The following is a 56,072-nucleotide window of genomic DNA, read 5'->3' as shown; positions in this document are numbered from 1 at the left end:
AGCGACCAATACCTGCTTGGTCCCAACTTGCTCGTGGCCCCCGTGCTCAACCCCAGCCAGCGGCGGCGCAACGTGGTGCTGCCCGGCGGCAATTGGATTGACTTCCACACCAACCAGACCTATGCGGGCAACTGCACGGCAAGCGTGCCCGCGCCGCTGGCCCACACGCCATTGCTGGTACGAGCCGGGGCTTTCCTGCCGATGACGGCCTACCGCCCCAGCACAGCCCTGTACCGCCCCGATACACTGCTGCTGCGCTACTACCCCGACCCTAGCGCCCCGGAATCGGAATTCAGGATGTATGACGACGACGGGCATTCGGCCCAGGCGCTGGCCCGGCATCAGTACGAAACACTGGTGGCGCACGGATTCTGCACGCCCGCGCAAACGGATGTGATTCTGAGCAGCAACGGTGAGTATCCGGGGCAGCCGGTGTTTCGGTTTCTGCGGCTGCTGGTGCAGCGGGTGGCAGCCCCGCCCACGACCATCTTCTTCGATGAAAAGCCAGTGCCGGCCGAAGGCTACTCCTATGACCCCGTGAAGCATGAGCTGGAAGTCCATTTTCTGATGAATGCCGGCGTGGCCGTGCGGATGAGCGGGCTGAAGCTTCTGACGGCTTCCGTGGCCGATGCCGCGCCCGAAATCCTCACGCTGGAAGGCCCCGACAGCCGCAGCTTCGGGCCGGATGGCACCACGCTGCGCTACACCCGGCTCTCGACGGGCCCAGCCGCTGCATCCTTCCTGCGCATCCGCAACGCGCAGGGCGAAGTGGTCCGGACGCTGCCACTGGACGGCGCGGCCGGCCCCCACGCCCTGCCCTGGAACGGCCGCAACGAGGCCCGCCAGCCCCTGCCGCCCGGTGTGTACACGGCCGAGGTGGCCGGGCAGCACCAGCGCCTGATTATAACGCGGTAAATTTGTGGCAACAGCCTTGGTGCGGCATACCCTGTGCCAGACATAAGCCAAGGCTTGTTGCTACACCATGCAGCCTTTCGATACCCCGCGCCTACACTTCCGCCCTTTTTTGGCAACTGATGCAGCCGGCATGTTTGCCCTCGATTCGGACCCCGCTGTGCACCGCTACCTGGGCGGCATTGGCGGGCATATGGCGACCAGCCTGGAGCAAAGCGCGGCTACTATCGCCTTCATTCAGGCCCAATACGCGGCCAATGGCATTGGGCGTTGGGCAGTTTTGCTACGCGAAACCGGCGAGTTTATGGGTTGGGCCGGGCTGAAGCTGGTGGCTGGGCCGCTGAATGACCATTGCAATTTCTACGACCTTGGGTACCGTTTACGGTCGCAGTTCTGGCGACAGGGCTATGGCTACGAAGCTGCTCAGGCCTGGCTTGATTACGGATTTGAGACGCTGAAGCTGCCGCGTATCTGCGCTTATGCCGATGCAGAAAACCTGGGGTCGCGCCGCATTCTCGAGAAAGTGGGCTTGCAGTTGGGCAATGAGTTTGAGGAAGACGGCACGCGTTGCGTGTGGTATGAGGCTCGGAACCCGAAGTGGTAACCGAGCTGTCGTATGGCCTGAGTACCCCGAATTTCCAATTCGACTCGCGTTAAAATCAGTTGTGCAACACCAGCCGAATTGGAAATTTGGGGTACTCGGTCATTGGGATGCCGTTCAACGCGGGTCTAAGCGCAGCTTCGGGGTGATTGAGCTAATAAGCCAAACGGTCCCATAATGGCCGGTTAGCCATGCCCTGCACCAGCAGCACCCAGCCCACGGCGGCGGTCCAGCCGGCCAGCACGTCGGAAGGGTTATGCACGCCCAAGTACATCCGCGCCCAGCCCACGCCCAGTGCAAACAGCGGAGCCAGTAACCAGGTGAGGCGGTGGGCACGGTAACGCCATGCCAAGAATCCCAAAGCAGTAGCAATTGCCGCCGTATCCATGGCGTGCCCACTGGGGAAGCTAAACGTGTGTTCGGGCCGGATACTGGTCCACAGAACGGGTCGGGGCCGCGCTACCAGCGCCTTTATCACCTGGGTAAGCAGCATTGAGCCCCCCACCGACAGCGCAAAAACCCACGCCTCCTGCCGCTGCCGCCGCGCCAGCAACCACCCGGCAACCAATAGCCCAGTACCCACCATCGGCCAGGTATTGCCAGTGATGGTGAGAAAAATAGCCAGCTTATCGAGCGCGGGCGTGGCGTGACGGTGCCAGTAATTGAGCAGCGGCACGTCCCAGGGCAGGCCCCCGCGCTGCACCACGGCCGTCGCCAGCCAGCTGGTGGTGGCCCAGGCCACGCCCACAGCCAACGGCTGCACCCAAGGCAAAGCAAGGCGCAGACGTTGACGAAGAACAGACATAAGGCAGAGTGTGCAGTAGGCCAATAGGCCAGAAATTAGTTTGGCAAGCTAGCTCCCATAACAGCCGTGACGCAGCGCGTAACGAGGCATCTTCGCTACAATACTAACCCAATTGCGGCACTGAAGAAGTAAAAGATGCTTCGTTACGCGCTGCGTCACGGCCTTTTTGCTAGGCAGCGGGTATCGGTTTGGACTGTTCCAGCGTCGCTAAATCTTCGGTGGTGAGCAGCAGTTCGGTGGCTTCGAGCAACTCGGTGACCTGGCCGACGCTGGTGGCGCTGGCAATAGGAGCCGTAACGGCCGGTGCCTGCATCAGCCAGGCCAGTGCTACCTGGGCGGGCGTGGCCTGCTGGCGGTCGGCCACAGCGTCGAGAGCGGTGAGCAGGGCAAGGCCTTTCTCATTCAGGTATTTCTGACCGACGCCGGCCCCACGAGGGCTTTTCTGGAGGTCATTTTGGTCGCGGTACTTGCCGGTGAGGAAACCGGCGGCGAGGCCGTAGTACGGAATGGCGCTGATGTTTTCCGCAAGCAGCAGCGGCGCGAGGTTTTGCTCAAAATCCTCGCGGTCGTACAGATTGTAGAGGTTTTGCAGTGTTTCGTAGCGCGGGAACCCGTGCTTCTTGCTGGCTGCCAGCGACTCCTGCAGGCGCGCTGCCGTGAAGTTGGATGCGCCAATGGCCCGCACTTTGCCCTCTTTTAACAGTTGGGCGTAAGCTTCTAGGGTTTCCTCTACGGGTGTGGTGGGGTCGTCCTTGTGCGACTGATAGAGGTCGATGTAATCGGTTTGCAGGCGCTTGAGCGAGCCTTCCACGGCCCGCAGGATGTAGTCCTTTTTCAGGCCTTTGTTTTCGGCATTCACTTCCCAGCCCACTTTAGTGGCAATAACGACGTCATCGCGCCGGCCGCGCCGTTGCAGCCACTTGCCAATGATGGTTTCGGATTCGCCCCCGACGTGGCCAGGCACCCATACTGAGTAACCGTCGGCGGTATCGATGGCATTGCCGCCGTTGGCCACGAAAGCATCGAGCACAGCGAAGGAAGTGGCTTCGTCGATGGTCCAGCCGAAGACGTTGCCGCCCAGCATGAGGGGCGAAATATGTAGGCCGGAGCGGCCCAGTTCACGGGTTTGCATAACAAGTAAAAATATTCAAGGAATGAGTTTCCCTAACCGAAGAACGAGCCAGAAGGTTGGGAAGCGTGGTACCGGCTTAAAACCGAATTACATCCGTATCGACTGGCATATAGCCCAGTTGCCGGCTCATGCTTAGCACCTGACCCTTATGGTGAAACTCATGCGTGACAACGTGTGTGAACAGTTGCAGCGGCATGAGAGTAAGTGTCTTTGCCTGACGCGAGAAATCAAATAGCATAGGCTCCTGCCAACGGCTGGCGTAGTGCCGCATGAAGTCCGTTAGCAGCGCATCAACTTCGGTAAAAAGGGCCCGCACAGCCGCCACATCCGGGACCCTGGACGCGGCTGGCCGCTGAACCTCCCGCCGCAGGCCAACCTCGCCCAGCCAAACCGTGTAAGCCCCGGCCACATGCACCAGCAGGTCGCGCATCGAGCTGTTGTTGAACACCGGGACCGGGGCAGTAAAATCGGCGGGTCTGAGGGTGGCGCAGTAATCGAGCAGGGCTGCGCGGGCTTCAAGAATCAATTCATATTGGCCCTGAAAAGCGGTATTCATACCGGTCGGAAAAATTGGAATGGCCCCGAAAGCTAGCTCACTAGTACGCGCCAGCCGTGGGCAGGCACCAGCAATTCCTCGCCGGCCCAGAGCGTCAGGGTTTCGTCGCTGAACAGGTCGCGCCAATTGCCCGGCATGGCCGGAATTACCTGCGCTTCGGCTGCAACATTCACCGCACATAGCACGGCAGCCGTGTCTTTGGTGCGGCAAAATGCGTACACTTCGGGCGGACCGGGCAGGCGCAGCAAGTGGCTGGTGTGGTCGCCGTTACGCAAAGCGGGGTGGCGTTGCTTGAGTTGCAACAGGCGCGTGTAGAAATCCTGCAGTGGATAATTACCCCATGCTATGGTATCGCGCTCGAAGAATTCCAACCGGCGGTTCAGGGCTGCTTCCTGGCCCGAGTACACCAACGGCATGCCCGGCAGCAGCGCCGTGAGCACGGCGAAGGGCCGTGCCAGCGGGCCCAGGCGCTCGTATTCGGTGCCGTCCCAGCTGTTCACGTCGTGGTTGCTGGTGAAGTGCATCAGGTACACGCTGGACGGGTATTTTTCGCGCTCAGCGGCCAGGTAGGTGTCGATTTCGGCCAGGGCAGCGTGGCCCTCGGCAATGCGGTCGAGCAGGTAGTGCAGACGCAGACCGAAAGCCATGTTGAACGCCTTTTCGAGCAGCCGGGTGTCGGAGTCGAACTCCTCCCAGCTCAGGCCGCCCGAAGGGTACAGCTCGTCCCATTCGGCCAGCATAAATACTGGCTTGATGAGGTCCAGTGCGGGCCGGGCTTCGTTCCAGAAATCGGTGGGTACCAGGCCGGCCACGTCGCAACGGTAACCATCTATGTCAGCCTCCCAAATCCAGTAGGCCAGCGCCTCGGTCATGTAGTGGCGCAGGGCGCGGTTCGTGTAATCCAGCGCTACTACGTCGGTCCAGTCGGCCACGGGGGGTACCAGCTGGCCCTGCGCATCGTGCTGGTACCAGTCGGGGTGTTCGGCAATCAGGGCGTTGTCGCGGCTGGTGTGGTTGGCGACCCAGTCCAGTATCACCTTCATTTCCAACGCGTGGGCGGCCTGCACGAGGTGCCGCAAATCATCAAGCGTACCAAATTCCGGATTCACGGCAAAGTAGTCGCGCACGGCGTAGGGCGAGCCCAACGAGCCTTTGCGCCCGACTTCTCCAATGTGATGCACCGGCATCAGCCACACAATGCTGATACCCATTTTTTGCAAGCGGGGCAAATGGGCTTCAAAAGCCCGAAAAGTGCCTTCCGGGGTATAATTGCGGACGTTTACTTCGTAAATGGTGGCGTGGGCCGCCCATTCAGGATGGGGCACGGTGAAGCGAGCGGCAAGCGGATGGTCGAGCATAGTGGCGTGGCAAGGAGGAAATCTCGCTACGGGGCCTGAGCTGCTGCGGTTACCTGAGCCGTTGCGTCGTGCGGAGGCGCAGCCCTGTGGCTCCGCGTTTATGCCGATTTGCTATTGTTCGGACGCAAGTCATTCAATGGGACGCCGCTGAAGAGCGTGTCTACACCTCATAGAATTCCAACGGCAGGCCGTCGGGGTCGGCGAAGAAGGTGAAGCGGCGGCCGGTCAGCTCATCAATGCGAATGGGCTCGCAGGCCACACCATGCTGTTCCAGGTGCCGGATGGCGGCAGCCACATCGGGCACGGCGAAGGCGAGGTGGCGCAGGCCGGCCGCCTCGGGGTAGCTGGGGCGCGGCGGCGGACTAGGAAAGGAGAACAGTTCGATGACGTACTGCCCGTTGATGCCCAGGTCCAGCTTGTAAGAGTCGCGGGCGGCGCGGTAGGTTTCGGCCAGGATTTCCAGTCCGATTACCTCGGTGTAGAAGCGTTTCGAAACTTCATAGTCGGAAACGATAAGGGCAACGTGGTGCAGGCCAAGGAGGGGCGGCATGGGCGGGTCGTTTGGTGAATTGGCAAGTTCTGGCGTAAGGACTACTCGTTTACCCAGCGGGTCTTGTCATGTATCGACCCGCGCTGGCCTGGTGCCGAAGGAACCTCGATGTAGCCTAACTGAAAGAATCCGAGCAACCTATCCTCTGGTCCGAGACCGAAAAATGCCTTGGCTTCCTCGGTGTAAGTGATGCCGCCGCTGCTCCAGTAGCCGCCCAGGCCGTAGGCGTGGGCCGAGAGGTGCAGGTTTTGCACGGCGCAGGCCACGGCTTCGATTTCCTCGATTTCGGGTAGGCGCGGCTCGGTGCGCTTCATGGCAATGGCGATGACGTGCGAACACTGCGGCGGGTTGTTGCGCAGGTTGGCGTGCTTGGCAGCTTTGTAGGCCGGACCAGCCGTTTTCTCATACAAATCAGCCTGGAACTCGGCCAGCCGGTGCAGGCCCGCGCCCGTGAACACGACGAAGCGCCAGGGCTCGGTTTGCTTGTGGCTGGGGGCCCAGTTGGCGTTTTCGAGCAGCTGCCACACGGTGGAATCGGGGATGACCCGGCCAGGCACGAACTGTGGAATGAACGTGCTGCGCCGCGTGCGGATAAGGTTGTTGATTTGTTCGGTGTCGAAGAGGGAAGAGGTCATTGAAGAGCAAATAGAAGGTTGTGCTGCTAACTCCCGGACAGCCCAGAAAGTTGATTCACGCCACCCACCGTACCTGCTCGCTGTCGCGCCACGCCGAGCAGGTATAGCGAATAACGGCGACTTACTTATTCAGGAGGGTTAAGCTCCCAAACCTGATAGCCGTGGGGCGGTACGGTCACAACGTCATTATCCTCAAGAGCTGAATATTCGGGCGTAGCAAATAGGGAGACGTAGTACCACACATGCAAATTAGACGTTTTCGGTAAAGCCACTTGTTGAAATTTGTCACTCAAATTCACGGCTACAACAATTCCTTCCTCGTCTTTGCGGCGTTCAAACAGAACGGTTTGCGGTGGGCTGTTTAATAGCCTGAATTTAGATTTAGCATCAAAATTTTGCAAAGCGTAGTTGTGACTCTTTAGATGCAATAGCTTCGAATAAAATCCTTGCAGCGAGTAATTTCCCCACGGAATTGTGTCCTTGTCAAAAAAGCGCAGCCGCTTTTTCATCGCTGCTTCCTGGCCATTATACAGCATCGGGATACCGGGCCAGAGCATGGCGAGCACGCCTTCTGCTTCAGCATTGGCTCCGAGGCGCTCGTACTCGCTGCCGTCCCAGGCGTTGATGTCGTGGGTGCTGGTGAAAGTCATCAGGTTCACGCTCGGCGGGTATAGCTTCCGCTCGGCGGCCCAGTAATGAGCCAGGTCGGCAGTAGGTTTCTGGCCCCGGCCCAAGCTGTCGAGCAGGCCGTGCAGGCGTAACGCATAGGTGGCATCGAAAGCCTTTTCGAGCAGGCGGGTGTTGGGGTCGAACTCCTTACGGGAAATGAAGGTGGGCGGAAATAATTCATCCCACTCGGCCAGCATAAATACCGGCTTTATCTTCTCCAATTCCTGCCGGGTGTGGTTCCAGAAATCCGTCGGCACCAGCCCCGCCACGTCACAACGGAAGCCGTCGAGGTCGGCGGTTTTCACCCAGTAGGCCATGGTCTCGGTCATGTACCGGCGCAGGGCGGGCTTCGAGTAATCGAGGTCGATGACGTCCTGCCAGTCGGCCACGGGCGGGCGGAAATGACCGAGGCTGTCGCGGGTGTACCAGTCGGGGTGCGCGGTGGTCAGGTTGCTGTCCCAGGCCGTGTGGTTGGCCACCCAATCCAGGATAACGTGCATGCCCAGCTTATGCGCGGTGGCTACGTAGTGCTGCAAATCGGCCAGCGTGCCCAGTTCCAGGTTCACGGCGCGGTAGTCGCGCACGGAGTAGGCGCTGCCCAACGTGCCCTTGCGGTGGCTGCGGCCAATGGGGTTAATGGGCATCAGCCAGAGAATGCCCACGCCCATCCGTTGCAGGCGCGGCAGGTCGGCCTCCGCTGCCCGAAACGTGCCTTGCGGCGTGTATTGGCGCACATTTACCTGGTAAATAGTCGCAGTTCGAGCCCAGCCCGGATGCCGGACGGTGAAGGCGGCCGAATCGGTTGCGGCAGTAGGCGCTTCGGTTTCTGCCGCAGTTTGGGTGCCCGACGACTGGCAGGCGCCCAGCCACAGCAGCGGGGCCAGCAGCGCAGCCCACGGGCGGAAACGGGTGGGAAGAATCATGCCTACTGCGCCGTGATATCCGAAAACTCGTACACCCGGCCTACCTCCAGCGGCTTGCCATCGGCCTCGGCGTAGGGATATACGAAGTAGTTGAGCGGTGGGCCAGCTTGCTTGGGCGTCAGTTCCAGGTCGCGCCCCCGGGTGAATTCGACGCGGTTTTCGTCGTGCGCGCCGAAGAAGTAGTTGCGCTTATCGGGGTTCTTGGCGGCTTCGGAGGCATCGACGGGCACCCAGCCTGTTTCCGGGGTGAAGAACTCGGCCCAGCAATGGTAGCCCTTTACTTCGCCGCGCCCGCGCTCCACTGGCAGCGGCAGGCCGATGCTGAACCGCGCCGGAATGCCCAGGCTGCGGCAGTAGCCAATGACGATGGCGTGGAAATCGGTGCAATTGCCGCGCCGGGCGTCGCAGGCGTAATAAATATCACCGCGGCCCCAGCCCTGGCCGGTTTTGTCGTAGGTCACGGTGCTCACTACGTGCTCGTAAATGGCGCGGGCTTTTTCGAGCGGGGTTTTGGCATTTGCCTTCGCCACTACTTCTTCGGCCTGCTGCTTGATTTTGGCATCGAGCGGCACGAGGCGGTCGGGGGCCAGCCAGCGGGCCATATTGGGGTCAGCTTTCTCCTTTTTCGCCTTAGCGGCAGTGGTACCCGTGGGGCCGTTGGCGCGCAGGTTCAGGTGCTCGCGGCGCGTGATTTGGGCCGTAAGCTTCACCACCAGCGGTGCAGTGGGCATGGCGCTGGGCCGCAAATGCAGCATCTCATTGCCGTAGGCGCCTTTCTCGATTTTGTACGGTACCGGCGCCTCAATTTTCAGGTCGCGCACATCCTGCGAGGCGTCGGCGTGGGGCACGGGCAGCCAGAGGTCCAGGGTTTTGGTGCCGGCGGGCGGCACGGGCACGGTAGCCGTGCTGGTAAGCTGAAAGGTGCGGCTGCGCAGCACAGGCGCCGTTTGGGCGGTGGCCGGCTGGGCGACAAGCGCAGCCAGCAATAGCATTCCCGCCCGAGCGGTGGGAAAAATCAGGGAATAAACGTTCACGGCAACAGGGCAACTAGTCGCTGCTGGCGGGCGTCGGCCGAGCTGGTTCAAAGGCATTTGCACGCCCCTGCTTCACCGGCCAAAGCGTAGTGCTATGCCCGGTAACGCGACGCCACCAGGGCATCCGCCAGTCAGAGCCAACCAGACCCCAGCAGTACCCTAAGGTACGGCGCAGCCAAGCAGACGGCTGGAAAGCGAGCTAAGGAATTCGCCCGCAATTGTCCATTAACACTCAACTGTTCAGACTAGGGCGCGTACCTGCATAGCCGATACTGTTTTGCTTTATGAGCACCCGGCCATCCCTCCTACCTTCACTTTGTGCTATGCTGCTACTCGCCGAACCCATCACGCCCTTCGATTGGGAACGCCTGCTCTGGACGGCCGACGCGCCGGGCACGTTCCTACTCGAAGTCGTTTTCCGTTGCGTCGTGACCTACCTCATGCTGCTGGCCACGCTTCGCGTGACGGGCCGACGGGGGGTGCGCCAGCTGTCGATTTTTGAGCTCAGCATCATCCTGGCCCTGGGTTCGGCGGCCGGCGACACCATGTTTTACCACGATACGCCGCTACTGCCCGTGGCCATTGTGTTTGTGGTCGTGAGTGCCATGTACTGGCTGTTCAACCGCCTTACCGAGTGGTATCCTCCCTTCAGCGACTGGCTGGAAGGCACGCCCGTACTGCTCATCGAAGAGGGCCGCGTGAACATCAAAAACCTCAACAACATCAATCTGACACAGAAAGAGCTGTTTGGCGAGCTGCGCCTGCAGCAAATTGAGCACCTGGGCCAGGTACGCCGCGCCTACATGGAGGCCACCGGCAACCTCAGCGCGTACTTCTACGCTCCTGAGAAGGCGCTGCCCGGCCTGCCCATCTGGCCCGAGCGGCTGGCCGCCTCGCAGCGCCGCATGGAAGCCGCTGGCTCCCACGCCTGCTGCAAATGCGGCCATGTGGAAGAGTTAGCCCGAGGTGCAACGGCCGTTTGCCCCGTGTGCAAGGCCGATGAATGGGTGCCCGTGTGTGATGCCAAGCGCGAGGCCTAAGCAACGCGCCTACAACTTAATTTAACTCGCCTTTCACCGGATTAGCCCACTACTTGGGCATAAATTGGCGCTACTGGCCCCGTATGGTGCCCTCATTGAAGCGGACGAGATACCACCGGGCAGGCTATCGATTTTATTCCACCACCAGCGTGGTTTTGCCCAAGGCCCGGCCATCGGAGCCCGTAGCCAGTACGTGGTATACCCCAGCAGACAACTGTGGCAGGTCAACTTCTGCAAAGCCGGCTGCGGCCACTGGCACGCACATAGCCACCTGCTGACCCAATAAATTCACCACCTGTACTTTGGACGAAGCCGGAGCCGACAGCTTCAGGTGCACGCGGCATTTGGTCTGGTTAGTGTTTATTGGATTGGGATAAACAGTGAGCCCGGATTCGGCCAGTCCGGTAGTGGCAGTGGACAATGCGGCACCCATAATCCTGGCCACAAAACCGCCGTAACCATAGAGCGTTTGGTTGGTGAATGAATTACCGGCCAGGGTCATGGCCCGCTGAAAGGTACCCGTGACGGCCACATTACCCAAACGGTCGGCCGACAAGGTGGCACAATAGTCGGCACCCGCCCCGCCTACTCCAAGTGCCCAGCCCCACTGTCCGTTGTTGGGCAGCTGCGCCACAAACCCGTCGCTGGCGCCGGCACAAGCCAGGGTAGTATTGCCGAAGGTAGCGCCCCCTTCTATTTGCCCGGCTACCAGCACGTTGCCATTGGCGTCGAGCCCAAGGGCGTTGCCGCTCGCATTAGTTACGCTGGCAGTGCCCTGCCACTGGCCCATGGCACTGAGGCGGGCCACATACAGCGTGGAACTGCCGGAGGGCAGGCCATTGAGAAGGGTGCTGCCGAAGGTGGCGTTGCCCCGGAAAAAACCAGTCACCACGGTTTCGCCCTGTCCAGTTGCCAGCGCTGCCCCACAGCCGATGGGACTGGGGCCGCCGGCCCGGTTGGCCCACAGCCACTGCCCGGTATCCGATATTTTAGCGACGAACACGTCCCCGCCAACCATGCCTTGGTTGGTAAGCAGCGTGGTCCCAAAGCTGGCCTGGCTCCGAAAGTTTCCAGCTACCACCGCGTTGCCGGAACCGTCGAGCGCAAATGCACTGGCGCCGTCAAAATCGGGTCCGCCGGCGCTCACGGCCCACAGCCACTGCCCCACCGCGCTGAGTTTGCCCACCAGCACATCGGTGGCCCCGGCACTGCTGAGCTGCTGCGCCCCCACACTCACCTGCCCGGAAAATGACGCGCTGAGCCAGACATTGCCGGCCGCGTCGGATTGTACCCTGGTGTTACCATCGTAGCCCGGGCCTCCGAAGCTGGTGGCCCACAGCCACTGGCCGCTGGCCGATACGCGGGCCACAAACACATCGGCTTGGCCAACGGAAGTGAGCTGGGTGGCCCCAAATGTGGCTGTTCCGACAAAGGTGCCATTTACAAATGCGCCCCCGGCGCCGTCGGCTACTACCGACGTAATAAAGCCCAGCGGTGCCTGGGCAACCCACAGCCATTGCCCCGTGGGGCTGAGCTTGCCAATAAAGCCATCCTGCCCCTGGGCCGAGCTACCAGTAAGCGTGAAGCTCCCAAACGTGGCCCGGCCAACCAGATAGCCGGTCACTAAAACATTGCCAGCGTGGTCAAGGGCCGCACAATTTGGACGAGCTTCGTCGGCGGCAGCAAAGGGAATGGGCGTGGTGGCCCAGGCCCAAACCGGCGCTTGCGCCCGCCCAGAAGACAGTGCCCCAACGGTAAGGAGCCAAAAACAAAGTATGGTTTTTATCATCTGGAGGGGGTAGAGCCGCGGGCATAATATTGCGGGCAAGTTAACAGCGGCCAAAGATGACACGAATTGTCCTTACTTTCCGACCTGCTTGCGCTCAGAAAGTTGGTTTATCATTCTCAGGTGTAGAGACGCGTGCCCTGGTCATTCCCTACGGATCAGGTGGCCCCGGGAACAGGAGCGCGGGGCACCCGCTATTTTCGCCGTTTCGCTACTCCTGACTATGAAACCCTCTGCGCCGCCGGTTCTGGCTCTGGCCTCGTTTCCGCAGCCGCCGGCTCGCACTCCTTATTACTGCGAGCGGCTGGAAACGCACGTGGTTCGGTTTCCGCACGTCAATGCGCCGCACGCCCACGACTTCTACCTGCTGCTCTACATTACCGAGGGAGGTGGCACGCATACCATTGATTTGGTAACGTATGAGCTGCGGCCGGGCAGCGTATTTTTCCTCACACCCGGGCAGGTGCACCACTGGCAACTGAGCGCCGCCACGCGCGGCTTCCTGGTGTTTTTCGACACGGATTTCTACCTGTTCCGCTACCCCGGGAGCCGGCTCTACGAGTACCCGTTTTTCGAGCATAAGCACCCACCGGTGCTCTACCTGCCCGCCGACGAGCCGGAAATCCAACCGCTTTTTGCGCGGCTTTATGCCGAATACCTGGCGCCGCAAGCCAATCAGGCAGAGGTTTTCCGCTCCTACCTGTACCTGTGCCTGGAGCTAGCCGCCCGCCATTATCCCGCCCTACCCGCCGCCGAAACTAACCTGGCCCAGCAGCAAATCCGGCAGTTTGGCGCGCTGCTCAATGAGCATTATCGCACCCGGCGCAGCGTGAGCGACTACGCCGAACTGCTGCACCTCAGTGCCAACCACCTCAACGCCCTGTGCCGCCGGGTGCTCAACAAAACGGCCAGCGCCCTCATCCACGAGCGGGTCATCACGGAGGCGCGGCGCTTGCTCAGCTACTCGGCGTTGGGGGTGGCCCAGGTGGCCTATGAGCTGGGGTTTGAAGATGCGTCGTACTTCGTGCGCTACTTTCGCAAGTATGCGGGCACCACGCCCGAGGCGTTTCGGCAACAGCGTTGATTTGTCCTGTAAAGGCCTGAAATAGGGCTGCGCCAGCGGATAGTAGGGCTGGTAATTTTGTGTCAGCACAATGATTTAGCGGCGATTGTGCTTCCCGTACGAGCGTCAGCCGCCCTTCTCCGTATAGCCTTTGTCACGTATGCTCATTTCCCCCACGCCGGTCATGGCCGAACCCACTGCCCCTTCCGAATTCGTCGATTCCACCGCGCTGGCGTTGCTCCAGCTGCGCTGCCCACGCTGCCACACTGGCAAGCTCTTCAGCACCTCGGCGCTGAACGTGACCAAATTTGCCCAGATGCCGGCCCAGTGTCCCGCCTGCGGGCAGTCGTTTGAGCCGGAGCCAGGCTTCTACTTCGGCTCCATGTACATCACCTTCGCTTTCAACGTGGCCACCTTCCTCGTGCTCGGCGTGCTGATTTACTACCTGCTCGGCAACCCCGATACGTGGGTGTACGTGGCCATTATCACCGGGGCTACGGTGCTGCTCACGCCGGTTATCCTACGTTACTCGCGGGCAATGATGCTGTATTTATTCGGTGGCGTGCAGTACAACCGCGACTGGCAGCGGCATCGCCACATGGGCGTTTCAGGCCAGGAGTAACCGAGAACCTGTGCCCCGAATTTCCAATTCGGCTGGTGTTGAACGATGGACGTTCGCGCCGGCCGAATTGGAAATTCGGGGCACAGGTTTTAGCGTAGTACTTGGGCCTGCCACACGTTGTTGCTGGGGTTCGCGTCGGGCAACAGTTTGGTGGCATTTAGGCGGACCTGGGTGAGCGGGGTGGTGGAATTGTAGCGAAAGGTCCAGGTTCCACCGCGCTGCCAGATTTCCACCGGGAGCTTCACGCGGGTGGTTTTGCCGCTGGTTTCGGTCACATCGGCCGTCACGGGCATGGCGGCCTGCCCCCGGTTTTCGATGGTGATGAGGGCGCCCTTGGCCGGGTCCTGGTTGACGTAGGTGACGGTGGTCACGGCCTGGTCCAGAATCCAGTTGTTGTACACCCATTCGCGCCAAAACCAGGTCAGGTCCTCGCCGCTGGCCTCGTTCATGGTGCGGAAAAAGTCCTTGGGCTGCGGGTGCTTAAAGGCCCAGCGCCGGATGTAGGTGCGGAACGCGTAGTCAAACCGCTCCGGCCCCAGAATCTCCGAGCGCAACAAGAATAGACCATAGCCCATCTTGCTATACGCCGCGAAACCCAGGTTGCGGGGCTGGGTCACGTCGGGCACGGTGTAGGGCGGGTCGGTGGCGGGGTCGAGGATGCTGCGCACCGTGCCGGCCACCAGCCGGGTGGTATCGTTCAGCTGCTTGGCGTATTCGCCGTTGTTGAAGGCGTTGCTCGACAGGATGTTAATGAAGGTGTTGAAGCCTTCGTCCATCCACGGGTACTTGCGCTCATTGGAGCCCACAATCATCGGAAACCAGTTGTGGCCGAACTCGTGGTCCGTCACACTCCACAGGCTCGCCTTGCGTGACTTCGCCCCGCAAAACACGATGCCCGGATACTCCATGCCGCCCACGATGCCGGCCACGTTCGTCGCCACCGGGTAGGTGAATTCGTACCACTGCTTCGAGTTGTATTCGATGCTTTTCTTCACGTACTCCGTGCTGCGGTTCCAAGCCGTGTCCTGGGCCGCCTCCACGGGGTAGAGCGACATGGCCAAGGACTTGCGCCCGCTGGGCAGGTTCATTTTGGCCGCATCCCACACAAAAGCTGCCGAGGCAGCCCAGGCCACATCCCGCGCCCGCTGGCAGCGGAAATGCCAGGTCAGGCGGCCGTTTTTGCCGCCAGGCCGCGAGCCCGCCTGTGTCACCTCATCGGCCGAGCGCACCATTACCGTTTGGTCGGAGCCGGCGGCTTTGGCCAGGCGGGTTTGCTGGGCGCTGGTGAGCACTTCGGTGGGGTTCAGCAGCTCGCCCGAGCCGCCCACGAGGTAGTTGGCCGGCACGTTCACGGTGTAGTCGAAGTTGCCATATTCGAGGTAGAACTCAGCCACCATGTAGGGCAGCGTGTTCCAGCCCTCCACGTCATCGTACACGGCCATGCGGGGATACCACTGCGCGATTTCGAAGATTTCGCCATTCTTGGTCTGCATACGGCCAAGGCGGTCGGAGCCGTATTCGGGCACATTGAAGCCGTAGCTGATATTGATTTTCAGCTTATCGCCCTTGGCCTTCAGCTCTTCGGGCAGCATGATTTGCATGCGCGTGTCCTGCACGCGGTAGTTGGCTTTCAGCTTTTTGCCGTGCAACTCGATGTTCACGGTTTGCAGGCTGTCGCCACCCTGGAAGCCGCGGGCCGAGTTGCCAAAGCGCCCGCCCGCTACCGCTGTCGCGGCGGCCCCGCGCGAGTCGGCGCGGTACAGGTTCTGGTCGAGCTGCAGCCAGATGAAGGCCAGATTATCGGGGCTGTTGTTGGTGTAGGTGATGTCGGCGGTTGCCGTCACACGGGCCGCTTTCTCATCAAGCCGGGCAGCAATTTTATAGTCGGCCGCATTTTGCCAGTACTGGGCGCCGGGCTGGCCGCCGGCGGTGCGCGTAGGCGTCGAGAGCTGTTCAATAAACGAGGGGTTGAACAGCGTGTGGGCATCGAAAGCCGGGCCGGTATTCACAGCCTGGGCTGCCGCAGCCCCAGCCACGAGCAAGGACGCACCCAGCAGCACGCCGGGCAGGAAATTAATTTTCATGTAAACAGTCGTTTGAACGAAGATTTAACAGACCGTCGTGGTGAGCGCAGTTGAGATGCTTTTCGGTCCCCCTACGCGTGACGTTCCGGTTTCAAAGGTAGCCGCTTGCCTTCTACAGCTGTTTCCGCACCAGCTCCATCAGGCCATTCAGGTCGGCCGCATTCATCATCGGGGCCTCAATAAAGGGCGTCAGCTCCCCGTTTTTCTCCAATGCGAAAGCGGCCGGCAGCGCGTGCTGCGCCCATTGTGGGTAGTCGCGCACGAACTCATCGCGGTGCAGGAAATCAACCGGAACCGGCAGGTGCTGAACAAACTCCCGCCACTCCGGCCGCATGCTGGTGGCGCCGTAGGTGATGGCGCACAGCGAACACGGATAAGTGGCCGGGGATAGGATTTTGTGGAACATGTCCTTGAGCCCGGCCAGACGGCCACCATCGGCATTGTACACGAAAACGAGACGTTGAGGCATGGCTGGGAGCTTGGGAGCCGCAAGATAAAGCCCGACCCAATGGGGCACCGTTTGGAGCCAGGCGTTAGTACGTCATCTGTCATGATGAGCAGCGAAGGGTGACAGAGATGGCGCTCCAATCCTCATTTTTCCGCGTACTGATAGGGCACATAATTCTCCCACTGCCAGGGCGTGGCCTTGTCGCCGAGCAGCTTCTCCAGCAGCGCTTTGAAGATTTTGTCGGCGTTCGAACTGTTGCCCATCAGCAGCAGGCCCACTTTGCGTCCGTCGAAGACGACGCTGTGGTTTTCCCAGCCATCGTCGTGTCCTTCCTTGAAATAGGCGTGGCCGTAGGGCGACTCAAACGTGCCCCAGCCTAGCCCATAGCCCAGCCGGATGGCGCGGTTGCTATCCGGTGCGGCCACGGCGGCTAGCGGCCCAAACTGCGCTTTGAAGGGAATGCGCACCTGCAGGCGCGTCATCTCCCGCTTGGCGGCGGGCGTCAGGCCTTTGCCCTGCATCACGGCGGCCAGAAACGTGGCGTAATCGGCCGGCGTGGTTTCCATCGACCCGGCGGCTCCGGCTTTGGTGCGCCGGCGCTTTTCCTGGGCTTTGCCCTGCTCATCGTAGCCCAGGGCGTAGTTCTGCTCGAAGGCCGGTTGCCACACGTAGCTGGTGTGGCGCATGCCCAAAGGCCGAAAAACCCGTTCCTCGCTCAGCTGCACCAAGCCTTGTTTCGTGATGGTTTCGACAACCAGCTGGAGTAGCTGCAGGCCCTCGCCGGAGTAGCCGTAACGGGCACCGGGCTCAAACTTGAAGCGCAGCTTTTTGTCCGGCTCAATCCAGCGCAGGTTGGGCAGGCCAGTGGTGTGCGTCAGGGCCATGCGGGCGGTGAGGCGCCGCCACCGCGCATCGCCGGCCAGGTCCTGGTAGGCTTCGTATTCGGGCAGCGGCTTGGGCAAGTATTGGGCTATTGGCTTATCCAGGTCGAGGCGCTTTTCCTGCACCAGCTGCATTACCAGGTAGGCAAACACGGCCTTGCTGAACGAGGCCGCGTACATGGCCGTTTGCGGCTCCAGTGGCGCGTGGGTATCCAGGTTTCGGTAGCCATAAGTGTGCAGGTAGCGCACCTTGTTGTCTTCCAGCAGCGCCACCGCCAGGCCCGGCACCCTGGCCGAATCCATAAGCTGCTGCACGGTGCGGTCGATGTCGGCCGGGCGCAGCGTGCGGCCATCAAGAGTGTGGAAGGCAGGCGCTTTTTGGGCCGAAGCCGGTACAGTGGGCAGTGCTAGGCCCAGCCCAATAATGAATAATATCCCTTTCATAAGCAAGCTGCTGGATGGGGCCAAAATAAATAGTTCGCTCCGCACCATGCCGCCCCAGTCTAGCCGCGCCAGCGCCTTAAGCCACGGCCTCGAAGTCAAGGAAACCGAGCCGTGAGGGCGATATCCAGCAGCGGCGCGCATTATTCAGTTTCGGCTTGCATAACGGAGCTTACGGGCAGTTGAAGGCTAGAATGCTGCCTTTGCTCATGGGTGGTGGGCAGTACTAGCTGAAGACCTTATCGTCAGCTTGGCATAGGTGTAAGTACCACCGGGATTTTTTCCGGTCCACATTCGCTTTTTTAAAATCAAGCTATTGGCAGAAAGCCAGTAGATTTCATTTGGCTCCCAAGTGGCAGGCTCCACGGCGGGCTCTACTTTCCAAATCTGGCGCCAAGTGCCATTTTGAAAACGGAATAGCTGAATACTATTTGAATTTGCCCAGTATTCTATGCCACTTGAAATCGCGACGAAGCTTTTTAGGTCGGGCGAATAAATAGGTGGCTCACATAATTCTACCTCCTGACCATTTCTATTGAGCAAAATATAGTTCGACCACTCGTAGTGGTTGTGCAATATCAAGTGGCACCCAAACTGTGGCCAGTAACCCAGGTAGGTATATTTTTCCCAATCCGGATTTTCTTCATCTACTGCATTATCTTGAAAAGCTTTGCTGCCTTTCGCGGTGGGGATTACAACTCGTCCTTGTGCTTTTTTCAGCGGAAAAGTCATTGCCGGCTTGGTCAAAACTGCCACCTTTTTTGCTTCCAAATACGCCGCCTTCGTCAGCGCACTAAACGTGACACGCACCGCGCCCGGAGTAGCCGCCGGAGGCATTTTGAGAAGCAGTAGCAGTAATAGCAGCGTGCCTTTCATGAAATGCGTGGGTTGAATTAGTTTTCCGTTTGCGCTATTGAATCGTCAGCCGCGAATAAGTATAGGTGTTCCCTGGCTTTTCCCAGTCCACATCATTCGGCTCAATAGTAAGGTATTGGCCGATGTCCAACCTACTCGGTACGGCTCCCAGTGTTTGGGCTCCTGCTTCCAGACCTGTTTCCACACACCGTTTCGTAGCGCCAGCAGTTGTAGAATATTGGGTTGCCCGCCGCCGTATTCAATGCCCATGCAGGTAGCAATGATGTGCTGCATGTCGGGCGCGAAAATGGGTTCGCCCCACAATTCCAGTTGCTGCCCCGAGTCACTAATCAGCAAGTATTGAGACGTCTCGTAATAGTTGACTCGCAGCAAATGGCATTTGAATGCCGGTAGGTAGCCCAGATAGTCGTGAATAAGCGTCTCGGCTTCTCCAATTCCACTTTTATTCGCTGCTTCGTCAACGACAATGTCTTTAAAAATCTTCGGCCCTTTGGTTGTAAGAATCGTGAGCTGGCCGTTCTGCTTTTTAAGCGGAAATGTCATCTTTGGCTTGGTTACAACCACCGATTTCTTCGCTTCCAAATACGCTGGTTTTGTCAGCGGGCTGAACGTGATGCGCACCGGGCCCGGGCCGGCTGTGGGCATTTCAGGCGGTAAGGCCAACAGTAACAGTAGAGCAGGTTTCATATGCACAGAAAGTAAGTGCCCCCAAGGTAGCGCCGGCGCATCTTTGCGCTCAGCCCAGCGGGCCTCATCCTATTGCAGAGGATTTCTTATCGCATTCAGGAAAAATATAGCTTTCAAGCCGATTGCAGGAGAAATAGTTGGGTTGAGGCCGGCGCTATTTATTTATCCATCATGGGCTTGGGTTGCCGTAGCGGCGGCCCTACCCGCTTGAAGCCGTGCGCTTCCCGAAAGGCATCCTGCTCGGCCTCCGACATATTGCGCGTCGCGCCCTGGCTGATTTTGCGGAAGCACTCCTCCATTTTGCCGGCCGGCTGGAAAATCATTAGCAGCCGGCCTGGCCCCGGCCCCACCTTGGCAAAACTGTGCGGCACCCGGCGGGGTCCAAACACGCTGTCGCCTACTTTGGCCTGAAACACCTCTTCGCCAACTTTAACCAGGAATTCGCCTTCCAGCACATACCACCACTCGTCCTGCTCGAAGTGGTAGTGGTGTGAGGGGCCACCCTCCTTCTCGCGGCGCGACTCAAACACGTACAAGTCCCCCTCCGTATCGGCTGCCGCTATTTTCGTCCAGAACGTGTCGCCATCAAACAGCGCCATTGGTTGGCTGGTCCGGTCTTGGGCGGCCTTCACCATAAACCCTATGCCCACCCGCCAGCGGGCCAACGCCCTGGCTGCCGCCCCAAATGGATAAGCCAGGAATGCGCTGGCGGCCAAACCGGCTTTCAAGAAATGGTTTCGATTCATTTTCATAGCAATGTGTGAAGTTGAGTGAACTACCAACCTGCCATTCCTCAATGGCGCTGACGCTTTCAGCCGAGAAACAGAGAAGCGCTGGCAGACTTCAAAGCGTAGTTACTGTCCGGTTTTTCCTATAGAAATACGTGCAGTTTCCGGCACTTCAAAAAGCTCCGATAGAATTGACTAAAGTAAAAAATATATTATAATATTTTATATCAATAACAATTGATTGATTACTAGCCAACAGCAAGCATTCTACTATTTTATTCCCAACCCGCAATCCTCCCTGTGCAGACAGCGCACCGAACGGACCCAGCTAGCACTTCGCCTTTCTGTTACGCCGGGTGAAAAGGGCAAGCGGCCATAAACCGCTAGAGAACCTGAAAATACTTGGGCCCTAAACAACCCGACAAAGTGGCCCCGCGCCCATCTTTGTGCATATGCCCAACGCCACCGCCCCCCTGCCCTACCTCGTTTTCGATTTCGACAGCACGTTCACGCAGGTCGAAGGCCTCGATGAACTAGCTGATATCGCTCTGCAAGGCCGCCCCGATGCTGCCGAGCGGGTAGCCAAAATTCGCGCCCTTACCGACCAGGGCATGGCCGGCGAAATTGGCTTTCAGGAGTCGCTGAGCCGGCGGTTGGAACTGCTCGGGGCCAACGAGGAGCACCTAGCACCGCTCATTGCCCGGCTCAAAACCAAGGTGAGCGAGAGCATCCGGCGCAACGGCGATTTCTTCCGGCAGTTTGCGGACAGAATTTACGTGGTGAGCAGCGGCTTCCGCGAGTTCATTGAGCCGGTGGTGGCCGAGTTCGGCATTCCCGCTGGTCATGTGCTGGCCAACACCTTTACCTTCGACGCTGATGGCAACATCACTGGCTGCGACCCAGCCAACGTGTTGAGCCGCGACGGCGGTAAAATTCGCCAACTGGTGTTGCTCGATTTGGACGGACCGGTCTATGTGCTCGGCGACGGTTATACCGACTACCAGATACGCGAGGCTGGCCTAGCCCACCGATTTTATGCTTACACCGAGAATGTTAGTCGGCCCAGCGTCGTGGCTCATGCCGACGAGGTGCTCCCGACATTCGATGAATTTTTGTACCAACTACGACTCCCTATGACTTTATCATACCCCAAAAACCGCATTAAGGTGCTCCTGCTGGAGAATCCGGATGCCCGCGCTGCCGAGCTTTTCCGCCAGGAAGGCTACCAGGTGGAGGAAGTGAAAGGCGGCCTCGACGAAGAGGAATTGATTGCCCGCATTGAAGGGGTGAGCCTGCTCGGCATCCGCTCGAAAACACAGGTGACGCAGCGCGTGCTCGACGCCGCTAATCGGCTGATTGGCATCGGCGCTTTCTGCATCGGCACCAATCAGATTGACCTGGTGGGAGCCATGAAAAAGGGCGTGGCGGTGTTCAATGCGCCGTTTTCGAACACCCGCTCGGTGGTAGAGCTCACCTTGGCCGAGCTGATTGTGCTGGCCCGCCGCATCCCCGAAAAGAACCCCAAGATGCACGCCGGCGAGTGGGATAAGTCGGCCAGCGGCTCGTTCGAGATTCGTGGCAAAACCCTTGGCATCGTGGGCTACGGCAACATCGGCTCGCAGCTCTCCGTGGTGGCCGAGGCCGTGGGCATGAAGGTGATGTACTACGACATGGCCGAAAAGCTACAGCTCGGCAACGCGGTGAAGGCCCGCACGCTGGAAGAGCTGCTCGCGCAGTCCGACGTGGTGACGCTGCACATCGACGGCCGGCCCGAAAACGAGAACTACATCGGCGCCAAAGAATTTGCCCTGATGAAGCCCGGCGCTTTGTTCATTAATAACGCCCGCGGCCACGTCGTGGACGTGCCGGCCCTGGCCGAGGCCCTGCGCAGCGGCCACCTCGGCGGTGCGGCCGTCGACGTGTTTCCCTACGAGCCCAAAACCAATAACGAGAGCTTCGAAAACGAGCTGCGCGGCCTGAAAAACGTGCTGCTCACGCCCCACATCGGCGGCAGCACGGCTGAGGCCCAGCGCAACATCGCCGAGTTTGTGCCGGAGCGCATCATGCAGTACATCAACACCGGCAACACCCAGCAGTCGGTCAATTTCCCCAATATTCAGCTGCCAGCACAGCAGGCCCACCGCCTCATCCACATCCACGCCAACGTGCCGGGTGTGCTGGCCAAAATCAACAACGTACTGGCCCAGCACCACGTCAACATCCTGGGCCAGTACCTGAAAACCAACGAGCACATCGGCTACGTGATTACGGACATCGACCGGCAGTACGACCAAGAAGTAATTCAGGCCCTGCGCGCCGTGGAGCACACCATCAAGTTCCGGGTGCTGTACTAGGGCCGGATGAAAGCGCTGCTCATTCTGGGCCTGGCGGTGCTGCTGGCGGTGGTGGTCCGGCTTGTGGGCCAGCGCACCGCCGCGCCGGGAGCAGCTTTCGCCGAACGGCTTTATCGGGCCCGCCTGCTCACGGCGGCGGGCCGCGATGAGCTGCTGCGCCAAATGCGGCAGAACGAGTTGAAGTTTGAGCAGACAGACCCGCTCACGCACCGCTCACAAGAGCATTACGGCACCAACCGCGCCTCTATTCTGAATTTTTGCGCCGAGGCATTTCAGACAGAATTCAACTACCGGCAGTTGGGCATTGCCGATGATTTGCTGCTTGCCGAAGACGACCAATTCATCGCGGGAAGCTCCGGACAGCCGACGGAGCAAGGCCGAGCACCGCGGGTGCGCTACCAAGAAGCCTTGAAACGCTTTGGTGGCGACACATCGGCGCTGCTGCGCTGGTACTACGACCAGCAGCCGGCCCGCCTGAAAATCGAATACGCCATTCCGGCCGAAGACTCCATGCCGCAGGGATGGACCATTTACCCACCGCTGGCTGGGCCATCCGGCGCAAAGGGCCTGCACCACTGGATTGATGAGCGGCGCAGCATCCTGGGCAAAACGCGTTCCCGTACGGCCCGCGACCTCCTGGCTGTGGGCCTGCTGGACCAAGCAGCCTACCAACAGCTGCAGCAGGCGATGGACCAGGGTGGCTTCATGAGCGAAATGCAGGTTTGCCAAGCTGCCGCGAGCATTATGCAGCGCCGCGAAACCCACACGCAGGACCAGGCCCGGCAACAGCAGTGGCTACGGCAACTGGAGCAGGCCGGCCAGCTTAGCCCCGCCCAATGCCAGCGCCTCACGCAGGAAAGTCGCCCATATGAGGTCAGGGACTTATTTAACGTGGTGGGCTACTGCGAGCACGCCCGCATTGTGGACCTGCGCCCCTTGCCGCACGCCCCGCAACAGCTCTACCCTTTGCTATTTAAGGAAATACAGGCCGTGTTACCTGATTTTCACTATACGTATTTATCCCTGAGGCTGAGTGTCGAAGACGAAGGTTCCGACCTGCTAGACCAGAATATCACGCTCAGCTTCCGCGCCAATGGCCGGCGCTATGAAACCACTTTTCTGCACGACTACCTGCGCCGCGACGGCTCCGACCCGAACCCCGACGCGTGGCCGGGTGTGAGCGAGAACTTTCATAAAAGCATCAACCAATGGCTCACCGACCGCCACTCCCCCCTGCGCCTCTACCAGGCCTGGACACCCGACGCCAGTTCGCCGCATGGCAACGAAAAACTGGGCCTGCTGGCTATGACCCAAACCCAGCGCAAGCTGTGGGGCAATGAGCACTCGTTTTCTCTCTTCTCGACGGAATCCTACGACACGCGGTTTAGCTCCGCCGCTATTGAGCGGCTGGTGGCCGATTATCAGAAACTCGGCCTGTTCGCTCACCTCTCCACCGCCGACATCGCGCGGGGCCAAGCCGCCGCCCTCAGCGGCGCCAAAACCAGCTATGCAGAGGTGCTGCTGAGCTTCCCGCATGTCATTTACGCCTTCGACTGGGAATCGGCTAACCCGCCGTATCCCTATGCGGCCCTCACCCGCGAGCTGGTGGCAATTTCGCGCGGCGGCTTTGCCCCCACCCTGGTACAGGACGGTTTCGGCGCCGACTACCCCACCACGCCAACCGTGCCGTTCAGCTTCCAGCTCAACCAGCGACGCTACCACACCCCACTGCCCGTGCGGTCCGACTGGCTGGCGGCCGAAAGCGTGGAGCTGATGCAGCAGGCCCTGCGGGAACAGCACGCCCCCGGCCAGTTCTACTCCTGCCTGGACGGCGAAGGCTACATCTACCTGACGCCTGCGCAATACCAAGCCCTGAATAAGGCACAGCCTGAACTCTTCAAAACCCCGATTGAGGAAGCAGAAGGCGAGCCCGCGTTTTAGAACCTGTTTGCGTTAGCAGAACGAATACCCCGAAGCCATGCTTCGGCCTCACCAGCACTTGCCTGCAATGATTTCGCGAAGCCCAACGCAAGTCCAAGCACCGCTTCGGTTGGGGTACTCCTCCGGCCGCTTTTGGCTGCTGGTGCCCTTTCGGGATTGATGTACTGTGGCTGGGACGCGAACTAGAAGTTCGTGCTACGGCTACTTGTTGGCACATTATCTAGTGAGGCCCAATAACGCTACGGCATCAGCCCGGGCGGCAAGCTCAGCACGACGCTGAGTGGTATCGCCCGCATTTCGGCTTCCGGGATGGAGGCTTTTAGCTCCGTCTGCAATTCGGCTACCGTCTGAATGGCCGCCGACATGGAGCAGCGGTGCTTCCGTATCACATAGGCCGTGGTTAGGCCCAGCCACCGGTCGGCTACCTGTTGCAGATGCAGTAGGTCGGCATTGGGGGTTTCGCGCAAGTGAGGCTGCTGAGCTAGCAGGCTGTCTTCTTCCAGGTATATTCGGATAATATTCATTACCAGCGCGAAAACAGTTTTATCGCGGCGCAGCTGGCGCATGCGGGGAGCAGCAGGCATAAGTGAGGCTTGAATGTGAAGCACCGCAAAGGTAGCCCCAGACGGGTCGGCTAGCTCAACGACAAGCAGCCGGCTGTGAACTCATCTTAGCCTTGAAACGCGCCCTATACAAGCCGTGGAAGCTGCCAAACCCAACGCCCAAGCTAACAAGCAGCAGCTTTTATAAAACAGTGGAGTAAAAGTAATCGTTGTCAAAAACCGCTCTGTTAGGCGCAGCCGAGGCACAACGAACTGGGGTTATTGAGGCTACAACTGCGTAAACAATCTGGCCCCAACCTTCCTTGCGGAGGCCGGGGCCAGATTGTGGGCATAAGCAATTCTGCTTATTGGCGGGTCACCTTGTGGCTGATGGTACCACTGGCGGTGGTCAGGCGCAGGACGTACACGCCGGCGGGCAGTTCGGGTAGGGCGACAAGGGCCTGCGGCGCGGCACTAAGAGTCAGTTTGCCAGTGTATACCGGACGGCCAGCGAGGCTCAGCAGGGTTATGGTAGCCGCCTGGGGCTCGAAGGCGCCGGGCAGGGCTACCGTAAGCTGGTTGGCGAAGGGGTTGGGGTAGGCCTCAAAGGTGGACGAGGTAGCGGCTACCGTGCGGCTCAGAACAACAACGGTCGAGTAAGTCAGGGAGCCGTCCAGGTCTACCTGGCGCAGGCGGTAGTAGCGGCGGGTGGCGCTTTGTGCAGCAGCCGAAGCATCGAGGTACTGGTAGGTGCGCGCCGAGGTGCTATTGCCCGCGGCAGCCAGCTCAGCCACAGCGGCAAAAGTGCTGCCATCGGCCGAAGCTTCTATCACAAAGCTTGCGCTTTTCACTTCCTGAGCAGTAGCCCAGCTCAACTGGTTGCCGGCGCTGGTGGCCTGGCCGGTGAAGGAGGTGAGCACCACTGGCAGCGGAGCGGTAAGGGTAGGCACGGAGGCCGACTGGGTTTGCTCGTAGCGGTAAATGCTGCCGTTGCCGTTGCCCACGTAGAGGTCGAGCAGGCCGTCGCCGTCGATGTCGGTAATGGCAGGGGCTGCGTAGCCGCCCATGCTGCTCGGGTTGGTACCCGAGCTACCCATGTTGATAACCGTGGCGGCAGTACCAGCCGTGCTGAGGTTGCCCACGGCGGTGAAGGTGGCAGCATCGCGGCCGCTCTGGGTGTAGAGCATGATATTCCCAGCCTTGTTGCCGAGCAGCATATCGAGGTAGCCGTCGCCGTTGTAATCGGTCAGCAGCGGCTTGTCCACGTCACCGGCATCGATGGTGGTACCGTCGGCCAGTTTCATTAGGCCCAGGGCGTTGAAGCCGGCGGTGGTGGAAGCGTTGGGAGTAGCTTGCTCGTAGCGTCGCAGGGTGCCGTCGTTGCTACCCACCAGAATGTCGAGCAGGCCGTCGTTGTCGAGGTCCGACACACCGGGGCGGGCGTAGGAGCCGCCGTTCGGTGCGCTGTTGGTAGCCGTGCCAAAGGGATTGGTGAAGAGCGTTGTTACGTTGAACTTCAGGGCGTCGGTACCCGTGGCGGCCACCTGCTCGTAGCGGAGCACGTTGCCGGTGTCCTCGCCCACAATCAGTTCCAGCAAGCCGTCGCCGTCGAGGTCGGCAATGGTGGGTTTGGCGAAGGAGCCCACATCGAGGGTGCTGCCGCTGGCGTTGAGCAGCAGCACGCCGGTGCCCAGCGCGGCCTGCCCCGCAGTGGTTTGCTCATACATCATAATGGTGCCGTCGCCCTGGCCCATCAGCAGGTCCACTTTGCCGTTGGCGTTGATGTCGCCAGCCGTGGGCGTCGAGTAGTTGCCAGTCGCGGTGCCGCCGGTCACGCTCGTGCTGATGTTGCTGTAGCTCACCGCCGACGACTGCCGGGTGATGCCCAGCTTGGTGCTGCTCAGCACCGTGCCGCTGGCCGTGGTGAGGCGCAGCTTGCCTGTAGCCGCCGCCGGCGGCACAACCACCGACACCGAAATGGCGCTGCTGGCGGTAACCCGCATCGTCAGGCCGTTCAGCTGCACCGATTTGAGCTGGCTCAGGGCGGTCCCAGTAATAATAACCGTGCTGCCCGCAGCGGCTGTGGTGGGGGTGAAAGAAACAATGGTTTGTGCCGAAACAACGGCGGGCAGGAACAGTGCGAAGCTGGCCAGCAGGGCCCGGCGAACGGAAGGCATAAAGCTGAAAGAGTAAGCAGAAATGAACATGGCTATTGAGCTGGATTAGTCGAGTAAGGTGCCTGCGGTGGCTGTTCCGATTTGGCGTTACAAAATTGGTATGCACGCCGAGCATCGTGTTTCCACAATCGTTTAACCTGGTCCATTCCTCGTCAAGCGGGGTCATTTCCCCAGCGAAAGAACAACCTCACCCGACAGAGAAAATATGCCCTCAGATAGCCTAAATGCGGTTTTTCAGAAAAATCCAGTACTAAAACCTGGTGTCTGAAGCAACGATTTACAAGCTTATGGCCCTGCTTTCGCCGTTGGGCGAGCCAAAGTGCCTGTTGGGCGATACATGCACCCTGGCAAGACTAATGCTCCTATATCTTTATTCTGCTTAGAACCTAAACAGCTCGCTTCAGCAATGCTCTCATCCTTTTTCACATCACTCACATTCACCCCCGACGCATTTAGTATGCAAAAATCCTTTTATTCCTTACTGCTGCTACTGCTGCCCGCCCTGGCCGGCGCCCAGGTCACACCCATCGTCAACAGCTGGGTGGTGAATACCACCGGGGCCACCGGCTACGCCGGCATTCCGACCAACGTGCAACGCGTACAGTACTCCACCGGCAACGTGTACATCACCTGCGCGAGTATTCCGAGCTACACGATTGGGCCAAGTTGGGGCAATAACCCCAACACTCCCTCAAACCAGAACTTCGTGTACAAAATCACCCGCACGCCTGTGCCCAATACGGGCACGGCCACGGCCACGCCCCTCGGCCACACCGGGGTGTGGAGCAACGGCGTGAGTATGTACAACGCTTGGGACGCCATGAGCTACACCAACGGCGGTGTGTGGCGCCAGAACGCCATCGTGGTGGAAGGGCCGGGGTTTGACTCCTGCCTGGGCCATCCCGCGGCTAACGGCGAGTACCACCACCACCTCAACCCCCGGTGCCTATACAACGACCACGACAGCTCTCGGCACTCCCCCATCATCGGCTATGCCCTCGACGGCTACCCCATCTACGGGGCCTATGGTTATGCCAACCCCACTACTCCTGGTGCTCTCAAAAGCATGCGCAGCTCGTACCGGACCCGCAACATCACCACTCGTACCACCCTGCCCAACGGCAGCACAGCCAGCCAGGTCGGCCCGGTCGTGAACGCGGCCAAGCCCATCGGATATTACCTGGAGGACTTTGAGTACGTGGCCGGCCGCGGCGATTTGGATGACCACAACGGCCGCTTTTGCGTGACGCCGGAGTATCCGATGGGTACCTATGCCTACTTCATTACCATCAACCGCTGGTACGAAGGAGCCTATCCCTACACCACCGGCCCCACCTACTACGGCGTAGTACCGGCCGGGGCAACTGGTCCTCAGTCGGGCCATGCCGTGGTGAATGAGCCCGTGACAACCTACGTGGTGACCGCTACGTTTGCCGCCGCCAATTTGGAGGTTAACATCTTTCCCAATCCTGTGAACACCACGCTCACCGTGGATGTGGCAAATGCCCTTCAGACGAACCTACGCGGCACGCTATACAATACGCTAGGCCAGCCCGTAACCGCAACGGCCGAGTTGCCCCCCTCAGTACCAACTAATTTTGACTTGTCGCGCCTGGCAGCCGGCATTTATTATCTGCGCGTCATGGGCAACGGAGTGACGGCCACACAGAAGGTGGTTGTGACACACTAAAAAGCGATTTATGCCATTGCCGAGCTGCTTTGCGGCTTGGCAACGGCATCAGAATGGAGACGTTAGCCAAAAGAAAAGGAGGTGTTGAACCAACCTTTTTTCTTTTGGCTAACGTCTCCGTTTTTCGTAGAATGAACCTGACCGCTTTATGCCAACAGCTTTAGCCCAACGGCTCACGGCATGAACAACCCATTATGGTGCTGCAAATACTACTTGGCTGGCTGGTCAGAGAGGAGTTTCGGCAGCATCTTCAGTGGCTTGCCATCGAATTGATAGTACTCCTTACCATTCTGGAATTCTTCTTTGATACGGCTACTAACCCGAATTATCCGGTCGTCGGCGGCGATGGTGAGGTAGTGGCGGTCTAAGAGCTTGTGTAAATCTGAACGCAGCAACAGGCCGTTGCCGAGCGAATCGGGACCTGCCTGAGAGAAAGGCTGAATATGGGCCGCTTCCAGCACCAACAGGGTTTTCTCACCTGAGATGGCACATTTTTTATCGTAGGCCTGCGTTACCAGCGCTTTAAACGCGCCCTGGCCAATACGCACTTTGGTCAGGGCTTCGCGGTAGATGCCCGGCGACTCCAGTACCAGCGAATCGGTGGCTAGCTCGTGTGTGAAAGCATCGTGGCGCTCACATTGGCCCACAGCTTATTGCCAGCACCAAACGCACAGCCGAACAAACCCTCCGCATCGAGTTGGACGAAGACGCCTGGGAACGGCTCTACGGCCTCCGCTCCCATCCAGCTGCGGCCGGGCCGGCGCGTGGCTATGCGCGTCATCAGCCAGTTTGGGGAGGAGAGTACGCGGGTACTAGAGCTGTAATATTTTTTCTGTCATACTGAGCACATCCAGTCATGCTAAGCACAGCGAAGGATGACAGCTGATTTCTAATCCTGCTTCTACAGCCGCTCCCGCACTTGGCGCAGCACCCGCTCCACCTCGTTGCGCATGTAGTAGCTGTCCACCACGTGGTTATTATTCATGAAAGTGAAGGCCACCAGCCGGCCGCTTTTGGTGCGCAGGTAGCCGCACGTGTTCAGGTTGTTACTGAGCGTGCCGGTTTTGCCCCACACCCACGGGCCGCTGGTGTCGTGGTAGCGCTTGCGCAGGGTGCCCTGGCCCCCGCCGGCCGCCAGCAGACTCAGCAAACGTTGCTCCGGCAGCTCCTGATGCAGCTTCAGCAGCAGTGCCGTGAGGGTGCGTGGGGTGATGAGGTTGAGGCGGGAGAGGCCCGAGCCATCTACCCAGTAAACCGGGTCGGGCAGGCCAGTGAGCAGTTTTTTGCGCGTGTAGCGGATGGCGCGACCGGTGCTGAGCGAGTCGCGGTAGCCGATTTTAGTGCTGCACATGAGCAGCAGCTGCTCGGCCAGGAAGTTGTCGCTCACGCGCAGCATGCGGCGGTAGAGCGAGTCGACGCGCAGGCCGTAGAGCGTGCGAATGGAGTCGCCTTGCGCGGGACGGGGCCGCCAGGCGGCGGCGCTGGTAGCGCGGCGCAGGGTGTCGCCCAGCAGCCGCAGCATCAGCCCGCGGCTGGTGACGAAGGGGGTTTCATCGACCCACTTTTTGGTGGTGGGCAGCACGTAGAAGCGGTTTTCGTGCGGGGCGCGGATGATGTGCACGTCCTTATCCAGGCCCGGCGTGAGCAGGGTGGCAGGAGCTGGCCCCACCAAGGGCGCGAAGAAGCGCGGCAGTACCCGCACCCGCGATTGCGGCGCCACGGCGGCTCCTTTGGCACCGCGCACTGGCGCGGGCGGTGTGGCGTAGAAGCGCACTGTGTGGCCGTAAATGGGAAACGCGCCACGCTCGGGCTGGAAGTAGTAGCCGTAGTCGTCCCAGGTCCAGCCGGGGCCGTAGGGCGTCACGCAGGCAATGTCGCAGTAGGCCAGCGTCTTTTCGGGCCGGTTCAGCAGGAAGCTGTAGGCGCGGCGGCTGGGCACGTCGCCGTGCAGCAGCGTGGGGTCGCCGGTGCCCTGGAAAAACAGGGTGTCGTGGCGGCTGAAGTAGCGCAGGCTGGGCAGCGAGTCGCCGAGCAGGTGCAGGCCGGCGTAGAAGCTGAACAGCTTCATGGTGCTGGCCGGGGTAAAGTATTTGGTATCCTGAAAGCCGTAGAAGGGCCGGGCGCTGTCGGCATAAGCGAGGCTCACGCCCACCTGGTGCCGCGCCAGGATGGGCGAGGCCGACAGGATGGAATCCAACCAGGGCAGTGGCTTGCCGGGCACGCCGATTTCGGCTACCACCGCCGGCTTCTCGGGGTTGGATTGGGCACAGGCCGGCAGTTGGGTGGCGCCGAGGATAAGTAATAAGACGAAATACAGGGGTCGTAGCATCGGCCGCAACTTACGCAGCAAACGGGGCTAGGGTGGCTTTTTAGCAGGAATTACTGCTTATGCAATAGGGATTTTTTAGCCCGTCATGCTTCGGCTCTGCTCAGCATGACGGGCTAAAAAATCAAAACCCACCGCTAACCGGTTGTTGTCGATTCTTCCTTTATCCGACAAAAGCAACCGCAGAACTATGTCCACTAACCCCCTTTTCGCGCCTTTTGCGCTGAAATCCCTGCAACTCAAAAACCGCATTGTCATGGCCCCCATGACCCGCTCCTTCTCGCCCAACGGGGTGCCGGGTGCCGACGTGGCCGCCTACTACCGCCGCCGGGCCGAGGGCCAGGTCGGCCTCATCCTCTCCGAAGGCACGGTGGTAGAGCGCCCGGCCTCGTCCAACGACCCTAACATCCCGCATTTCTACGGCGAGCAGGCCCTGGCCGGCTGGCAGCACGTCATCGACGAAGTGCACGCAGCCGGCGGCAAAATGGGCCCGCAGCTCTGGCACATGGGCGTGATGAGTGGCCACCGCTCCGGCTGGAAACCTACGGAAGCTTTCGAAGGCCCGTCCGGCCTACTAAAACCCGGTGAGGCCACCGGCAAGGCCATGACCGAAAACGACATCACCGACACCATTGCCGCCTTCGCCCGCGCCGCCGCCGACGCCCAGCGCCTCGGCTTCGACTGCCTGGAGTTACACGGGGCCCATGGCTACCTCATCGACCAGTTTTTCTGGGCCGGTATGAACGAGCGCACCGACCACTACGGCGGCCCCTCCCTCCCCGACCGTAGCCGCCTGGCCGTGGAGCTGGTGGAAGAAGTACGCCGCCACGTAGGCGAGGATTTCGTCATCAGCCTCCGTCTCTCGCAGTGGAAACAGCAGGACTACGCCGTGAAGCTAGCCCACACACCCCAAGAAATGGAAGCCTGGCTCCAGCCCCTGGCCGATGCCGGCGTGGACATTTTTCACTGCTCGCAGCGCCGCTTCTGGGAGCCTGAGTTCGAGAACGAAGGCTCAGATTTGAACTTCGCAGGCTGGGTGAAAAAGCTCACCGGCAAAACCACCATCACCGTGGGTTCAGTCGGCTTATCGGGCGAATTCCTGGCCGGTTTCGCAGGCGAAGCGTCCGAGCCCAGCGGCATCGAGGAGTTGCTGCGTCGCCTCGACCGCAACGAGTTCGACCTCGTGGCCGTGGGCCGCCAGCTGATTGTGGACCCGAATTGGGTAGAGAAAATTCAGCAAGGCCGCGCCGATGAGATGAAAGGTTTCAGCCGCGAGACCTTGGCGACACTGGTATAAACCGGCAGCTACTTTTAGCACCACTGATACGCAAAGAATCCCAGCCGCCCATCATTTAGGGTAGCTGGGATTCTTTGCTTTGGTAGCAGTAAGGCAGACTTCGTAGTCTGCGCTATACGCTCGGGTAGCTTTCCTGCGTGGCTACGGGCAAGGTACCGAAGCGCTTTTTTAACTCCTCGTACGCCACCGGTGAAATGGCCAGGTACTGCACCACCGTGTCCGTTGACTGCGTGGCTTTTCCTTTGTCGTCGATTTTGGTGGTGACGTTTTCCAAGGTCAGGTACTGGCAATTATGGTCGTTGGGGGCACGGTGCAGCTTGAGGCGGGCGAAGGGGTCTGTTTCTGATTGGGCCACGTACGGGGTGAGAGCGTGAAACTGGCCGGTTTCGAGGGCGGTGCGGGTCTGGGCCACATCCTGGGCAAAGCCAATGGGATGGGGCAGGGTTTCTTCGTCGGCCCACTCATTGGCCACCTCCGAAAAGGGCTCATCGGCCTGCGAGCGGGCCAGCAGGTAGGCCCCACCGAGAATAATCAGCAACTCAATCACCCAGATAATCCCCAGAAATACGCCTGAAGGCGTGGCCCCCTTCAGCGACCAAGTACCAGTTTCGTTGATTTTGCCAATGGCTTCCCACATCGTGCCTGGGTGCGTGAACACGTCGGCAAACAGGGCCGCGCTGAACGAAGTGCTGGTGTCGGCATCGCGCCCGGTGCCGGTGGCTTCGGCGTTGAACAGCAACGTCAGGTACACGCTCCACTCCAGATACACGGCCACCAGCCCCACTAGCAGGGCCAGCAGACCCACCCCAACGGGGCTGCGCAGCTTACCGGCACGGGCCAGCAGCATCAGCACTCCACCCAGTACCAGCCCAAAGCCCAGGCAGATAAAGACGTTGATGTACACAAAGGGGATGTACCAAATGGCATAGATGTAGACCAACGCCAAAAGAGCCGATGCCAGCACCCCGACCAGCAGAAACAGCAGCACGCCCCCAATGGGCATTTTATTGGAAGGTTTGTAATACAGACTCATCTAAAAAGTGAGGAAAGAGAAGGATAAAATCAGCCGCAAGAAACGACAAAGAATAAACCCAACCGCTATATCTGAACATGCCCACCAATGCATTTGGGCCAAAAAGCCGTCATGCCTCGGCTACGCTCGGCATGACGGCTTTTTGGCCCAAACGACCTTGTTACGCCAGCGCCCCCTCCGACTCTAGCACAGCCGGCGATTCCGCCGGCGCATTCAGGCTGTCCAGCGCCTGCGTCAAGTCGGCAATCAGGTCATCGGCCGCTTCCAGCCCGATGGACAGGCGCAGCAGGCTATCCGCAAAGCCGGCAGCGCGGCGCGTTTCGGCCGGGATGGCCGTGTGCGTCATAGAGGCGGAGTGACACACGAGACTCTTGCCGCCGCCCAGGCTCACGGCCAGCTTGAAGTATTGCAGGCGCGTGGCCAGCTGTGTGGCGGCTTCCACGGTATCGTCCTTCAGCACCAGCGCAACGATGCCGCCGAAGCCATCTGGCTGTTGCTGCTTGGCCAGGGCGTGGTTGGGGTGCGATTCCAGGCCGGGATAGTACACGGCGCTGATTTCGGGGCGGCTTTGCAGAAAGCGGGCCACCTTCAGGGCCGCGCTGCAGTGCTGGGCAATGCGCAGGTGCAGTGTTTCGAGCCCGCGAATAACCAGGAACGAATCGAACGGCCCGAGAATGGCGCCTGAGGCATTCTGGATGAACTGGATTTGGGCGCCCAGTTCGGGCGTGGCCGCTACCACAGCCCCGGCAATGAGGTCGGAGTGGCCGCCCAGGTACTTGGTGGCGCTGTGCACCACCAAATCAGCGCCCAGCAGAATGGGCTGTTGCAGCACGGGCGAGGCAAACGTATTATCGACGCACAGCCACGCCCCGGCGGCGTGCGCCAGCTCGGCCAGGCCGGCAATGTCGGAGATTTTAAGCGTGGGGTTGGAAGGCGTTTCCAGCCACACCAGCTTGGTGCGCTTGGTGATGGCGGCTTCCACCTCGGCCAGATTGGCGGTGTCGCAATACACGATGTCGATACCGAAGCGGCGGTACACGTGCTCAAACAGGCGGAAGGCCCCACCGTAGATGTCGTCGATGGCCACAATCTGGTCGCCAGTCGAAAGGAGCTTCAGCACGGCATCGATGGCGGCCATGCCGCTGGCGAAGGCATAAGCCGAATGGCCGTGTTCGAGGCCGGCCAGCAGCTGCTCCAGGGCGCTGCGGGTGGGGTTGGCGGTGCGGGAGTAGTCGAAGCCCTTGTGCACGCCCGGCGACTCCTGCACGAAGGTACAGGTCTGGTAAATCGGCACGGAGAGGGCACCGGTTAGCTCGTCGACGGGAAAGGACTGGATGAGGCGGGTGGAGGCTTGCATGAGGTATTTGGCGTTTTTGTGGTTGAGACGAAAACGCACCCGGTTACCTAAGCACTTACAAGATTTCTCACCGGAAGGGCATAAAAAAAGCCCTTCCGACAAGTCAGAAGAGCACCACCGCTGCAGACGGGAAGCATCTTTTCGACTTATCTTCTTCCAAACCGACCGAAGCCGACTTAGAACAGGATTTAGCACCTGGTATCTCTACTGGTTGCTAAGGCATCGCAGGGCCTGTCCCTCCGCCTTTCTTGATAAGTGCTCCGATTAGGGAGCGCGCTGCAAATATAGCGGCCGAATGAAACGGAGCAAGTAGCACGGCAAAAAATAATCAGCCCGGCATGCTTCGGCGGCACCTAGCATGACGGGCTGATAGTATTTCAGAAGCCCTGCTACCTTGAAACTACACTGCGCTCTTCGCAGGCTTCTGCCGCAGCGTGAGATGCAGGTGCTTGGGCAGCGCCTTGCCCCAGGTTCTATCGATAAACACTACATACAGCACCCCCAGTAGTGGTGCCAAAGAAATGGCTACCAGCAGGCGCAGGTGCCAGTATTGAGCCGGGCTCAAATGCCAGACTTGGGCGAGGTGCTTGATGAAATGTTCCATGATTGAATCTACGCATTATCAGATGGTTTTGTAACACGTAGCTCCAATATTATCGTTCGCCTTATTTCTTATAGCATTATGATTCCCCGCACGGAAACAGCCTTTAAATCATCAAAATACGCGTTTTGGCCTTCCAATAACCGACCTAAAATTCCTCGAATCGTTTGCGATAATTTATTGGCGGCGCGCCAGGGATTATGTATGCGGCCTAACGGCCCCCATTTTATCGCTCGATGTGTTTCACTTTGGCCTCGTCCAGGTCGAGTTGGGCTTCCTGCTGGCGCAGCACTTCATCGTCGAAGCTGTCGTGGTGGCGCAGGTGGGCCAGGGCCTCACGCTCCACATTCAGCACATCAAGCAGCACGAGGTGGTATTGGCGCAGGGCGTCGCGGCCGGCCTCGTTCACCTCCAGCGAATTGAGGGTGCGGGTGGTGAGGTTGATTTCGGTTTGCATGCGCTGCTGGAGGCGGGCAATGAGCTCATTGGACTCTGTTTCGGCGGCGTACTGGCGCTGAAGGTGCTTCACAGCGGCCGTGCGCAGGTGCAGACGCACGCCGGCTTCCTGTTCTTCGAGGGGCATACTATTGTCGCGGTCGGCCAGCTTGGTGAAGCGGATGATGGCCGGCAGCGTGAGTCCCTGCAGCACCAGCGTGACCAGAATCACCACGAAGGTGATGAACAGAATGAGGTTGCGCTGGGGGAATTGCAGGCCGTCGTTCGTCATCAGCGGCACCGACAGCGCCGAGGCCAGCGACACCACCCCGCGCATGCCCGCCCAGCCCAGCACCAGCGTGCCCTGCCAGCCGGGGCTGGGCTCGCTGTCCCGGACTTTCCTGCTCAAATAGCGCGGCACGAAAGCAGCCGGATACATCCACAGCAGGCGAATAACAATGACCAAGCCGCTCATCAGCAGGCCGTAAGTGATGGCCTGCTGCAGGGAATAATTACCCAGCCCTTCTACCGCAATGGGCAGTTGCAAACCAATGAGAATGAACACCAATCCGTTGAGCACGAAGCTCACGCTGGCCCACACGCTATTGGCCTGCAGGCGGGTATTGGCATCGAACACGCGGTGCGAGAGGTGCGAAAGCAGCAGCCCGCCGCTTACCACCGCCAGCACGCCTGAAAAGTGGAATTCTTCAGCCAGCAGGTACATCACGTAGGGCGCCATGAAGGTGAGCACCGTGTTGATGCTGGGCGTGGTGGGCAGGTACCGGTGCAGCAAAAAGAAGCCACAAGCCACCAGGATGCCCACCACCAGCCCCATGCCACTCACCACCACGAAGCTGGTGGCCGCCTCCTGCCAGACAAATACACCCGACGATACGGCCAGCAGCGCAAACCGGAACACAATGAGGCTGCTGGCATCGTTAATCAAACTCTCGCCCTCCAAAATGGCCGTCACCCGCCGGGGCACCTTCACGCCCCGCAGCACCGAGGTAGCCGCCACAGCATCGGGTGGCGAAATAATGCCGCCGAGCAGGAACCCCAGCCCCAGCGTGAACCCGGGAATAACCGCTCGGGCCACATACGCCACAATGCCCGACGTGAAGGCCACCAGCCCAAACGCCAGCAGCCCAATGGCTCGCCGCCAGCGCCAGAAGTCGTTCCAGGAGGTAGTCCAGGCCGCTTCGTAAAGCAGGGGTGGCAGGAAAATCAGGAAAATCAGGTCCGGTGCGATGGCAATGCGCGGCAGGCCCGGTACAAAACTCAGCCCCAGCCCGCCCAGCACTAGGAAAATGGGATAGGAAATATGCAGCTTCTGCGCCAGCATCACCAGCAGAAAAACGGCGAAGAGTAGTCCAAGAATGAGGAGTAAGCTTTCGTGCAGCATGAGGCAAAAAAGGGAAGCAGGAGGCATGCAAGGTAAAACAGAACCTTACCAGAACGTCGTGCAGAGCGCAGCAAAGCATCTTTACCTCGACACTAATTTCAGTCATCTTGACGAAGCGCTAAAGGTGCTTCGGTGTGCTCTGCATGACGTTCTTAAGCTTATGGCGGCGCCATTCATGTCACTCAAACCGACTCACTCTGCCCAGATTTTTTCCCGTTCCAACTCCAGATGCCGTACTTTTGACCCCCGTCATGCCCGAACGCCCAACCCCCTCCCCCTCCGCGTCGGCTGCGAAATTCATTTTCGTTACCGGCGGCGTCACTTCTTCACTCGGCAAAGGAATTGTTTCCGCCTCGCTGGCCAAGCTTTTGCAGGCCCGCGGGTTCCGAGTCACCATCCAGAAGTTCGACCCCTACATCAACATCGACCCCGGTACGCTGAACCCGTACGAGCACGGCGAGTGCTACGTGACCGATGACGGGGCCGAAACCGACCTCGACCTCGGCCATTACGAGCGGTTCCTGAACACGCCCACCTCGCAGGCCAACAACGTGACGACCGGCCGGATTTACGACCACGTCATCCGCCGCGAGCGCGAAGGTGCCTTCCTCGGCAAAACCGTGCAGGTAGTGCCCCACATCACCGACGAAATCAAGCGCCGCATGCTGCTGCTGGGCCAGAACGGCCAGTTCGACGTGGTCATCACCGAAATCGGCGGCTGCATCGGCGACATCGAGAGCCTGCCCTTCGTGGAGGCCGTGCGCCAGCTCCGCTGGGAGCTGCCCGAGTACGATTCGCTGGTGATTCACCTCACGCTGCTGCCCTACCTGAAGGCCGCTGGCGAGCTCAAAACCAAGCCCACCCAGCACTCGGTGCGCGACCTGCGCGAAGCCGGCCTGCAGCCCGACATCCTGGTGTGCCGCTCCGAGCACCCTATTCCGATGGAGATGCGCCGCAAAATTGCGCTGTTCTGCAACGTGAAAATCAACTCGGTTATCGAAAGCCTCGATGCCGACAGCATCTACTCGGTGCCGTTGCTCATGCGCAAAGAGGGCCTCGACGAGCGGGTTATCAAGCGCCTGAAGCTGACCGGTGGCGCCCAACACCCCGATTTGGAAGCCTGGAAAGACTTCCTCGGCAAGCTAAAAAACCCGACCGAGGAAGTAACCATCGCACTGGTAGGCAAGTATGTGGAGCTCCCCGACGCCTACAAGTCCATCAACGAAGCCTTCGTGCACGCCGGCGCTCAGAACGAGTGCAAGGTCACGCTCCGCAGCATTCAGTCTGACAACATCACCCACGAAAACGTGGCGGCCCTGCTGCACGGCTGCGATGGCGTGTTGGTAGCGCCTGGCTTCGGTGAGCGCGGCTTTGAGGGGAAAATTGCCGCCGTGAAGCACGTGCGGGAGAACAACATTCCGTTCTTCGGCATCTGCCTGGGCATGCAAGTGGCCGTGGTGGAATACGCCCGCAACGTGCTCGGCCTGCCCCACGCCAACTCTACCGAGATGGACGCCCTCACGCCCAACCCGGTGGTGGCCATGATGGAAGAGCAGAAAAACGTAACCCTGAAAGGCGGCACCATGCGCCTCGGGGCTTACGCCTGCGACCTGCGCCGCAACTCCCGCGCCGCCAAGGCTTACGGCAAAAACCACATCAGCGAGCGCCACCGCCACCGCTACGAGTTCAACAACCAGTACCTGGAGCAGTTTGAAGCCGCCGGCCTGCAAGCCACCGGCACCAACCCCGATACCGGCTTGGTCGAAGTAATCGAGTTGCCCACGCATCCTTGGTTCGTAGCTGGCCAGTTCCACCCCGAACTGAAAAGCACCGTGGAGCAGCCCCATCCGCTGTTCACCCGCTTTGTGCGGGCAGCCATCCAGCACCGCAAGGGCTGAAATCAGCGTCCAACATAAAAACTGACCTGCCCCGGTTCTTTGCTTTAAAGCAAAAGGGCCGGGGCATCGTTTACTTCCCTAATTCGGCGGTGAGCAGCGCAATTTCTGCAAATGAATGGCCGCATGCTGCTCCGCTTTACCCTTATGCCCGACGAGGGCGTTTGCCCCCGTACCTTTGCGCCTTCGCAACCCTTACTAACTAATGGATAGAAATTCAGCAACCGGCCTTTTCCTCATTGCGGCCTTGCTCCTCGTGTACCTGTTCTTCTTCAGCCCGAAGAAGCCGGATGAAAAAGCTGCTGGTAAAACCCCGGCTGCGACCACTGCTGCCGCCAAAGCACCCGCAATTCCCGCTACGGCCCTTGCTCCGGAAGCAGCCCTCGACACGACAGCCGGCGTGGTTAAAACCGATAGTCTGGTCAACAAAAACCTGCGCGTGGCTTTCTCCAGCCGGGGTGGCCGCATCACAGCGGTGCGCCTGCGCGAGTACAAGACCTTCTTCGGCAAACCGATGGACTTGTTCGATGCCAAGAGCGCCCGCATGGATACCAAATTCCGGACGGTGGACGGCAAAACCGTTAAGTTCTCGGATTTGAACTTCCAGTCGGTGGCTTCGCAATCGACGGATGGCGGCTCGGTACTCACCTTCACCGCGCCCGTAGCCGGCGGCAGCATCGTGCAGACCTACACGCTGCCCGCTAATAGCTACGAGCTCAAGTATGACCTGCGTTTGAATGGCCTGGAGCGCACCGTAGCTCAGGAACCGCTCACTTTCACCTTCGTGGATGAGGTGCGCCAGACCGAGCAGGACCTCAAGCAGAACCGCAACCACACCACCATCAACCACTACCTCGCCGCCGGCGACCAAGGTGCCCTGGCCGAAGCCAGCGAGAAGCCCGAAGAATATAAGGCCGCCGGCCCGGTGAAGTGGGCCGCCCACAAGCACGACTTCTTCGTGGCAGGCCTCATCGCCGACCAGCAGCCTTTCGCGGGCGGTGCCTTCAACGCCGATGTGAATCTGGAGGACTCCACGACCATCAAAACCCTGAGTTCGACCCTTACTATCCCGGTGGCCGAGGTGGAGCAGGGCCGTGGCCAATACCGCTTCTATTTTGGCCCGAACTCTTTCAACACGCTGAAGGCCGTTGCGCCAGAATTTGACCGCAACGTGTACCTCGGCTGGGGCTTGTTCCGCTGGGTGAACCGGTTTGTGGTGCTGCCGGTGTTCCACTTCCTGGAGCAGTTTATTTCGTCCTACGGTGTCATCATCGCGCTATTGGTACTGCTTATCAAGCTGGTAACCTGGCCGCTCACCTACAAAACCTACGAAAGCCAGGCCCGCATGAAAGTGCTGAAGCCGGAAATTGACGCGCTGAAAGCCAAGCACGGCGACGACAACACCAAGGTGCAGCAGGAAACCATGAAGCTGTACCAGGAATTCGGAGTGAGCCCGCTCAGCGGCTGCGTGCCTACGCTGCTCACGCTCCCAATTCTGTTTGCCATGTTCCAGTTCTTCCCGAACGCCATCGAACTGCGCCAACAAAGTTTCCTCTGGGCCAAGGACTTGAGTAGCTACGACGTGTTCATCAAGCTACCTTTCTACGTGAAGTGGTACGGCGACCACGTTTCCCTCTTCACCCTGATGATGACGGCCTCCACCCTGCTCATGACCTGGCAGAGCAACCAGACCAACACGGCCATGCAGGGCCCGATGAAGACATACAGCTACCTGATGCCCATCATCTTCCTGTTCGTGCTGAATAGCTTCGCCGCGGGCCTCACCTGGTATTACTTCGTTTCTAACGTCATCACCTTCGCCCAGCAAGTCGCTACCAAGGCTTTTGTTGACGACACGAAAATCCGCGCCCAGCTCGACGCCAACAAAATCAAAAACAAGGACAAGAAGCCCGGCGGCCTGCAAGGCCGCATTGCCGAAGCCATGAAAGCTGCGCAGGAGCGCGAGGCACAGGCCAAACGCAAGTCGTAGCCCCGCTAGAACGTTCTTTCAGAACGCCCCAACCCGACAGCACGAAACCCCAGGCACGGTTTTCGTTCTGTCGGGTTTTTGTTTGCCCATATTCACGGCTTCAATGCCCCATATCCCCATGCGCTACTTCACGCTGCTCTTGCTGCTCAGTTTCTTCGGTCTCAATCTGCAGGCGTGTGCCCAGCAGACAGCGGTTCAGAAAACTAAAAAAGCCAGTAAAAAAGCTGGTCCTGTCAAAAAGCCCGCTCCTACCGAAGCAGGGCCGGTTATCACCTTCGAGCGCACGCCGTGCTTCGGTACCTGCCCCAGTTACACCGCCCTGGTATACGCCGACGGCCGTGTGGCCTACGAAGGCCGCCGCTTCGTATCAATGGAGGGCAAAAAAGACCTGAAATTGCCGGCTGCTACGGTAGCCGACCTGCTGCGCCAAGCCAAAGAATCCCGCTTTGAAACGTTCGAAAACAGCTATTCAAGCGGCGTGACCGATGTACCGAGCACCATCGTTGCCATCCGTCAGCCCGACGGCATATTCAAAAAAGTAACAGTAGAAGGCAATGCTCCAGAAAACGTGCGGGAGCTATTCGCCTATTTTGGCACTCAGTTCGATGCGCTGGCCAAGCCAGATGGAACGCGTAAATAACCGGATAGCATGTTCTTGCTAACTGAATCCGACGACTGTTAATTACCGACCGGTTGGTGGTTTAAAGACTGCCCGAAAAGCCCGGAGCGCCGCCGGATGATAAATAGTGGCGTGCGTTTCCTGCGGCATCGGCTCGTAGTGCCAGGAGCCGGGGCGCGCTGCTTGTTGGTTACCAACCTGTACGACCTTGCGCGTAGCTGCTGTATCGCCTTGGATGCTGGTGGCCAAGTATACCGTAGGTGCTACGCTGCGGCCGGCTTTTTGAAGCAGTGTGCCGGCCTGGGCGGCCAGTTGGCCGTTGTTCCACCACAGGCTGGGGTCAAAAGCGAGGTAAGTATTAAATAAAGTGGGTTCGAGCAACAACGTCTCTACCACAAACAGGCCGGCGAGCGACTCACCCACAATGGCTGTTTCGGCCGTGGTGCGGTAGCGCTGCTTCACGGCGGGCATCAACTCCTGCCGAATAAACTGGCGGAAAGCAGCCGAGCCGCCTACCTTGGGCGCAATTTTCTTGTCCTCGACATTAGTGGTAGGCCCAGTCATATCGCGTCGCCGGGCGGTATTTTCGATGCCGACCAAAATAAACGGCCGCATGGTGGCATTGCCCACCGACACTTGCACCAAGCCTGCAACGTGTAAAAAATCTTCCTGCAGGCCGCCGTCCGGCATGTACAGTACGGGCAGGCGCAAGCTAGCAGAGTCTGTATAAGCTGGCGGCAAGTACACATTAATGCGGCGCGTTTCGCCCAGCACTTTCGACTGCAGCGTGAACGTCTGGCCAATAACCAAAGGTGCGGCGGATGATGCAGGCTTCGATGTTTGCCCGTGGGCCATCGACAGGTTGGCAATTGCCAGTACCAGAGTTGCGCATCCTACTCGGAAATAAGACATGGCTGCAGCTGATTTTAAGTCAATAAATGCCACTGTTGTGCAGGGCTGAGCTTGTGGCCTTATTCCTTACGCACCCGCTCCAGCAGCAGTTGGTTCATCGGGTTTGGGGTGAGGCCGCGCACATTGTTCTGCGTCAGGCGCACTACCTCATCATAATAGAGGCTGATGACGGGTGATTCTTCTACCACAATCCGGTCCATAGCCTGGTAGAGGGCCGTGCGCCGGGCCACGTCCTGGGTGCGGCGGGCTTCGTCGTAGAGCTTGTCGTAGGCCGCGCTTTTGAAGTGGGTTTTATCGGGGCCGGCGGGGCTGAAGTTGGGGCTGTAGAACAGGGCCAGGTAGTTTTCGGCGTCGGGGTAGTCGCCTAGCCAGCTTTTAGCGAAAAAGGCAACCCGACCGTTATCCACCAAGTCCTGTTGCGCAGCCGACTGGTTGATATCAATCTGAACCTGCACGCCTACGTCGGCCCATTGCTTCTGCAGGTACTCGCCTATTTCCTTGCGTTCCAGCACCGTGCTGAGGCGCAGCTTCAACGGCCGCTGGGGCCCGTAGCCGGCGGTGCGCAGTAGCTGCCGGGCCTTCTGCGGCTGGTAGCTGTAGCCGGGCACCTCCTTTTCGGAGAACGATGGCAGCGCCGTAGGCACGAAGCCCGACGTACCCGGATGCCCCACCCGGTTGAGCAGGTAGGTCAGCATTTCGGGCTTGTTGAGGGCGTAATTGAGGGCCTGCCGCACCTGCTTGTTGCGCAGGGCGCGGCCTTGCACGGCCTGCTCACCAAGCAGATTGACCGAATCGAGCTGAATGCCCAAGTACTCCGTGTTCAGGTATGGCGCTTTCTGCACCGTGAACTTGCCTTTGAAATCGGCCCGAATGGTGCCGTCGGGGTGCATAATTAAGTCGCGCGAGCCGGCCCGAATACCCGATAGGAAATCCAGTTTGCCCTGCATAAAGGTCAGGAACTCGGTTTTGCGGTCGGGCAAGAAGCTCACGGCCACGGCATCGAGGTAGGGCAGCGGCCGGCCCTTCTCGTCGCTTCGCCAGTAGTTGGGGTTGCGCTCATAAAGCAGCACGTTGCCCTCGTCCCAGAGCTTGAAGCGAAACGGCCCCGTGCCCACCGGATGCTCACGGAAGTCCTTGCCGTATTTTTCCACGGCCTCGTGCGGCACCACATAGGCGTACGGCATCGTGAGGATACCCAAAAACGGGATAAACGGCTCCTTAAGGTGAATGCGAAACGTGGAGTCATTCGCCGCCACAAAAGCCGTGTCGCTAATGCTGCCATCGGGCTTCTCCAGCACCTTGCCCCGGAAAATCCAGCCGCCCGAACTGGCCGTGGTCGGGTCGAGGATGCGCTTGAAGCTGTAGACGAAGTCCTGAGCGACGACTTGACGCGTAGCTACAGGAAAAGCCTCTGTGCCGTATTTCTCTATATCAGCTCGATTGCGACCAGGATGGTCTTTCAATTCTTGGTCTACCAATGCTTTCAAATCCGAATCCGAAAGCTGAAATACATCCTCATTCTCATGAAAGGAAATGCCCTTGCGTAGCACGAACGTGTACGTGCGCCCATCCGGCGAAATGCTGTATCGCCGGGCCAGCGCCGGTACCGGCTGCAGGGTCGAATCCAGCTCCATCAGCCCGTTGTAGAGCTGCGACACGGCCCAGGAATTGGCCTGGTTGCGGGCAAAAGCGGGGTCGAGCGAGGACAGCGCCTCGGGCTGGTTGTAGCGGAATACGCGGCGCTCGTCGGCTGCTGAACGGGCGGCGTCGTGGCAGCCGGCTACTGCCAGCGCCCCCGCCGAAAATCCAAACAGTTTAGCCGAGAAGCCAGCCCAACGAGCCAAAAAAGGGGCCATGCGAACAGGGAAAGAATGTATCTTTGTGCAATGCTACGGCAAAAGTTATTAGTTATTCGTTGTTGTTTATTTAGTAGTCGTTGTTAGTGGCTGAGGCTTAGTGAGCCTCAAAAACACGCAACGAAGACTGAACAGCCAACCCCGAGCAACTGACAACGAACAACGAACAACTAATCCAATGGGAAAAATCATCGCGGTAGCCAATCAGAAAGGCGGGGTGGGCAAAACCACTACCTCTATTAACCTCGCGGCGTCCCTGGCCGCCCTGGACTACCGGACCTTGCTCGTCGACGCCGACCCCCAGGCCAATGCCACCTCGGGCGTGGGCTACGACCCCAAGGACATCCAGAACAGCATCTACGAGTGCATGGTGGACGGCATCAACGCCCACGACATCATCGTGCCCACCAATATTTTGCCCCACCTCGACCTCATGCCCTCCCACATCGACTTGGTGGGTGCCGAGGTGGAGATGATAAACCTGCCCAACCGCGAGGAGAAAATGAAGGAGGCCCTGCGCCCCCTGGCCGCTGAGTACGACTTCATCATCATCGACTGCTCGCCCTCGCTCGGCCTCATCACGGTGAACGCCCTCACGGCCGCGCACTCGGTTATCATCCCGGTGCAGTGCGAATACTTCGCCCTCGAAGGCCTGGGCAAGCTCCTGAATACCATCAAAATCATTCAGAGCCGTCTCAACACTGAGCTCGAAATCGAAGGCATCCTGCTCACGATGTACGACGTGCGCCTGCGCTTGAGCAACCAGGTGGTGGAGGAAGTCCGCATGCACTTCCAGCAGTTGGCCTTCGACACCATCATCCCACGCAACGTGAAGCTGAGCGAGTCGCCCAGTTTCGGCATCCCCGTCATCCTGCACGACGCCGAAAGCAAAGGCTCCATCAGCTACCTCAATCTGGCCCGCGAAATCGTAGAGAAAAACAGCGTGGAAGCCACCGAGGAGACGGCGGAGGACGAGCGGATTTAAGGGTTTGACTTTATTCGGTCAGCTTATGATTGATAAACGAGCCGACCCAGTTGCCTGGTCTATTTTCATGCATGAGTTAGAAGATGCGCAAGAACATCTGGCAAGCTTATGCAAAGAGTTGAATAGCAACTGTGACTATAGTGATATTGAATTCCAAATCGATATTGCTCACGTTTATTCTCATCTAAACCGTGCTTGGCATGGGAGAAATGCCACGGAGAAGCAGTCAGATGATGATAATCTTTGGAACCAATGGAGCCAATTCCCAACTGATATTGAACCATTAACTTAGGAGAAACCAAATTGCTTTAGTGGGGCAGCATACCGGTAGCCACGCTAGCTTTTCTAGATTTTTAAAGCCCCATCGGGGCGGCATTCGTTGAACGAGTGCCGCCCCGATGGGGCTTTAAAAATCATCTGAAACCCTCGACGCGCCAGCATCTTTCGTTACTTGCAGCATGCAAGCTTTCATTCGTGCTTTCGATGGCCAGCAGGCCCACATCGAAATTCTTCCCGGCTCGTCGCAGGAAGCCGGCTGGCTGGAAGCGGTAGAAGAAGGCTTGGTGCGCACTTTCGACGCCGACTTTCGCCCACTAGTGAATGAGGCGCTGGCAGCGGCTGGCCACGGCGCGTATCGAATGCAGGTTTATAAGGGTCGTAGGGGCTCGTGTCACGTATTCACGGTTGGTTTGGGCCCCCGGCCAGCGAATTAGCCAGGCTAATTACAAGCTCAACCACCCGTCCAAACTTTCCGGCTTGCCCTTCGCTGAACAATCCGTAATTTTGACATCCGTTGCCGCATGCCTTTTATGGGCCCGGCCGATGAACTATGCCGCTAGAGAAGAACGAAGAGAAATTGCAAGCTGCCCTGGCCGCCGCCGCCGCAGTAAAACGCAAGGGTGGCCTCGGCCGCGGCCTCAATGCCCTTATTGAGGGCAGCTACGAGAAAAAAGGCGAACGGCCCGGCACCAGCGACCGGCTGGTATCGCACCCCGTCAACTCGGTGGGATTTATCTCGGTCGAGCACATCGAAGCCAACCCATACCAGCCCCGCACCCATTTCGACCAGCAAGCCTTGCAGGAACTGGCCGATAGCATCAAAATCCAAGGCATCATTCAGCCCGTGACCCTGCGCCAGCTCGGCACTAATTCCTACCAGCTCATTTCGGGGGAGCGCCGCCTGCAGGCCTCCAAGCTGGCAGGTCTGGAGACAATTCCGGCCTATATACGCAAGGCGGACGACCAGCAAATGCTGGAAATGGCCCTGATTGAGAACATTCAGCGGGAAAACCTGAATGCCATCGAAATTGCTCTCAGCTACCAGCGTCTGCTGAGCGAGTGCAACCTGCGCCAGGAAGAACTAGGCGACCGGGTGGGCAAAAACCGCTCGACGGTGACCAACTACCTGCGCCTGCTGAAGCTGCCGCCCGATGTGCAGATTGGCCTGCGTGATGCCGAAATCAGCATGGGCCACGCCCGTGCTCTCATCGGCCTCGACGACCCCAAGCTGCAAGTTGACCTGTTTCGTAAAATCGTGGCCGAGGAGCTTTCCGTGCGCCGTGTAGAGGAGTTAGTACGCGCCGGTTTCGGCCGCAACAATGCCGAGGCTCAGCCCAAAGCCGACGGCACTACCGCCCCGGCGCAGCCTGCCGTGCCCGTAGCTGAAATTCGGCGGGCCGAGCGCCACCTCACCGACCGCTTTGGCTCACGGGTGCAGGTGCGGCCTACGGCTAAGGGCAACGGCGAAATCAAAATTGCCTTCGATTCGGTGGAGGATATGCAGCGTATTCTGCACATTCTGCAACCATCATAAGTAAAAAAGTCGGACGCTGTCAACGCCTCCTTACATGCCAAACACGCTAAAAACCGGCGTATTCCGTTAGCAGGTTTGTTATGAAAAAACTGTATTCCCGCCTCGGGATGGTACTGATTCTGGCAGGCAGCCTGCTGGTTGGCCGCACCAGCCACGCCCAGGTATTCACACCGGAAACCACCGTAAATCCGGCTGCCATCCTGGCCGATACAACCGAGCGCCGGGAGGTAGTGGTGACCCCCGAAGCCAAAAAAAGAAAAGAGGCCGCCGATTCAGCCAAGCGCACCGAGCACATGTTCCGGGCTTTTGGCTTCAAAGGCATCCGTCTGACGCGCCCGGGCAAAGCGGCGATGCTGGCGCTGGTGCTGCCCGGCGCGGGCCAGATTTACAACCATAGCTACTGGAAGCTGCCGCTGGTGTACGGCGGGCTGGGCGGCGTCATTTACGGCGAGATTTTTTATCAGCAGGGCTACCGGGAGTTTTCCGTTGCTTATAATAAGGTTACGCAACAAGGTGTTCCACTGCACGATGAGAGTCTGGGCGACCGCGCCCGGCTATTTAATACTGCCGATGCGCTGAACACGGGCGTAGTGTTCTACCGCGGCTACCGCGACATTTTCTACCTCTACATCGGCCTTGTGTACGGCCTGCAAATCGTGGATGCACTCGTCGATGCTCACCTCAAAGACTTCGATGTGAGCGACGACCTGACCTTTCATTGGGAGCCCACGCTCATGGCTGTACCTGGCCAACGAGCAGCATTCCCAACGAATCCCGGCCTCACTTTCGCCCTGCGGGTGAAATAATTATCTGTCAGTTGCTAGTTATCGGTTGCTAGGCCAAGTGTGCCGAACTTCTGCTGCCCCGGCAACTGACAACAAACAAGAACTACTATGAAGATTCTACTCATCGGCTACGGGAAAATGGGCCGCACCATTGCTGCTTTGGCCCAACAGCGCGGCCACGAAATTGCAGGCATTGTAGACTCCCACGCCAGTGAGGCTACTATTGCCGACTTCACCCCTGCCATTGCCGACGTGGCCATTGAGTTTACACATCCCGATTCGGCTTTTGCCAACGTGACCGCCTGCCTGCGTCAGGGCCTGCCAGTGGTGTGCGGCTCTACGGGCTGGCTGCACCATTTCGAAGAAGCCAAAGCCCTGACCAACGAGGTGGGCGGCAGCCTGTTCTACGCTTCTAACTACAGCGTTGGCGTAAACCTGTTCTTCCACTTCAACGAGTACATTGCCAGCAAGATGGCACAGTTCGGAGGCTACGACGTGGCGGTCCGGGAAATTCACCATACCCAGAAAATCGACCAGCCCAGCGGTACGGCCCTCACCACAGGCGAAGGCATTCTGCGGCATTTCCCGACCAAAACTACCTGGCGCAACGCTGCGGCCGAATCTTCGGCCGAGTTAGCCATCATCAGCGAGCGCAAAGGGGATGCCGTGGGCACACACATCGTCACCTACTCGTCGGATGTAGACACGCTGGAGCTCAAGCACGAAGCCCACAGCCGGACTGGTTTTGCGCTAGGTGCCTTGCTGGCGGCCGAGTGGTTACCTGGCCGTCAGGGCGTATTTGGGATGAAAGACCTGTTGGATTTGTAGTCACTGCCGTTACCGGTGCGAGCGCACTGGCGTTCTGCTGCGTTTCTTTGCCTGATATTCATTGCCAAGCCTAAGCTTGCCTCCTCATGTCCTTGCTCAAAACCGACCCCACTGCCCCTCCGAAACCGCCCAAAACGAAAACCCGCGAGTGGGCCGATTCGCTGATTTTTGCCATTGTAGCAGCTACGCTCATCCGCTGGGCCACGTTTGAGGCCTACACCATTCCCTCGCCCAGCATGGAAGCCTCCCTGCTAGTGGGTGATTACCTGTTTGTGAGCAAGCTGCACTACGGCCCCATCACGCCCCAAACGCCGTTACAAGTACCCCTCACGCACCAAACCATCTGGGGCACAGGCCTGAAAAGCTATTCCGAGCTGATTCAGCTGCCGACGTACCGGCTGCCGGGCTTCTCCGAAATCAAGCGTAACGACGTGGTGGTATTCCACGTGCCGCACGAGGCCCAGTACCCGGCCGACCTGCGCACCAACTACATCAAGCGTTGCGTGGCCGTGGCCGGTGATACCCTCGAAATCAAAGACGGGCAGGTATACCTCAACGGCAAGCCCGGCGTGGCACCTCCCGGCCTGCAAACTACCTACTTCATGCAGGTGGATAACCCCAATGACGAGGTGCTGGCAGCGCTGCGTGGCCAAGGTGTCGTCGATTACGACCAACCCGGCGGCCTGCCTCAGGCCGTAGCTGGCCCCGATGGCAAGTTTGGCTACGCCATCAGCTGCACGCAGGCCACCGCCGACTATTTCAAGAAGCAGCCTTACGTGAAGGCCATGACCGTGCTACAGCCGCAGGTGCAGCTGTTTCCGGATATAGCTGATTTTCATGGCTCGGCGGCTGTGAGCGCCACGCCGCGCAACTGGAACCTCGACAACTACGGTCCGCTGCCCATTCCGAAAAAAGGCCAGACCATCACCCTTTCGCCCGCCAACGCAGCCATCTACTACAAAATAGTGGCCCGCTACGAGCACAATACCGGCATTACTTGGCAGGACGGCATGATTTACCAGAACGGCAAGCAGCTCACCAGCTACACCGTGAAGCAGAACTACTACATGATGATGGGCGACAACCGCCACAACTCCGAAGACTCCCGCTTCTGGGGCTTCGTGCCCGAAGACCACGTGGTGGGCAAAGCCGTCCTCATCTGGCTCTCAATGGACCCAAATGGTGACTTCTGGCACAAAATCCGCTGGAGCCGCTTGTTCAATATCATTCATTAAGCCCACACAGCCTGCCTGTCAATGCGAACGTAGCACGGCCTATTTGTGATAAGCAATGAGACGTAAAAAAAGCCCTGGCACTACAGTGTGCCGGGGCTTTTTTTGTGAAATTATAGCCGCGTTCAAAGGAGGGTTTGCTTTGTGCATTGTCTTTGTAACGGCACTGTTACCATTCAATCGGCGTCAATCCTTTGCTTTCCAGCCAGGCGTTGGCTTTGCTGAAGGGCTTGCTACCGAAAAAGCCTTTGTCCGCCGCGTAGGGCGAGGGATGCACCGATTTTAAAATCAAGTGTTTCTTCTCATCAATCAGCTCTGATTTTTTGCCCGCATAGGCACCCCAGAGGATGAATACGACGTGTTCCTTTTCCTCAGAAACCTTGCGGATAACGGCATCAGTGAATTCTTCCCAGCCTTTTTTCTGGTGCGAAGCGGGTTCGCTGGCGCGCACGGTTAGGGTGGCATTCAGGAGCAGCACGCCTTGCTGGGCCCAGCGGTCGAGGTTGCCGTTGGCGGGGGGTGGCGTGCCAGGAATGTCGCTTTGCAATTCCTTAAAAATATTTTGCAACGAAGGGGGTGTGCGCTGGCCTTCCTGCACTGAGAAAGAGAGGCCGTGCGCCTGGTTTTTGCCGTGGTAAGGGTCCTGGCCCAGAATGACCACCCGCACTTGGTCGAACGGTGTGGCACTGAAGGCGTGGAAAATTTGGGGGCCGGCCGGATACACGGTTGCCGTGGCGTATTCGCCCTTTACAAAGGCAATAAGCCGCTGGAAATAGGGCTTTTCGAACTCATCGGCTAGCACGGGCTGCCAGCTTTCGGCTATCTTTACCATCGGACTTTTTAAGGAAAATAAAGGGACTTGTACGGCGTTTGATGGCCGTATTTGCGTAAAACCAATTTCGGCGGGCGGCTGTTACGTCCGCAAGCTACTTCTCAGCTCCCGACACCTATGCCCACCACCACTACGCAAGGCGTCACCGTTTCGGTTACGACCAATTACCTGCCCGATTATTCCAGTCCCGGCCAGGAGCATTTCGTTTTTGCTTACAAAATTGAGATTCGCAATAATAGCGAGTTTACGGTGAAGCTCTTGCGCCGCCACTGGCACATCCACGACGCCAATGGCGTGGTGCGCGAAGTGGAGGGCGAGGGTGTAGTAGGCCGCCAGCCCGTGCTGGAGCCCGGCGAAGCCCACCAATACGTGAGCGGCTGCAACCTAAAATCAGGGGTGGGCAAGATGCGCGGCACCTATCTCATGGAGCGGTTGGCCAACGGTCAGGAATTCACGGTAGAAATCCCGGAGTTTACCCTCATGGTGCCGTATCGGATGAACTAGGGATAGTTGTCAGGTGCTCGTTGTCGGTTGTTAGTTTGTAGCGTAGTTGTCGCTTGTACCTGACAACGGACAACCAACCACCACCAACCAATTTGTTTCAACTCCTCGCTTACCTCCGCTTCTGGCTGCGTTCCGGCAACGCCCACGGGCTGCATTCGCCGTTTGTTTTCGGCCTCTATACCTCGGTAGTGCGGCACACGGGCCCGTATGCTGCCTATGCGGCTGTGGAAGCGCGGCGGCGGCAATTGCTCAGCAGCCCGGCCAGCATCAGCGTTACCGATTTTGGGGCGGGCTCGCACACGGGTGCGGGCCGGCAGCGCCGCATCGCCGATATTGCCCGCACGGCAGCCAAGCCGAAGCACCTCGCGCAACTGCTGTTTCGCCTGGCCAATTACTTCCGCCCGGCTACTATTCTGGAGCTTGGTACCTCGCTCGGCCTCACCACGGCTTATCTGGCCACTGCTGATTCGCGCCACCGCGTCATCACTTTGGAGGGTTGCCCCAACGTGGCAGCCGTTGCGCGCGAAACCTTCGATAAGCTGGAGCTACGCAATGTGGAGGTGGTTGAGGGCAACATTGATAACACCCTCGCTCCTACCCTGGCCGCACTTTCGGCTCCTATCGACTTTGCTTTTTTCGATGGCAATCATCGTTACGACCCCACCCTGTATTACTTCGAGCTTTGCCTGAAGCATCGCACCGATGACTCTGTATTCGTGTTCGACGACATCCACTGGTCAGAAGACATGGAGCGCGCCTGGGAGGTCATCAAAGCCCACCCCGAGGTGACGCTGACCGTCGATTTATTCTACATCGGGCTGGTCTTCTTCCGGAAAAACCAGCCCAAGCAGCATTTCTGGCTACGGACCTGAGCCAGTAGCACCTGCTTTAGCTTGGACCGGTACCGCGCACAAGCTAAAGCAGGTGCTATGGGCTAGGGCAGCTGGTTCAGCTCTATTTCGCCGGTTTCCCGGATGGCTTGGCGCACACGCGTCAGCTTCACCAGCAGCGCTTCGAGTTGGTCGAGGGGGAGCATGTTGGCGCCATCTGAGAGGGCGGTAGCGGGCGTGGGGTGAGTTTCGATGAACAAGCCGTCGGCCCCTACGGCGATGGCGGCTTTGGCGATGGTTTCGATGAGGGCGGGCTGGCCGCCGGTCACGCCGCTGGCTTGGTTGGGCTGTTGCAGGGAGTGCGTCACGTCCATCACCACAGGCACTTCGAAGCGACGCATGGTGGGCAGGTTACGGAAGTCCACCACCAGTTCAGAGTAGCCGAAGGAGTTGCCACGCTCGGTGAGAATGACGTTTTCGTTGCCGGCCTGACGCACCTTGTCCACGGCCCATTTCATGGCCTCCCCACTCAGGAACTGGCCTTTTTTGATGTTGACCACTTTGCCGGTTTGGGCGGCGGCTACCAGCAAATCGGTTTGGCGGCACAGGAAGGCCGGGATTTGTAGCACGTCGACGTACTCAGCCGCCAGGGCAGCTTCGCTCGATTCGTGGATGTCGGTGACGGTGGGCACACCAATTTCACGCCCTACTTTTTGCAGGATGCGCAGGGCCGTTTCGTCGCCAATGCCGGTGAAGGAATCCAGGCGTGAGCGGTTGGCCTTGCGGTAGGACCCCTTGAAGATATAGGGAATCTGGAGCTTGTCCGTCATGTGCTTGATGCGCTCGGCGATGCGCAGGGCCATGTCCTCGCCTTCGATGACGCAAGGCCCGGCCATGAGGAAAAACTGGCCGGAATTGGTGTGGCGGAAGTGCGGAAGGGTGTTGGCGAGGGCTTGGAGCATGGCTTTTGAGTTTCTGGTTACTAGGTATCTGGTTGCGGGCAGAACGTCCTGCGAAGCGCAGCCGAAGTAGCTCTATCGCTTCGTTGCAATCGTCTTGATTACTGTTGCACGCGAGCTGCTTCGGCTGCGCTCCGCAGAACGTTCTATTATGGTCAGCATGTTGGGCTAAACAGCTTTTCGCTTTAAACAAATAAACAGCTCTCGCCCCTGGCGGGGCCGGAGTGAATTGGTGGACGTATCGAAGTGCCGGAAGTCGAAGTAGGGCACGAAATATTCGCGGTATTCTTCCTTGCTGCCACCAAATGGGGGCTCCTGCACCGGGCCAAAAGCAGTATTGAAGAGCAGTCCCGTGAGCGTGCCGCCGGGGCGCAGCAGTTGGGCGCACTGCCGGGCATAAGCCGGCCGTAGCACGGGGTTGAGGGCACAAAAAAACGTCTGCTCCACAATCAGGTCGTAGAGCGGGTCGTTGGGCAGGGCAAAAAAGTCAGCTAAAAGCAGGTGGGCGGCTGGAAAATCGGGCACGCGGGCAGCTAGCGCGGCCAGGGCTTCGGGTGCGATATCAGCCACGAAAACCTGCTTAAAGCCCAGCTGGTGCAGGTATTCGGCCTCGTAGGCGCGGCCGGCCCCGGGAATGAGGATGCGGGGCTGCTGCACGACATCGAGTTGGTCGAAGTAGGCGCGCAGCGGCGGCGTGATGGCGTGGGCATCCCAGCCGTCGCGGCCGGTGGCGTAACGTGCTTGCCAATAGGCTGCATCAAAGTCGGGTAAAACCGTTTCCATTCCGCTGAAGTATAGAGTAAACTTGCCAGGGCAGCAAAGTCCCCTATTTTTACGCCAAAGGTACGTGCCGCACTGCGCCACAAGCCTTGCTTTTTCTTACGCTCCTCTCGCTTAACTATTCCCGCATGGACCCAAACGAAACCCCCGAACCCCGCTCCAATAATAGCCGCGTCTTACTCTGGGTGGCCCTTGTGCTTGTGCTGCTCGGCATCAACGGCGTCCTGTTTTACCTCAACCAGCAGAAGGGCGAGCAAAACGAAGCGCTGACCACTGAGGTAAAAGCGAAGGATAGTAAGCTACAGGAACAAATCAAGCAATACGAAGCCCTGAAGGCTGATTTTGAGCGCCAAAGCCAGGAGCTGCAAGCCCTGGGCCTGAGCAACGACTCGCTCGAAGCCAAGATTGCTAGCGTCAACGCCGACCTGCTGAAACTGCGCTCCTTCCGGGCCGGCAGCTTCTCCATTGCCCAGCAAAACGTGTTCAAGCAGCGCGCGAAGAACCTGGAAGTTCAGCTCCGCAAGAAGGATGAAGATATTTCGCAGCTGAAGAAGGACAACGAAACCCTCTACACCGAGACCACCGCGCTGAAGGATAAGCAGAACAAGCTGACCGATACCATCAGCACCATCGCGCGCACCAACCGCGAGCTGTCGGATAAAGTGTCAGTGGCCTCGCGCCTGCAGGCCGACAACATCAAAGTGGCCATTATCACGTCGAAGAACAAGGAAAAGGACGACGACAAAGAGGAATTCAAAGCCAAGCGCGTGGAAAAAGTGAAGGTCACATTCGCCTTAGCCCGCAATGACGTATCACCCAAGGAAACCAAGGCCATCTACCTGCGCATTCTGGAGCCCGATGGTGCAGCCCTCTACAACCTGAGCACGGGCGGCGGCACTTTCACCGTGGAAGGCCAAGAGGCATTCTACACCCAGAAGCAGGACGTGGTGTACGACAACACCAAGCAGAAGCTGGAATTTGTGTACGCCAAAGGCGCTGAGTACAAGAAGGGCCAGCACACTGTGGAACTGTATGAAAGCGGCCAGCTAATGGGCAAAACGACCTTCACGCTGAAGTAGCCCAACCTCGAAATACAAGGCACAAAAAAGCCGCTTCAGTTGCTGAAGCGGCTTTTTTTATTTTACTCTACCGCCAAACGCAGGGCTGGGCCGGCGCCGCGCAGCAGGTAGAGGCCGGCAGGCAGGCCGCGCAGGTCCAGGATGGCCTCGGGCCCGGCTGGGGAAAGATAGTGGCGCATGGTTCGGCCCAGCGCGTCGCTCAGCACCAGGGGTGTGGGGGTGGTGCTAGTAGGCAGGCGCAGGGTAGCCGTGTGGCGGGCGGGATTGGGGGTAGAGCTGCGCAGGCGTTAGGACGCGGCCGGGGGCGGTGGCCGTCAGGGTGGGGTCGGTGAGGGAGGCTAGGAAGCCGAAGGTGAAGCCGGGGTAAGGATTGGTGAGAGTAGTATTACCAAAGCTTGCTGCGAGGCTGTAGCAATATCCGGTCACGTATACGCTCGTGCCGCTCACAACCAGTGCGGTGGCTATATCGTCGCGTACGCCGCCAGCTCGTTGGGTCCACACAAAATTGCCCGAGTTGCCCGCATCCGTGAGTTTAGCCACAAAGACGTCTGCAGTAGCTGCGGAAGTGCTTGTGCTAACGTTCACATTGGTCAGGATGCTAGGGCCAAAGCTTACAGTGTTGCTGTTAAATGCCCCCGTCACGTACACGCTCGTGCCACTCACAGTCATCCCATTAAGGTTGTCATTATCAGTACCGCCTGCCCGTTGGGCCCATACGAATTGGCTATTAACAGGGTTAAATTTGGCAACGAACACATCATCACTGCTTCCAAGACTAGTGAGCGTAATATTACCTAGCACTACCGTATTCGTGAAATTTCCGGCTAGATAAACATTACCCGCTGCATCAACGGCAGTGGCATTTACTGTTAAGGAATTGCCTACTGCATTTGATGCCATTGCTACAGCCTGCGCCGACTGCTAGGCCGGTACCTAGGCCGCCGGCAGGCGCAAGACCAGCAGCAAAATAGCCAGCAAGGTGCGACCCAGCACAGCAGGAAATGAGAAAGTAGAAGTTTTGAACATAGCGGAAAGGAAGTAGAGCAGCGCTCTGGTTGTGGTATGACACAAAAGTAGGGAGCGGGGCCTGTCCCCGCCCGTCGTCGGACTATTCTTCTTGTAACGTTCGTCGACGGGTGGCGACACGGCCCGGTCCCTACTGGGGACAATGGCCTTAACCCGCTCTA

General features: G+C 59.1%; 52 protein-coding genes and 1 riboswitch (1 of these 53 running past the window's edge). Of the genes, 22 read left to right on the top strand and 30 right to left on the bottom strand.

From position 1 onward, the window contains the following. Positions 1–915, top strand: the 3' end of a protein-coding gene (locus J4E00_RS16845; protein ID WP_208176357.1) for a TIM-barrel domain-containing protein. 2,013 nt of this gene lie to the left of the window's left edge; only the last 915 of its 2,928 coding nucleotides appear in the window; the start codon falls outside the window, past its left edge; it ends in the stop codon at positions 913–915. Positions 916–982: 67 nt separating this feature from the next. After that, positions 983–1,516, top strand: a complete 534-nt coding sequence (locus J4E00_RS16840) for a GNAT family N-acetyltransferase (RefSeq protein WP_208176356.1) — start codon at positions 983–985, stop codon at positions 1,514–1,516. 151 nt (positions 1,517–1,667) lie between these two features. On the opposite strand, the gene J4E00_RS16835 is transcribed toward J4E00_RS16840, so the two are convergent. From J4E00_RS16835 to J4E00_RS16800, 8 genes are all read right to left on the bottom strand, one after another. Further along, positions 1,668–2,318, bottom strand: a complete 651-nt coding sequence (locus J4E00_RS16835) for a phosphatase PAP2 family protein (protein ID WP_208176355.1) — start codon at positions 2,316–2,318, stop codon at positions 1,668–1,670. A 169-nt stretch (positions 2,319–2,487) separates the two neighbouring features. Beyond that, positions 2,488–3,450: an aldo/keto reductase gene (locus J4E00_RS16830; protein ID WP_208176354.1), complete on the bottom strand. Its 963-nt coding sequence runs from the start codon at positions 3,448–3,450 to the stop codon at positions 2,488–2,490. Positions 3,451–3,526: 76 nt separating this feature from the next. Next, positions 3,527–4,006: a DinB family protein gene (locus J4E00_RS16825; RefSeq protein ID WP_208176353.1), complete on the bottom strand. Its 480-nt coding sequence runs from the start codon at positions 4,004–4,006 to the stop codon at positions 3,527–3,529. Between the two features lie 32 nt (positions 4,007–4,038). After that, positions 4,039–5,364 (bottom strand): alpha-amylase family glycosyl hydrolase, encoded by a 1,326-nt coding sequence (locus J4E00_RS16820; protein WP_208176352.1) that lies wholly within the window; start codon positions 5,362–5,364, stop codon positions 4,039–4,041. Positions 5,365–5,524: 160 nt separating this feature from the next. Next, on the bottom strand, positions 5,525–5,914 hold the full coding sequence (locus tag J4E00_RS16815) for a VOC family protein (protein WP_208176351.1): 390 nt from the start codon (positions 5,912–5,914) through the stop codon (positions 5,525–5,527). A gap of 41 nt (positions 5,915–5,955) precedes the next feature. Further along, entirely contained in the window at positions 5,956–6,549 is a 594-nt protein-coding gene (locus tag J4E00_RS16810) for a nitroreductase (RefSeq protein ID WP_208176350.1), read from the bottom strand. 125 nt (positions 6,550–6,674) lie between these two features. Continuing rightward, entirely contained in the window at positions 6,675–8,141 is a 1,467-nt protein-coding gene (locus J4E00_RS16805; protein ID WP_208176349.1) for an alpha-amylase family glycosyl hydrolase, read from the bottom strand. Between the two features lie 2 nt (positions 8,142–8,143). Next, the gene (locus J4E00_RS16800) at positions 8,144–9,175 is read right to left on the bottom strand and encodes a transglutaminase domain-containing protein (protein ID WP_317196640.1); all 1,032 of its coding nucleotides are present in this window, start codon (positions 9,173–9,175) and stop codon (positions 8,144–8,146) included. Positions 9,176–9,498: 323 nt separating this feature from the next. On the opposite strand from J4E00_RS16800, the gene J4E00_RS16795 reads away from it, so the two are divergent. Next, on the top strand, positions 9,499–10,215 hold the full coding sequence (locus tag J4E00_RS16795) for a DUF421 domain-containing protein (RefSeq protein ID WP_208176348.1): 717 nt from the start codon (positions 9,499–9,501) through the stop codon (positions 10,213–10,215). Positions 10,216–10,348: 133 nt separating this feature from the next. On the opposite strand, the gene J4E00_RS16790 is transcribed toward J4E00_RS16795, so the two are convergent. Beyond that, entirely contained in the window at positions 10,349–12,004 is a 1,656-nt protein-coding gene (locus J4E00_RS16790) for a T9SS type A sorting domain-containing protein (protein ID WP_208176347.1), read from the bottom strand. A gap of 220 nt (positions 12,005–12,224) precedes the next feature. Between J4E00_RS16790 and J4E00_RS16785 the strand changes: the two genes are divergently transcribed. Next, positions 12,225–13,085 carry a helix-turn-helix domain-containing protein gene (locus J4E00_RS16785; protein ID WP_208176346.1) on the top strand — a complete coding sequence of 287 codons (861 nt, stop codon included), beginning with the start codon at positions 12,225–12,227 and terminating at the stop codon, positions 13,083–13,085. 163 nt (positions 13,086–13,248) lie between these two features. Next, the gene (locus J4E00_RS16780; RefSeq protein WP_236049911.1) at positions 13,249–13,686 is read left to right on the top strand and encodes a DUF983 domain-containing protein; all 438 of its coding nucleotides are present in this window, start codon (positions 13,249–13,251) and stop codon (positions 13,684–13,686) included. Between the two features lie 89 nt (positions 13,687–13,775). Here the strand turns inward: J4E00_RS16780 and J4E00_RS16775 are convergent, their stop codons facing one another. The 6 genes from J4E00_RS16775 to J4E00_RS16750 form a co-directional block, all read right to left on the bottom strand. Continuing rightward, a complete protein-coding gene (locus J4E00_RS16775) occupies positions 13,776–15,770 on the bottom strand; it encodes a M1 family metallopeptidase (RefSeq protein WP_208176345.1) in 1,995 nt (664 codons plus the stop codon). Between the two features lie 112 nt (positions 15,771–15,882). Continuing rightward, a complete protein-coding gene (locus tag J4E00_RS16770) occupies positions 15,883–16,239 on the bottom strand; it encodes a hypothetical protein (RefSeq protein ID WP_208176344.1) in 357 nt (118 codons plus the stop codon). A 122-nt stretch (positions 16,240–16,361) separates the two neighbouring features. After that, entirely contained in the window at positions 16,362–17,543 is a 1,182-nt protein-coding gene (locus tag J4E00_RS16765) for a serine hydrolase domain-containing protein (protein WP_208176343.1), read from the bottom strand. Between the two features lie 204 nt (positions 17,544–17,747). Continuing rightward, the gene (locus J4E00_RS16760) at positions 17,748–18,416 is read right to left on the bottom strand and encodes a hypothetical protein (protein WP_208176342.1); all 669 of its coding nucleotides are present in this window, start codon (positions 18,414–18,416) and stop codon (positions 17,748–17,750) included. Positions 18,417–18,461: 45 nt separating this feature from the next. After that, the gene (locus J4E00_RS16755) at positions 18,462–19,103 is read right to left on the bottom strand and encodes a hypothetical protein (protein WP_208176341.1); all 642 of its coding nucleotides are present in this window, start codon (positions 19,101–19,103) and stop codon (positions 18,462–18,464) included. A 158-nt stretch (positions 19,104–19,261) separates the two neighbouring features. Further along, positions 19,262–19,855 carry a cupin domain-containing protein gene (locus tag J4E00_RS16750; protein WP_236049909.1) on the bottom strand — a complete coding sequence of 198 codons (594 nt, stop codon included), beginning with the start codon at positions 19,853–19,855 and terminating at the stop codon, positions 19,262–19,264. 428 nt (positions 19,856–20,283) lie between these two features. Between J4E00_RS16750 and serA the strand changes: the two genes are divergently transcribed. Together serA and J4E00_RS16740 are read left to right on the top strand one after the other, a co-directional pair. Then, a complete protein-coding gene (serA, locus tag J4E00_RS16745) occupies positions 20,284–22,185 on the top strand; it encodes a phosphoglycerate dehydrogenase (RefSeq protein ID WP_208176340.1) in 1,902 nt (633 codons plus the stop codon). Between the two features lie 6 nt (positions 22,186–22,191). Further along, positions 22,192–24,126: a hypothetical protein gene (locus tag J4E00_RS16740; RefSeq protein WP_208176339.1), complete on the top strand. Its 1,935-nt coding sequence runs from the start codon at positions 22,192–22,194 to the stop codon at positions 24,124–24,126. A gap of 239 nt (positions 24,127–24,365) precedes the next feature. Here the strand turns inward: J4E00_RS16740 and J4E00_RS16735 are convergent, their stop codons facing one another. Together J4E00_RS16735 and J4E00_RS16730 are read right to left on the bottom strand one after the other, a co-directional pair. Beyond that, the gene (locus tag J4E00_RS16735) at positions 24,366–24,710 is read right to left on the bottom strand and encodes a hypothetical protein (protein ID WP_208176338.1); all 345 of its coding nucleotides are present in this window, start codon (positions 24,708–24,710) and stop codon (positions 24,366–24,368) included. Between the two features lie 323 nt (positions 24,711–25,033). Further along, a complete protein-coding gene (locus tag J4E00_RS16730; protein WP_208176337.1) occupies positions 25,034–26,845 on the bottom strand; it encodes a T9SS type A sorting domain-containing protein in 1,812 nt (603 codons plus the stop codon). A 457-nt stretch (positions 26,846–27,302) separates the two neighbouring features. On the opposite strand from J4E00_RS16730, the gene J4E00_RS16725 reads away from it, so the two are divergent. Further along, entirely contained in the window at positions 27,303–28,535 is a 1,233-nt protein-coding gene (locus tag J4E00_RS16725) for a YHYH protein (RefSeq protein WP_208176336.1), read from the top strand. A gap of 209 nt (positions 28,536–28,744) precedes the next feature. Here the strand turns inward: J4E00_RS16725 and J4E00_RS29565 are convergent, their stop codons facing one another. Both J4E00_RS29565 and J4E00_RS16715 read right to left on the bottom strand, forming a co-directional pair. After that, positions 28,745–29,182: an HNH endonuclease gene (locus J4E00_RS29565; RefSeq protein WP_208176335.1), complete on the bottom strand. Its 438-nt coding sequence runs from the start codon at positions 29,180–29,182 to the stop codon at positions 28,745–28,747. A 254-nt stretch (positions 29,183–29,436) separates the two neighbouring features. Further along, positions 29,437–30,864, bottom strand: coding sequence for a D-alanyl-D-alanine carboxypeptidase (locus J4E00_RS16715; RefSeq protein ID WP_208176334.1), 1,428 nt, complete (start codon positions 30,862–30,864; stop codon positions 29,437–29,439). A 187-nt stretch (positions 30,865–31,051) separates the two neighbouring features. On the opposite strand from J4E00_RS16715, the gene J4E00_RS16710 reads away from it, so the two are divergent. Then, positions 31,052–32,158, top strand: coding sequence for an NADH:flavin oxidoreductase (locus tag J4E00_RS16710; protein WP_208176333.1), 1,107 nt, complete (start codon positions 31,052–31,054; stop codon positions 32,156–32,158). Between the two features lie 112 nt (positions 32,159–32,270). Here J4E00_RS16710 and J4E00_RS16705 read toward each other — a convergent pair whose 3' ends face one another. From J4E00_RS16705 to J4E00_RS16690, 4 genes are all read right to left on the bottom strand, one after another. After that, positions 32,271–33,191, bottom strand: a complete 921-nt coding sequence (locus J4E00_RS16705) for a hypothetical protein (protein WP_208176332.1) — start codon at positions 33,189–33,191, stop codon at positions 32,271–32,273. A gap of 160 nt (positions 33,192–33,351) precedes the next feature. Beyond that, entirely contained in the window at positions 33,352–34,548 is a 1,197-nt protein-coding gene (locus J4E00_RS16700; protein WP_208176331.1) for a trans-sulfuration enzyme family protein, read from the bottom strand. A 143-nt stretch (positions 34,549–34,691) separates the two neighbouring features. Continuing rightward, a riboswitch (SAM riboswitch) is annotated at positions 34,692–34,806 on the bottom strand. A gap of 142 nt (positions 34,807–34,948) precedes the next feature. Further along, a complete protein-coding gene (locus J4E00_RS16695) occupies positions 34,949–35,152 on the bottom strand; it encodes a hypothetical protein (protein ID WP_208176330.1) in 204 nt (67 codons plus the stop codon). Positions 35,153–35,375: 223 nt separating this feature from the next. After that, positions 35,376–36,986 (bottom strand): Na+/H+ antiporter, encoded by a 1,611-nt coding sequence (locus J4E00_RS16690; protein WP_208176329.1) that lies wholly within the window; start codon positions 36,984–36,986, stop codon positions 35,376–35,378. 251 nt (positions 36,987–37,237) lie between these two features. On the opposite strand from J4E00_RS16690, the gene J4E00_RS16685 reads away from it, so the two are divergent. From J4E00_RS16685 to J4E00_RS16675, 3 genes are all read left to right on the top strand, one after another. Further along, positions 37,238–38,884, top strand: a complete 1,647-nt coding sequence (locus J4E00_RS16685) for a CTP synthase (RefSeq protein ID WP_208176328.1) — start codon at positions 37,238–37,240, stop codon at positions 38,882–38,884. 202 nt (positions 38,885–39,086) lie between these two features. Further along, positions 39,087–40,871: a membrane protein insertase YidC gene (gene yidC, locus J4E00_RS16680; RefSeq protein ID WP_208176327.1), complete on the top strand. Its 1,785-nt coding sequence runs from the start codon at positions 39,087–39,089 to the stop codon at positions 40,869–40,871. A 103-nt stretch (positions 40,872–40,974) separates the two neighbouring features. Continuing rightward, entirely contained in the window at positions 40,975–41,511 is a 537-nt protein-coding gene (locus J4E00_RS16675) for a DUF6438 domain-containing protein (RefSeq protein WP_208176326.1), read from the top strand. 42 nt (positions 41,512–41,553) lie between these two features. On the opposite strand, the gene J4E00_RS16670 is transcribed toward J4E00_RS16675, so the two are convergent. Together J4E00_RS16670 and J4E00_RS16665 are read right to left on the bottom strand one after the other, a co-directional pair. Further along, on the bottom strand, positions 41,554–42,402 hold the full coding sequence (locus J4E00_RS16670; protein WP_236049908.1) for an alpha/beta hydrolase: 849 nt from the start codon (positions 42,400–42,402) through the stop codon (positions 41,554–41,556). 59 nt (positions 42,403–42,461) lie between these two features. Continuing rightward, the gene (locus J4E00_RS16665) at positions 42,462–44,258 is read right to left on the bottom strand and encodes an ABC transporter substrate-binding protein (RefSeq protein WP_208176325.1); all 1,797 of its coding nucleotides are present in this window, start codon (positions 44,256–44,258) and stop codon (positions 42,462–42,464) included. 178 nt (positions 44,259–44,436) lie between these two features. Here J4E00_RS16665 and J4E00_RS16660 point away from each other — a divergent pair, with 178 nt between their 5' ends. The 7 genes from J4E00_RS16660 (at position 44,437) to lepB (ending at position 49,904) form a co-directional block, all read left to right on the top strand. Beyond that, entirely contained in the window at positions 44,437–45,243 is an 807-nt protein-coding gene (locus J4E00_RS16660; protein WP_208176324.1) for a ParA family protein, read from the top strand. A gap of 25 nt (positions 45,244–45,268) precedes the next feature. Continuing rightward, positions 45,269–45,535: a hypothetical protein gene (locus J4E00_RS16655; RefSeq protein WP_208176323.1), complete on the top strand. Its 267-nt coding sequence runs from the start codon at positions 45,269–45,271 to the stop codon at positions 45,533–45,535. Positions 45,536–45,701: 166 nt separating this feature from the next. Next, complete coding sequence (locus tag J4E00_RS16650; protein WP_208176322.1) at positions 45,702–45,956, top strand: hypothetical protein; 255 nt, start codon at positions 45,702–45,704, stop codon at positions 45,954–45,956. A 116-nt stretch (positions 45,957–46,072) separates the two neighbouring features. Next, on the top strand, positions 46,073–47,056 hold the full coding sequence (locus J4E00_RS16645; protein ID WP_208176321.1) for a ParB/RepB/Spo0J family partition protein: 984 nt from the start codon (positions 46,073–46,075) through the stop codon (positions 47,054–47,056). A gap of 80 nt (positions 47,057–47,136) precedes the next feature. Next, complete coding sequence (locus J4E00_RS16640; RefSeq protein WP_208176320.1) at positions 47,137–47,862, top strand: DUF5683 domain-containing protein; 726 nt, start codon at positions 47,137–47,139, stop codon at positions 47,860–47,862. Between the two features lie 87 nt (positions 47,863–47,949). Beyond that, positions 47,950–48,669, top strand: coding sequence for a 4-hydroxy-tetrahydrodipicolinate reductase (gene dapB / locus J4E00_RS16635; protein ID WP_208176319.1), 720 nt, complete (start codon positions 47,950–47,952; stop codon positions 48,667–48,669). A gap of 86 nt (positions 48,670–48,755) precedes the next feature. Beyond that, complete coding sequence (gene lepB / locus J4E00_RS16630; protein ID WP_208176318.1) at positions 48,756–49,904, top strand: signal peptidase I; 1,149 nt, start codon at positions 48,756–48,758, stop codon at positions 49,902–49,904. A gap of 166 nt (positions 49,905–50,070) precedes the next feature. Here the strand turns inward: lepB and J4E00_RS16625 are convergent, their stop codons facing one another. Beyond that, positions 50,071–50,733: a uracil-DNA glycosylase gene (locus J4E00_RS16625; RefSeq protein WP_208176317.1), complete on the bottom strand. Its 663-nt coding sequence runs from the start codon at positions 50,731–50,733 to the stop codon at positions 50,071–50,073. 117 nt (positions 50,734–50,850) lie between these two features. Here J4E00_RS16625 and apaG point away from each other — a divergent pair, with 117 nt between their 5' ends. Next, a complete protein-coding gene (gene apaG / locus J4E00_RS16620) occupies positions 50,851–51,237 on the top strand; it encodes a Co2+/Mg2+ efflux protein ApaG (protein ID WP_196286557.1) in 387 nt (128 codons plus the stop codon). Positions 51,238–51,329: 92 nt separating this feature from the next. Further along, on the top strand, positions 51,330–52,109 hold the full coding sequence (locus J4E00_RS16615; protein ID WP_208176316.1) for an O-methyltransferase: 780 nt from the start codon (positions 51,330–51,332) through the stop codon (positions 52,107–52,109). Between the two features lie 62 nt (positions 52,110–52,171). On the opposite strand, the gene kdsA is transcribed toward J4E00_RS16615, so the two are convergent. Both kdsA and J4E00_RS16605 read right to left on the bottom strand, forming a co-directional pair. After that, on the bottom strand, positions 52,172–53,029 hold the full coding sequence (kdsA, locus tag J4E00_RS16610; RefSeq protein WP_208176315.1) for a 3-deoxy-8-phosphooctulonate synthase: 858 nt from the start codon (positions 53,027–53,029) through the stop codon (positions 52,172–52,174). Between the two features lie 165 nt (positions 53,030–53,194). Continuing rightward, entirely contained in the window at positions 53,195–53,809 is a 615-nt protein-coding gene (locus J4E00_RS16605; protein WP_208176314.1) for a methyltransferase domain-containing protein, read from the bottom strand. Between the two features lie 125 nt (positions 53,810–53,934). On the opposite strand from J4E00_RS16605, the gene J4E00_RS16600 reads away from it, so the two are divergent. Then, positions 53,935–54,885 (top strand): hypothetical protein, encoded by a 951-nt coding sequence (locus J4E00_RS16600; protein WP_208176313.1) that lies wholly within the window; start codon positions 53,935–53,937, stop codon positions 54,883–54,885. Between the two features lie 62 nt (positions 54,886–54,947). Here the strand turns inward: J4E00_RS16600 and J4E00_RS16595 are convergent, their stop codons facing one another. Together J4E00_RS16595 and J4E00_RS16590 are read right to left on the bottom strand one after the other, a co-directional pair. Then, positions 54,948–55,094: a hypothetical protein gene (locus tag J4E00_RS16595; protein ID WP_236049917.1), complete on the bottom strand. Its 147-nt coding sequence runs from the start codon at positions 55,092–55,094 to the stop codon at positions 54,948–54,950. Between the two features lie 16 nt (positions 55,095–55,110). After that, positions 55,111–55,554 carry a hypothetical protein gene (locus J4E00_RS16590; RefSeq protein WP_208176312.1) on the bottom strand — a complete coding sequence of 148 codons (444 nt, stop codon included), beginning with the start codon at positions 55,552–55,554 and terminating at the stop codon, positions 55,111–55,113. Between the last annotated feature and the right edge of the window lie 518 nt (positions 55,555–56,072).

This window comes from Hymenobacter negativus, from assembly GCF_017571495.1.
In the GTDB taxonomy this organism is placed as follows: domain Bacteria; phylum Bacteroidota; class Bacteroidia; order Cytophagales; family Hymenobacteraceae; genus Hymenobacter; species Hymenobacter negativus.
This window is presented reverse-complemented; position numbering and strand designations above follow the sequence as displayed.

What these genes read in the sequence shown, in the direction of transcription:
- J4E00_RS16780 (WP_236049911.1), top strand. Translation starts at nt 13,249, where the DNA reads ATGGCCGAACCCACTGCCCCTTCCGAATTCGTCGATTCCACCGCGCTG.
- J4E00_RS16795 (WP_208176348.1), top strand. Translation starts at nt 9,499, where the DNA reads ATGCTGCTACTCGCCGAACCCATCACGCCCTTCGATTGGGAACGCCTG.
- J4E00_RS16805 (WP_208176349.1), bottom strand. Translation starts at nt 8,141, where the DNA reads ATGATTCTTCCCACCCGTTTCCGCCCGTGGGCTGCGCTGCTGGCCCCG.
- J4E00_RS16600 (WP_208176313.1), top strand. Translation starts at nt 53,935, where the DNA reads ATGGACCCAAACGAAACCCCCGAACCCCGCTCCAATAATAGCCGCGTC.
- J4E00_RS16830 (WP_208176354.1), bottom strand. Translation starts at nt 3,450, where the DNA reads ATGCAAACCCGTGAACTGGGCCGCTCCGGCCTACATATTTCGCCCCTC.
- J4E00_RS16670 (WP_236049908.1), bottom strand. Translation starts at nt 42,402, where the DNA reads ATGTCTTATTTCCGAGTAGGATGCGCAACTCTGGTACTGGCAATTGCC.
- J4E00_RS16750 (WP_236049909.1), bottom strand. Translation starts at nt 19,855, where the DNA reads ATGAAAATGAATCGAAACCATTTCTTGAAAGCCGGTTTGGCCGCCAGC.
- J4E00_RS16710 (WP_208176333.1), top strand. Translation starts at nt 31,052, where the DNA reads ATGTCCACTAACCCCCTTTTCGCGCCTTTTGCGCTGAAATCCCTGCAA.
- J4E00_RS16625 (WP_208176317.1), bottom strand. Translation starts at nt 50,733, where the DNA reads ATGGTAAAGATAGCCGAAAGCTGGCAGCCCGTGCTAGCCGATGAGTTC.
- J4E00_RS16700 (WP_208176331.1), bottom strand. Translation starts at nt 34,548, where the DNA reads ATGCAAGCCTCCACCCGCCTCATCCAGTCCTTTCCCGTCGACGAGCTA.
- J4E00_RS16655 (WP_208176323.1), top strand. Translation starts at nt 45,269, where the DNA reads ATGATTGATAAACGAGCCGACCCAGTTGCCTGGTCTATTTTCATGCAT.
- J4E00_RS16665 (WP_208176325.1), bottom strand. Translation starts at nt 44,258, where the DNA reads ATGGCCCCTTTTTTGGCTCGTTGGGCTGGCTTCTCGGCTAAACTGTTT.
- serA (WP_208176340.1), top strand. Translation starts at nt 20,284, where the DNA reads ATGCCCAACGCCACCGCCCCCCTGCCCTACCTCGTTTTCGATTTCGAC.
- J4E00_RS16770 (WP_208176344.1), bottom strand. Translation starts at nt 16,239, where the DNA reads ATGCCTCAACGTCTCGTTTTCGTGTACAATGCCGATGGTGGCCGTCTG.
- J4E00_RS16775 (WP_208176345.1), bottom strand. Translation starts at nt 15,770, where the DNA reads ATGAAAATTAATTTCCTGCCCGGCGTGCTGCTGGGTGCGTCCTTGCTC.
- J4E00_RS16735 (WP_208176338.1), bottom strand. Translation starts at nt 24,710, where the DNA reads ATGCCTGCTGCTCCCCGCATGCGCCAGCTGCGCCGCGATAAAACTGTT.
- J4E00_RS16590 (WP_208176312.1), bottom strand. Translation starts at nt 55,554, where the DNA reads ATGACTGTGAGTGGCACGAGCGTGTACGTGACGGGGGCATTTAACAGC.
- J4E00_RS16725 (WP_208176336.1), top strand. Translation starts at nt 27,303, where the DNA reads ATGCAAAAATCCTTTTATTCCTTACTGCTGCTACTGCTGCCCGCCCTG.
- J4E00_RS16765 (WP_208176343.1), bottom strand. Translation starts at nt 17,543, where the DNA reads ATGAAAGGGATATTATTCATTATTGGGCTGGGCCTAGCACTGCCCACT.
- J4E00_RS16695 (WP_208176330.1), bottom strand. Translation starts at nt 35,152, where the DNA reads ATGGAACATTTCATCAAGCACCTCGCCCAAGTCTGGCATTTGAGCCCG.
- J4E00_RS16605 (WP_208176314.1), bottom strand. Translation starts at nt 53,809, where the DNA reads ATGGAAACGGTTTTACCCGACTTTGATGCAGCCTATTGGCAAGCACGT.
- J4E00_RS16645 (WP_208176321.1), top strand. Translation starts at nt 46,073, where the DNA reads ATGCCGCTAGAGAAGAACGAAGAGAAATTGCAAGCTGCCCTGGCCGCC.
- J4E00_RS16715 (WP_208176334.1), bottom strand. Translation starts at nt 30,864, where the DNA reads ATGCTACGACCCCTGTATTTCGTCTTATTACTTATCCTCGGCGCCACC.
- J4E00_RS16705 (WP_208176332.1), bottom strand. Translation starts at nt 33,191, where the DNA reads ATGAGTCTGTATTACAAACCTTCCAATAAAATGCCCATTGGGGGCGTG.
- J4E00_RS16675 (WP_208176326.1), top strand. Translation starts at nt 40,975, where the DNA reads ATGCCCCATATCCCCATGCGCTACTTCACGCTGCTCTTGCTGCTCAGT.
- J4E00_RS16790 (WP_208176347.1), bottom strand. Translation starts at nt 12,004, where the DNA reads ATGATAAAAACCATACTTTGTTTTTGGCTCCTTACCGTTGGGGCACTG.
- J4E00_RS16740 (WP_208176339.1), top strand. Translation starts at nt 22,192, where the DNA reads ATGAAAGCGCTGCTCATTCTGGGCCTGGCGGTGCTGCTGGCGGTGGTG.
- J4E00_RS16685 (WP_208176328.1), top strand. Translation starts at nt 37,238, where the DNA reads ATGCCCGAACGCCCAACCCCCTCCCCCTCCGCGTCGGCTGCGAAATTC.
- J4E00_RS16785 (WP_208176346.1), top strand. Translation starts at nt 12,225, where the DNA reads ATGAAACCCTCTGCGCCGCCGGTTCTGGCTCTGGCCTCGTTTCCGCAG.
- J4E00_RS16840 (WP_208176356.1), top strand. Translation starts at nt 983, where the DNA reads ATGCAGCCTTTCGATACCCCGCGCCTACACTTCCGCCCTTTTTTGGCA.
- J4E00_RS16835 (WP_208176355.1), bottom strand. Translation starts at nt 2,318, where the DNA reads ATGTCTGTTCTTCGTCAACGTCTGCGCCTTGCTTTGCCTTGGGTGCAG.
- J4E00_RS16650 (WP_208176322.1), top strand. Translation starts at nt 45,702, where the DNA reads ATGCAAGCTTTCATTCGTGCTTTCGATGGCCAGCAGGCCCACATCGAA.
- yidC (WP_208176327.1), top strand. Translation starts at nt 39,087, where the DNA reads ATGGATAGAAATTCAGCAACCGGCCTTTTCCTCATTGCGGCCTTGCTC.
- J4E00_RS16820 (WP_208176352.1), bottom strand. Translation starts at nt 5,364, where the DNA reads ATGCTCGACCATCCGCTTGCCGCTCGCTTCACCGTGCCCCATCCTGAA.
- dapB (WP_208176319.1), top strand. Translation starts at nt 47,950, where the DNA reads ATGAAGATTCTACTCATCGGCTACGGGAAAATGGGCCGCACCATTGCT.
- J4E00_RS16755 (WP_208176341.1), bottom strand. Translation starts at nt 19,103, where the DNA reads ATGAAACCTGCTCTACTGTTACTGTTGGCCTTACCGCCTGAAATGCCC.
- J4E00_RS16810 (WP_208176350.1), bottom strand. Translation starts at nt 6,549, where the DNA reads ATGACCTCTTCCCTCTTCGACACCGAACAAATCAACAACCTTATCCGC.
- J4E00_RS16730 (WP_208176337.1), bottom strand. Translation starts at nt 26,845, where the DNA reads ATGCCTTCCGTTCGCCGGGCCCTGCTGGCCAGCTTCGCACTGTTCCTG.
- J4E00_RS16815 (WP_208176351.1), bottom strand. Translation starts at nt 5,914, where the DNA reads ATGCCGCCCCTCCTTGGCCTGCACCACGTTGCCCTTATCGTTTCCGAC.
- J4E00_RS16825 (WP_208176353.1), bottom strand. Translation starts at nt 4,006, where the DNA reads ATGAATACCGCTTTTCAGGGCCAATATGAATTGATTCTTGAAGCCCGC.
- J4E00_RS16660 (WP_208176324.1), top strand. Translation starts at nt 44,437, where the DNA reads ATGGGAAAAATCATCGCGGTAGCCAATCAGAAAGGCGGGGTGGGCAAA.
- apaG (WP_196286557.1), top strand. Translation starts at nt 50,851, where the DNA reads ATGCCCACCACCACTACGCAAGGCGTCACCGTTTCGGTTACGACCAAT.
- lepB (WP_208176318.1), top strand. Translation starts at nt 48,756, where the DNA reads ATGTCCTTGCTCAAAACCGACCCCACTGCCCCTCCGAAACCGCCCAAA.
- kdsA (WP_208176315.1), bottom strand. Translation starts at nt 53,029, where the DNA reads ATGCTCCAAGCCCTCGCCAACACCCTTCCGCACTTCCGCCACACCAAT.
- J4E00_RS16690 (WP_208176329.1), bottom strand. Translation starts at nt 36,986, where the DNA reads ATGCTGCACGAAAGCTTACTCCTCATTCTTGGACTACTCTTCGCCGTT.
- J4E00_RS16640 (WP_208176320.1), top strand. Translation starts at nt 47,137, where the DNA reads ATGAAAAAACTGTATTCCCGCCTCGGGATGGTACTGATTCTGGCAGGC.
- J4E00_RS16760 (WP_208176342.1), bottom strand. Translation starts at nt 18,416, where the DNA reads ATGAAAGGCACGCTGCTATTACTGCTACTGCTTCTCAAAATGCCTCCG.